Source organism: Streptomyces sp. NPDC001544 (assembly GCF_042894285.1).
Taxonomy (GTDB): domain Bacteria; phylum Actinomycetota; class Actinomycetes; order Streptomycetales; family Streptomycetaceae; genus Streptomyces.
Window position 1 is genome coordinate 397,544 of record NZ_JBIAVN010000004.1, and the last position, 57,671, is coordinate 455,214.

The 57,671-nt window shown below is 72.0% G+C and carries 46 protein-coding genes and 1 tRNA gene (2 of these 47 running past the window's edge); 34 read left to right on the plus strand and 13 right to left on the minus strand.

Translation table 11 applies throughout. The features are described 5' to 3' along the window. The 5 genes from ACFY0F_RS14685 to ACFY0F_RS14705 form a co-directional block, all read right to left on the minus strand. Positions 1-10 carry the start of an alpha/beta fold hydrolase gene (locus tag ACFY0F_RS14685; protein ID WP_388793083.1) on the minus strand. 938 nt of this gene lie to the left of the window's left edge, so only the first 10 of its 948 coding nucleotides appear in the window; it begins with the start codon at positions 8-10; the stop codon falls past the left edge of the window. After that, complete coding sequence (locus ACFY0F_RS14690; RefSeq protein ID WP_388793085.1) at positions 7-498, minus strand: phage holin family protein; 492 nt, start codon at positions 496-498, stop codon at positions 7-9. Before ACFY0F_RS14690 ends, ACFY0F_RS14685 begins: the two co-directional genes overlap by 4 nt. 54 nt (positions 499-552) lie before the next feature. Next, the gene (nhaA, locus tag ACFY0F_RS14695; RefSeq protein WP_388793086.1) at positions 553-1,998 is read right to left on the minus strand and encodes a Na+/H+ antiporter NhaA; all 1,446 of its coding nucleotides are present in this window, start codon (positions 1,996-1,998) and stop codon (positions 553-555) included. Between the two features lie 204 nt (positions 1,999-2,202). Beyond that, positions 2,203-4,158, minus strand: coding sequence for an acetate--CoA ligase (gene acs, locus ACFY0F_RS14700; RefSeq protein ID WP_388793088.1), 1,956 nt, complete (start codon positions 4,156-4,158; stop codon positions 2,203-2,205). A 98-nt stretch (positions 4,159-4,256) separates the two neighbouring features. Then, positions 4,257-5,795 carry a SulP family inorganic anion transporter gene (locus tag ACFY0F_RS14705; protein WP_388793090.1) on the minus strand — a complete coding sequence of 513 codons (1,539 nt, stop codon included), beginning with the start codon at positions 5,793-5,795 and terminating at the stop codon, positions 4,257-4,259. A 257-nt stretch (positions 5,796-6,052) separates the two neighbouring features. On the opposite strand from ACFY0F_RS14705, the gene ACFY0F_RS14710 reads away from it, so the two are divergent. Then, entirely contained in the window at positions 6,053-7,318 is a 1,266-nt protein-coding gene (locus ACFY0F_RS14710; protein WP_388793092.1) for a hypothetical protein, read from the plus strand. A gap of 17 nt (positions 7,319-7,335) precedes the next feature. On the opposite strand, the gene ACFY0F_RS14715 is transcribed toward ACFY0F_RS14710, so the two are convergent. Further along, the gene (locus ACFY0F_RS14715) at positions 7,336-8,316 is read right to left on the minus strand and encodes an ATP-binding protein (protein ID WP_388793094.1); all 981 of its coding nucleotides are present in this window, start codon (positions 8,314-8,316) and stop codon (positions 7,336-7,338) included. Between the two features lie 100 nt (positions 8,317-8,416). Between ACFY0F_RS14715 and ACFY0F_RS14720 the strand changes: the two genes are divergently transcribed. Next, positions 8,417-9,241: an oxidoreductase gene (locus tag ACFY0F_RS14720; RefSeq protein WP_388793096.1), complete on the plus strand. Its 825-nt coding sequence runs from the start codon at positions 8,417-8,419 to the stop codon at positions 9,239-9,241. Between the two features lie 366 nt (positions 9,242-9,607). Here the strand turns inward: ACFY0F_RS14720 and ACFY0F_RS14725 are convergent, their stop codons facing one another. Continuing rightward, positions 9,608-10,441 carry an HAD family hydrolase gene (locus tag ACFY0F_RS14725; protein WP_388793098.1) on the minus strand — a complete coding sequence of 278 codons (834 nt, stop codon included), beginning with the start codon at positions 10,439-10,441 and terminating at the stop codon, positions 9,608-9,610. Positions 10,442-11,025: 584 nt separating this feature from the next. On the opposite strand from ACFY0F_RS14725, the gene ssd reads away from it, so the two are divergent. From ssd to ACFY0F_RS14760, 7 genes are all read left to right on the plus strand, one after another. Continuing rightward, positions 11,026-12,120: a septum site-determining protein Ssd gene (ssd, locus tag ACFY0F_RS14730; RefSeq protein ID WP_388793100.1), complete on the plus strand. Its 1,095-nt coding sequence runs from the start codon at positions 11,026-11,028 to the stop codon at positions 12,118-12,120. Beyond that, the gene (locus ACFY0F_RS14735; protein ID WP_388793102.1) at positions 12,117-13,331 is read left to right on the plus strand and encodes a TadA family conjugal transfer-associated ATPase; all 1,215 of its coding nucleotides are present in this window, start codon (positions 12,117-12,119) and stop codon (positions 13,329-13,331) included. The genes ssd and ACFY0F_RS14735 overlap by 4 nt, the downstream gene beginning before the upstream one ends. Then, positions 13,324-14,199, plus strand: coding sequence for a type II secretion system F family protein (locus ACFY0F_RS14740; protein ID WP_388793104.1), 876 nt, complete (start codon positions 13,324-13,326; stop codon positions 14,197-14,199). The genes ACFY0F_RS14735 and ACFY0F_RS14740 overlap by 8 nt, the downstream gene beginning before the upstream one ends. Continuing rightward, complete coding sequence (locus ACFY0F_RS14745; RefSeq protein WP_388793106.1) at positions 14,196-14,987, plus strand: type II secretion system F family protein; 792 nt, start codon at positions 14,196-14,198, stop codon at positions 14,985-14,987. Before ACFY0F_RS14740 ends, ACFY0F_RS14745 begins: the two co-directional genes overlap by 4 nt. A 130-nt stretch (positions 14,988-15,117) precedes the next feature. Continuing rightward, positions 15,118-15,285 (plus strand): DUF4244 domain-containing protein, encoded by a 168-nt coding sequence (locus tag ACFY0F_RS14750; protein WP_388793223.1) that lies wholly within the window; start codon positions 15,118-15,120, stop codon positions 15,283-15,285. A gap of 70 nt (positions 15,286-15,355) precedes the next feature. After that, positions 15,356-15,718 (plus strand): TadE family type IV pilus minor pilin, encoded by a 363-nt coding sequence (locus ACFY0F_RS14755; RefSeq protein WP_388793108.1) that lies wholly within the window; start codon positions 15,356-15,358, stop codon positions 15,716-15,718. After that, positions 15,715-16,164: an Rv3654c family TadE-like protein gene (locus tag ACFY0F_RS14760; RefSeq protein ID WP_388793110.1), complete on the plus strand. Its 450-nt coding sequence runs from the start codon at positions 15,715-15,717 to the stop codon at positions 16,162-16,164. The genes ACFY0F_RS14755 and ACFY0F_RS14760 overlap by 4 nt, the downstream gene beginning before the upstream one ends. On the opposite strand, the gene ACFY0F_RS14765 is transcribed toward ACFY0F_RS14760, so the two are convergent. After that, on the minus strand, positions 16,073-18,583 hold the full coding sequence (locus ACFY0F_RS14765) for a DEAD/DEAH box helicase (protein WP_388793111.1): 2,511 nt from the start codon (positions 18,581-18,583) through the stop codon (positions 16,073-16,075). The two genes, ACFY0F_RS14760 and ACFY0F_RS14765, sit on opposite strands and share 92 nt — an antisense overlap. Positions 18,584-18,666: 83 nt before the next feature. Between ACFY0F_RS14765 and bldG the strand changes: the two genes are divergently transcribed. The 15 genes from bldG (at position 18,667) to ACFY0F_RS14840 (ending at position 40,425) form a co-directional block, all read left to right on the plus strand. Then, complete coding sequence (gene bldG, locus ACFY0F_RS14770; protein WP_010986038.1) at positions 18,667-19,008, plus strand: anti-sigma factor antagonist BldG; 342 nt, start codon at positions 18,667-18,669, stop codon at positions 19,006-19,008. Positions 19,009-19,271: 263 nt separating this feature from the next. After that, complete coding sequence (locus ACFY0F_RS14775) at positions 19,272-19,706, plus strand: ATP-binding protein (RefSeq protein ID WP_388793113.1); 435 nt, start codon at positions 19,272-19,274, stop codon at positions 19,704-19,706. Positions 19,707-20,064: 358 nt separating this feature from the next. Then, on the plus strand, positions 20,065-22,473 hold the full coding sequence (locus ACFY0F_RS14780) for a sodium-translocating pyrophosphatase (protein WP_388793115.1): 2,409 nt from the start codon (positions 20,065-20,067) through the stop codon (positions 22,471-22,473). A 194-nt stretch (positions 22,474-22,667) separates the two neighbouring features. Further along, positions 22,668-23,285, plus strand: coding sequence for a small secreted protein (locus ACFY0F_RS14785; protein WP_388793117.1), 618 nt, complete (start codon positions 22,668-22,670; stop codon positions 23,283-23,285). Positions 23,286-23,312: 27 nt separating this feature from the next. Next, positions 23,313-24,854, plus strand: a complete 1,542-nt coding sequence (locus ACFY0F_RS14790) for a methyltransferase (protein ID WP_388793119.1) — start codon at positions 23,313-23,315, stop codon at positions 24,852-24,854. 368 nt (positions 24,855-25,222) lie between these two features. Beyond that, positions 25,223-25,420 carry a hypothetical protein gene (locus ACFY0F_RS14795; protein ID WP_388793121.1) on the plus strand — a complete coding sequence of 66 codons (198 nt, stop codon included), beginning with the start codon at positions 25,223-25,225 and terminating at the stop codon, positions 25,418-25,420. 259 nt (positions 25,421-25,679) lie between these two features. Continuing rightward, positions 25,680-28,526: a type I DNA topoisomerase gene (gene topA, locus ACFY0F_RS14800; RefSeq protein WP_388793123.1), complete on the plus strand. Its 2,847-nt coding sequence runs from the start codon at positions 25,680-25,682 to the stop codon at positions 28,524-28,526. Positions 28,527-28,664: 138 nt separating this feature from the next. Then, positions 28,665-31,853 carry a dTMP kinase gene (gene tmk, locus ACFY0F_RS14805; RefSeq protein ID WP_388793125.1) on the plus strand — a complete coding sequence of 1,063 codons (3,189 nt, stop codon included), beginning with the start codon at positions 28,665-28,667 and terminating at the stop codon, positions 31,851-31,853. Between the two features lie 89 nt (positions 31,854-31,942). Next, positions 31,943-33,148, plus strand: coding sequence for a DNA polymerase III subunit delta' (locus ACFY0F_RS14810; protein ID WP_388793127.1), 1,206 nt, complete (start codon positions 31,943-31,945; stop codon positions 33,146-33,148). A gap of 89 nt (positions 33,149-33,237) precedes the next feature. After that, positions 33,238-34,851, plus strand: coding sequence for an alpha/beta hydrolase (locus tag ACFY0F_RS14815; protein ID WP_388793129.1), 1,614 nt, complete (start codon positions 33,238-33,240; stop codon positions 34,849-34,851). A gap of 416 nt (positions 34,852-35,267) precedes the next feature. Beyond that, positions 35,268-35,344: transfer RNA gene (locus ACFY0F_RS14820), tRNA-Thr, on the plus strand. Between the two features lie 665 nt (positions 35,345-36,009). Next, positions 36,010-36,426 (plus strand): ester cyclase, encoded by a 417-nt coding sequence (locus tag ACFY0F_RS14825; RefSeq protein WP_388793131.1) that lies wholly within the window; start codon positions 36,010-36,012, stop codon positions 36,424-36,426. Positions 36,427-36,447: 21 nt separating this feature from the next. Further along, the gene (locus ACFY0F_RS14830; RefSeq protein ID WP_388793133.1) at positions 36,448-37,257 is read left to right on the plus strand and encodes a thioesterase II family protein; all 810 of its coding nucleotides are present in this window, start codon (positions 36,448-36,450) and stop codon (positions 37,255-37,257) included. Between the two features lie 64 nt (positions 37,258-37,321). Further along, on the plus strand, positions 37,322-39,685 hold the full coding sequence (locus ACFY0F_RS14835; protein ID WP_388793135.1) for a LuxR C-terminal-related transcriptional regulator: 2,364 nt from the start codon (positions 37,322-37,324) through the stop codon (positions 39,683-39,685). Continuing rightward, the gene (locus tag ACFY0F_RS14840) at positions 39,682-40,425 is read left to right on the plus strand and encodes a 4'-phosphopantetheinyl transferase family protein (RefSeq protein WP_388793136.1); all 744 of its coding nucleotides are present in this window, start codon (positions 39,682-39,684) and stop codon (positions 40,423-40,425) included. The genes ACFY0F_RS14835 and ACFY0F_RS14840 overlap by 4 nt, the downstream gene beginning before the upstream one ends. A 14-nt stretch (positions 40,426-40,439) precedes the next feature. On the opposite strand, the gene ACFY0F_RS14845 is transcribed toward ACFY0F_RS14840, so the two are convergent. From ACFY0F_RS14845 to ACFY0F_RS14865, 5 genes are all read right to left on the minus strand, one after another. Then, positions 40,440-40,934 carry a hypothetical protein gene (locus ACFY0F_RS14845; RefSeq protein WP_388793138.1) on the minus strand — a complete coding sequence of 165 codons (495 nt, stop codon included), beginning with the start codon at positions 40,932-40,934 and terminating at the stop codon, positions 40,440-40,442. Between the two features lie 64 nt (positions 40,935-40,998). Continuing rightward, entirely contained in the window at positions 40,999-42,201 is a 1,203-nt protein-coding gene (locus ACFY0F_RS14850; RefSeq protein WP_388793140.1) for an FAD-dependent oxidoreductase, read from the minus strand. A 114-nt stretch (positions 42,202-42,315) separates the two neighbouring features. Next, positions 42,316-43,341 carry a 3-oxoacyl-ACP synthase III family protein gene (locus tag ACFY0F_RS14855; RefSeq protein ID WP_388793142.1) on the minus strand — a complete coding sequence of 342 codons (1,026 nt, stop codon included), beginning with the start codon at positions 43,339-43,341 and terminating at the stop codon, positions 42,316-42,318. Further along, positions 43,338-44,015: an SRPBCC family protein gene (locus ACFY0F_RS14860; RefSeq protein WP_388793144.1), complete on the minus strand. Its 678-nt coding sequence runs from the start codon at positions 44,013-44,015 to the stop codon at positions 43,338-43,340. The genes ACFY0F_RS14855 and ACFY0F_RS14860 overlap by 4 nt, the downstream gene beginning before the upstream one ends. Beyond that, a complete protein-coding gene (locus ACFY0F_RS14865; protein WP_388793146.1) occupies positions 44,012-45,733 on the minus strand; it encodes a thiamine pyrophosphate-binding protein in 1,722 nt (573 codons plus the stop codon). The genes ACFY0F_RS14860 and ACFY0F_RS14865 overlap by 4 nt, the downstream gene beginning before the upstream one ends. Positions 45,734-45,919: 186 nt before the next feature. Between ACFY0F_RS14865 and ACFY0F_RS14870 the strand changes: the two genes are divergently transcribed. The 10 genes from ACFY0F_RS14870 to ACFY0F_RS14915 all read left to right on the plus strand — a co-directional run. Further along, positions 45,920-46,171: an acyl carrier protein gene (locus tag ACFY0F_RS14870; RefSeq protein WP_388793148.1), complete on the plus strand. Its 252-nt coding sequence runs from the start codon at positions 45,920-45,922 to the stop codon at positions 46,169-46,171. Continuing rightward, positions 46,168-47,061, plus strand: a complete 894-nt coding sequence (locus ACFY0F_RS14875) for a class I SAM-dependent methyltransferase (protein WP_388793150.1) — start codon at positions 46,168-46,170, stop codon at positions 47,059-47,061. Before ACFY0F_RS14870 ends, ACFY0F_RS14875 begins: the two co-directional genes overlap by 4 nt. Continuing rightward, positions 47,061-48,386: an NAD(P)/FAD-dependent oxidoreductase gene (locus tag ACFY0F_RS14880; RefSeq protein ID WP_388793151.1), complete on the plus strand. Its 1,326-nt coding sequence runs from the start codon at positions 47,061-47,063 to the stop codon at positions 48,384-48,386. The genes ACFY0F_RS14875 and ACFY0F_RS14880 overlap by 1 nt, the downstream gene beginning before the upstream one ends. Next, positions 48,383-49,402, plus strand: coding sequence for an SDR family oxidoreductase (locus ACFY0F_RS14885; RefSeq protein ID WP_388793153.1), 1,020 nt, complete (start codon positions 48,383-48,385; stop codon positions 49,400-49,402). The genes ACFY0F_RS14880 and ACFY0F_RS14885 overlap by 4 nt, the downstream gene beginning before the upstream one ends. A 29-nt stretch (positions 49,403-49,431) precedes the next feature. Next, complete coding sequence (locus ACFY0F_RS14890; protein WP_388793155.1) at positions 49,432-50,346, plus strand: SDR family NAD(P)-dependent oxidoreductase; 915 nt, start codon at positions 49,432-49,434, stop codon at positions 50,344-50,346. Between the two features lie 82 nt (positions 50,347-50,428). Then, a complete protein-coding gene (locus ACFY0F_RS14895) occupies positions 50,429-51,907 on the plus strand; it encodes an MFS transporter (RefSeq protein ID WP_388793157.1) in 1,479 nt (492 codons plus the stop codon). Positions 51,908-51,970: 63 nt separating this feature from the next. Continuing rightward, entirely contained in the window at positions 51,971-52,981 is a 1,011-nt protein-coding gene (locus tag ACFY0F_RS14900) for an acyl-CoA desaturase (protein ID WP_388793159.1), read from the plus strand. Positions 52,982-52,992: 11 nt separating this feature from the next. Next, positions 52,993-54,630 carry an AMP-binding protein gene (locus ACFY0F_RS14905; RefSeq protein WP_388793161.1) on the plus strand — a complete coding sequence of 546 codons (1,638 nt, stop codon included), beginning with the start codon at positions 52,993-52,995 and terminating at the stop codon, positions 54,628-54,630. Between the two features lie 61 nt (positions 54,631-54,691). Next, on the plus strand, positions 54,692-55,792 hold the full coding sequence (locus tag ACFY0F_RS14910; RefSeq protein ID WP_388793163.1) for a pyridoxal phosphate-dependent aminotransferase: 1,101 nt from the start codon (positions 54,692-54,694) through the stop codon (positions 55,790-55,792). 43 nt (positions 55,793-55,835) lie between these two features. Then, positions 55,836-57,671 carry the 5' portion of an acyl-CoA dehydrogenase gene (locus ACFY0F_RS14915; RefSeq protein ID WP_388793165.1) on the plus strand. It continues 24 nt past the right edge of the window, so only the first 1,836 of its 1,860 coding nucleotides appear in the window; it begins with the start codon at positions 55,836-55,838; its stop codon lies beyond the right edge, outside the window.

The following is a 57,671-nucleotide window of genomic DNA, read 5'->3' on the forward strand; positions in this document are numbered from 1 at the left end:
GGTCCGTCATGACGACGAGCGTGCCACAGCCTCGATGGCTGCGGGGGACCGGTCCTCCAGGGCCGGTTCCTGACGGGGGTGCGGCTTGGCCTTCTGCAGGACGCCCGCCGTCTCCTTCATGGACGCGGCGACCTTCTGCGGGCCCTTGCCCTTCTGTGCCTTCTTCGCAAACACGACCCCGATCAGCGCGAGACCGCCGGCGACGAGGACGTTGGCGGCGAAGGACAGCAGGAAGCAGACCGCCAGATTCCAGCCGCTCCACGTCCGGATGCCGTACGCGAGGGCGAAGTTGAGCATCGGCAGGGAGAACAGCAGCACGGCGCCGGCCACCGTGAAGGCGCCGCCGCTGGTCGCGCCACGCTTGACGTCCTGCTTCAGCTGGGCCTTGGCCAGCGCGATCTCGTCATGCACCAGCGCCGACAATTCGGTCGTCGCCGAGGCGAACAACTGGCCGATGCTGCGTTCGGCGCCGACCGGGCTGCCGTCGGGTGCGCTCATCGCGGTCTCCCTCTTCGTCTGTTCTGCCGTCTCGTTTTGTACCGTCTCGTCAGATCATGCCGGACGGTCGCCTTCCTCGCCTGCCCTGCCCGGCACTTCAGCACGCGCGTGCCGCCCGGAGACCGTGCCCGCGAGATCCTCGGCGAGCCGCCGGTGCTCGGCGGCCCTGCGTTCGAGGAGTTCGGCCATGCGCAGGTGGTAGGCCGGGTCGTCCTGTTCGTAGACGTCCGGGATGCCGTCGAGGTCCTCGTCCCGTTCCTCCTCCTCGCACAGCCTGCGGTACTTGGCGTTGCGGACCTTCAGCAGGACCGTCGCGCACACCGCCGCGATCAGCGATCCGGTCAGCACGGCGGCCTTGACCTCGCCGGCCAGGGCCGCCTCGCCCGCGAAGGCGAGCTCACCGATGAGCAGGGAGACGGTGAACCCGATGCCGGCGAGGGTCGCCACGGCGAAGACGTCCGCCCACTCGAGGTCGTCGCTGAGCGAGGCCCGGGTGAAGCGGGCGGTCAGCCAGGTGCCGCCGAAGATGCCGATCGTCTTGCCGACGACCAGTCCGAGCACCACACCCAGTGTCTGCGGCTTGGTGAACACGTCCGCGAGCGCGCCGCCGGACATCGACACGCCCGCGCTGAACAGCGCGAACAGCGGCACGGCGAGCCCCGCCGACAGGGGGCGCACGAGATGCTCGATGCGCTCGGCGGGCGAGTGCTCCTCACCCTCGCGGGTGGTGCAGCGCAGCATCAGGCCCATGGCGACACCCGCGATGGTGGCGTGGACGCCGCTGTTGTACATCAGCGCCCAGACGACCAGCGCGAGCGGCACGTACACGTACCAGCCGCGTACGCCCGCACGCAGCAGCAGCCAGAAGACGACGAGGCCCGCGACCGCGCCGCCGAGTGCGGCGAGGTGGATGCGCTCGGTGAAGAAGACGGCGATGATCAGGATCGCGAACAGGTCGTCGACGACGGCGAGCGTGAGCAGGAAGGCGCGCAGGGCGCTGGGCAGCGCGGTGCCGATGACCGCGAGCACGGCGAGCGCGAAGGCGATGTCGGTCGCGGTGGGCACCGCCCAGCCGGCGAGCGAGCCGCCCCCGGCGGCGTTGGTGAGGGTGTAGACGAGCGCCGGTACGGCCATGCCGCACAGCGCGGCGATCACGGGCAGGGCGGCGGCCTTCGGGTCCCTGAGGTCACCGGCGACGAGTTCGCGCTTGAGCTCGATCCCGGCGACGAAGAAGAAGACCGCGAGCAGTCCGTCGGCGGCCCAGTGCGTGACGGAGAGGTTCAGGCCGAGGGCGCCGGGGCCCAGGTGGTACTGGCTGACGGTCTCGTAGCTGTGGCGCAGCGCGGGGATGTTCGCCCAGACCAGGGCCGCGACGGCGGCGGCCAGCAGCAGCACGCCGCCGACCGTCTCGGCGCGCAGGGCGTCGGCGACGTAGGTCCGCTCGGGCAGCGACAGCCGGCCGAAGACCTTGCGGGCGGTGGTGGTGCGGGGCGCGGGCACGGGAGAGACCTCCGGTCGGTGGGCAGGACGGAGCACATGCCGACCAGACTTCCCGGCGCACCTGACGTTGACGTTGTCGTCGCTTTGTTTAGTTTACCTAACGTGCGGACCGGGTGCGCCGTGGAGGGATCCAGCGCTCTCCACGGTAGGTGCGAAAAGGGCACCCGGCGCGCTGGCCGCCGGGTGCCCCCCCACAGGCCGTGCTCAGTCCTCGCTGGGCGCGGTGGGCAGCTTCGACTGGATGAGGTTCATGACCGTGGCGTCGGTCAGCGTGGTGACGTCACCGAGCTCGCGGTTCTCCGCGACGTCCCGCAGCAGGCGTCGCATGATCTTGCCGGAGCGGGTCTTCGGCAGTTCCGCCACCGGCAGGATGCGCTTGGGCTTGGCGATCGGGCCGAGCGTGGCGCCCACGTGGTCGCGCAGCGCGCCGACGAGCTCGTCGTCCTCGGACGCCGTACCCCGCAGGATCACGAAGGCGACGATCGCCTGCCCGGTCGTCTCGTCCGCCGCGCCGACCACGGCCGCCTCGGCCACGGACGGGTGCGAGACCAGCGCCGACTCCACCTCCGTGGTGGAGATGTTGTGCCCGGACACCAGCATCACGTCGTCGACGCGCCCGAGGAGCCAGATGTCCCCGTCGTCGTCCTTCTTCGCCCCGTCACCGGCGAAGTATTTGCCCTCGAACCGGGACCAGTAGGTGTCGATGAACCGCTGGTCGTCGCCCCAGATGGTGCGCAGCATCGACGGCCACGGCTCGGTCAGCACCAGGTAGCCACCGCCGCCGTTCGGCACCTCGTTCGCCTCGTCGTCGACGACGGTCGCGGAGATGCCGGGCAGCGGGGTCTGGGCGGAGCCGGGCTTGGCGGCGGTGACGCCCGGCAGCGGCGAGATCATCATCGCGCCGGTCTCGGTCTGCCACCAGGTGTCGACGACCGGCGTCCGGTCCCCGCCGATGTTCCTGCGGTACCAGATCCACGCCTCGGGGTTGATCGGCTCGCCGACGGAACCGAGGACGCGGAGGGAGGAGAGGTCGAACTTCGCGGGGATGTCGTCGCCCCACTTCATGAACGTACGGATCGCGGTCGGCGCCGTGTACAGGATCGTCACCCCGTACTTCTGCACGATCTCCCAGAACCGGCCCTGGTGCGGGGTGTCCGGCGTGCCCTCGTACATCACCTGGGTCGCGCCGTTGGCCAGCGGTCCGTAGACGATGTACGAGTGCCCGGTGACCCAGCCGACGTCGGCCGTGCACCAGTACACGTCGGTCTCCGGCTTGAGGTCGAACACCGCCCAGTGCGTGTACGCCGTCTGCGTCAGATAGCCGCCGGAGGTGTGCAGGATGCCCTTCGGCTTACCCGTCGTGCCCGAGGTGTAGAGGATGAACAGCGGGTGCTCGGCCTCGAACGCCTCCGGTGTGTGCTCGGCGGACTGCCGCTCGACCAGGTCGTGCCACCACACGTCCCGCTCGTCGTTCCAGGCGACCTCCTGGCCGGTGCGGCGCACGACGAGCACGTGGTCCACGTTGTCGACCTTGGCGACGGCCTCGTCGACGGCCGGTTTGAGCGCGGACGGCTTGCCGCGCCGCCAGCCGCCGTCGGAGGTGATCACGACCTTGGCGTCGGCGTCCTGGATGCGGGTCGCGAGCGCGTCGGCCGAGAAGCCGCCGAAGACGACCGAGTGCGCGGCACCGATACGGGCCGAGGCCAGCATCGCGATCGCGGTCTCGGGGATCATCGGCATGTAGATGGCGACCCGGTCGCCCTTGCGGACCCCCAGCTCCAGCAGGGCGTTCGCGGCCCTGGACACCTCGTCCTTCAGCTCGGCGTAGGTGATGGCGCGGCTGTCGCCGGGCTCGCCCTCGAAGTGGATGGCGACCCGGTCGCCGTGCCCCGCCTCGACGTGCCGGTCCACACAGTTGTAGGCGACGTTCAGCCTGCCGTCCTGGAACCACTTGGCGAACGGCGGGTTCGACCAGTCCAGTGTCTCGGTCGGCTCGGTGGCCCACGTCAGCCGGCGTGCCTGCTCGGCCCAGAAGCCGAGCCTGTCAGCCTTGGCCTGTTCATACGCCTCCGCCGTGACGTTGGCGTTGTCCGCCAGCTCGGCGGGCGGCACGAACCTGCGCTCTTCCTTGAGCAGGTTGGCCAGGCTTTCGTTGCTCACGACATCTCCCTCTCGCAGGGTGTCCGTTGTGTCCCAGGCCACAGCTCATCAGACCCGGGGGTCTGATGACAAGGGCCGCCCGCAAATTGGTTTAGACCTTATGGGGTGGTGGTCTCGTCTCCCCGGCGGCCGGTCAGTTCGGCGGATCCGCCCTGCGCGGTGTGCGCGAGCTGCCAGTCCTGCAGTGACTCGTATGCCGCGTGGTCCATGAACGAGCCGTGCAGCTCCACGACCGCATGGGACCCCTGGGGCACGTGATGCAGGACGCGGCTGAGCCGCGGCACCGCGAGGAACGTCAACTGGCCTCTCACACGGACGTAGTGGACTCCTCCCTTCTCTTCGTGTGTGACGCGGGTGCGGGCGAGGCGGTTCAGGGTGACGGCGACGGCCACGGCGACCCCGGACAGCACGCCCTCCAGTACACCGAGGAACACCACACCCAGGGTGGTGGCGACGTATACCAGCACCTCGCGGTGGCGGGTCACCGTGCGGATGTGGTGCAGGGACACCATCTGGATGCCGACGGCCATCACCAGAGCGGCCAGCGATGCGAGCGGGATGAGCTCCAGGGCCGGGACCATCAGCAGCGCGGCGATCACCACGAGAACGCCGTGCAGCATCGTGGAGTTCCGGCTCACGGCACCGCCCCGCACATTCGCCGAACTCCGCACGGCCACCCCCGCGACCGGCAGTCCGCCCAGCGCCCCGGAGACGATGTTGGCGGCGCCCTGGCCGAGCAGCTCCCGGTCCAGGTCCGAGCGGCCGACGCGGGCCTGCGGAGCGGGGCGCCCGGCGACCAGCTTGTCCACGGCGACCGCCCCGAGCAGCGACTGCACGCTGCACACCAGCGTGGTGGTCAGCACGGCGGTGACGAGACCGGGCACGGGACCCTCGGGCAGCCCGGCCAGGGCATGGCTGCGCCAGGACGGGAGGTCGACCCTGGGCAGCGTCAGCCCGGTGAGCCAGGCGGTCGCGGTGGCCCCGGCGACCGCGACGAGCGCGGCCGGGACCCTGCGCAGCAGCCGGCCGGGGTGACCGGGCAGCCGCGGCCAGGCCAGCAGCAGGGTGAGCGTCAGCGCGCTCGTCGCCACGGCCGCGGGATGCAGGTGGGCCAACTGGTACGGCAGGCCACGGAGGTTGTCGAGGACGGAGCTGTGCGGGCTGCCGCCGAGCACGATGTGCAGCTGGGCGACGGCGATGGTCACACCGATGCCGGCGAGCATGCCGTGCACCACGGCCGGGCTCACGGCGAGCGCGGAGCGTGCCACGCGCAGGCAGCCGAGACCGAGTTGGGCCAGGCCGGCGAGGACGGTGATGACGCAGGTCGTCCGCCATCCGTAGCGGTCGATCAAGTCGGCGGTGACGACGGTGAGTCCGGCTGCCGGACCGCTGACCTGCAGCGGACAACCGCCCAGCCGGCCGACGACGATCCCGCCGACGGCGGCTGCCACCAACCCGGCCCGGAGCGGGGCCCCCGTGGCGAGAGCGATGCCGAGGGACAGGGGCAGCGCGATCAGGAAGACGCCGATCGACGCGGACAGATCGGCGCCGGCGACGCGGAAGCGGCGGGGCGGGCTGTGCGGTTGGTGGGGGCGCTCGGTCGGCGCCGGAGGCTGGGTGGGTGCGCAGGCTGACATGTCTTCCGTCTCCTCCACGCAAAGATCAACGCTCGGTAAATGAATCGTAATGCAGAGTAAAGGTCGAGCATGGATTTTTGCCGCAAATGGTGCATTGGTTCACTCGCCCGAGTGGTGCGAGCTGTTTATCGGCTTGTCGTATTAATTCCTTCTCGGCCCCCGTGCGACCTTGGCGACGCTGCCGGCAGAAACCGGCAGACCACCACAAAACGCCCTCGTCAGCGTTTGTCTGAGAGAAGGAAGAAGGTGGGCGGAACATGGCCGCCACCCAGAGGATCGCCGCGGGAGCCATGGTCGCCGCGGCCTGCGCCGCGTCGCTGGCCGGTTGCGCCGGCGGCTCCAGCGGCTCCAAGGAAGGGGCGCCCGGCCCGCAGAAGGGGGCGCCGCCGCCCGGCAGCGTGCTCCGGCTGATCGGCGACGGCTCCACCGCGTACACCGGCTCGCAGCCGCATCTGCCCAGACCCGAGAGGCTCGAACCCGGTCAGAAGCCTCCCCAGTTCGTGGTCTTCTCCTGGGACGGGGCGGGCGAGGACAGCCAGAAGCTGTTCTCCCACTTCCGCAAGGTCGCCAAGGCCAACAACGCGACCATGACCTACTTCCTCAGCGGCGTGTACCTGCTGCCCAAGGAGAAGCGCGACCTGTACAAGCCGCCGCAGCACGCGCCGGGCAGCTCCGAGATCGGCTTCAACGACGAGCAGGGCATCACCGACACCGTCAGGCAACTGCGCCTCGCCTGGCTCGAGGGCAACGAGATCGGCACCCACTTCAACGGCCACTTCTGCGGCAACGACGGCGGGGTGGGCACGTGGTCGGTCGAGGAGTGGAAGAGCGAGATCGCCCAGGCCAAGGAGTTCGTGAAGACCTGGAAGACCAACACCGGCATGAAGGACGCGCCACCGCTGCCGTTCGACTACGACAAGGAGCTCGTCGGCGCCCGCACCCCCTGCCTGGAAGGCCAGAAGAACTTCATGCGAGCGGCCCGCGACCTGGGTTTCCGCTACGACACCAGCGGGGTCGACGACCAGGTGTGGCCGAAGAAGAAGGACGGCCTGTGGGACCTGTCGATGCAGCTCGTGCCCTTCCCCGGGCACTCCTACGAGCAGTTGACCATGGACTACAACTTCATGGTCAACCAGTCGGGAACCTCGACCCAGGGAGACCCCGACAAGTACGACTACTGGGGTGACCAGATGCGGGACGGCCTGCTGAAGGGCTTCTACCGCGCCTACGACGGCAACCGTGCGCCCCTGGTCATCGGCAACCACTTCGAGTCCTGGAACGGCGGCACCTATATGCGCGCGATCGACGACGTCGTCGAGCAGGTGTGCAACAAGCCGGAGGTGCGCTGCGTCTCCTTCCGGCAGCTCGCCGACTGGCTGGACGCCCAGGACCCGCAGGTGCTGGCCAGGCTGCGCACCCTGAACGTGGGGGAGGCCCCCCGGCAGGGCTGGGCGTCCTTCCTGTCGGGCCGCACCGCTCCGGCCCCGAAGGGGGTGCCCGGGGCGCCCGCGGTCCGGCAGTAGGCGGGGGACGGTGGCCGTCAGGCGGGGGCGGCGACCGCCTCGCTGAGCACGAAGGAGGGGTCGACCTGCGCCGCCAGGTCGGCCCCGGTGCGCTCGTTGCCCCACGACTGCGCGTTCCTCAGGTGGAAGTGCACCATCTGGCGGGTGTAGCGCTCCCAGTCCCGCAGTTCGTACGTCGCGTCGGCGGCGCCCCGCAGGGTGCGCAGGGCGTGGCCGTTGGTGTCCTCCAGGAGATCGAACCGGGGCGGCCTGCCCTTCTCCATCGCGCGCACCCACTCCGAGTGCCCGACGGTCACCAGCAGGTCGTCCCCGACCTCCGAGCGCAGGAAGTCGACGTCGTCCTGGCCCTGCACCTTGTTGCCGACGACCTTCAGGTTGACGCCGAAGTCGCGGGCGTAGTCCTTGTACTGGCGGTAGACGGAGACCCCCTTCCGGGTCGGCTCGGCGACGAGGAACGTGAGGTCGAAGCGGGTGAACATGCCGGAGGCGAAGGAGTCCGAGCCCGCCGTCATGTCGACCACGACGTACTCGTCCCGGCCGTCGACCAGGTGGTTCAGGAACAGCTCCACCGCTCCCGTCTTGGAGTGGTAACAGGAGACCCCCAGGTCGGCGTCCGTGAAGGAGCCCGTGACCATCAGACGGACGGCGCCGCCGTCCAGTTCCACCGGCCGTGCGCAGGCGTCGTACACCGGGTTGGGCTCCCGTACCCGCAGCAGCCGCGAGCCCTCGCCGGGCGGGGTCGTCTTGATCATCGTCGCGGCCGAGGTGATGCGCGGGTTGCTGCCGCGCAGATACTCCTTGATCAGTGACAGCCGCTCGCCCATCGCGGGCAGCGCCGCGGTCTCCGTGTCGTCGAGGCCGAGCGCGGCGCCGAGGTGCTGGTTGATGTCGGCGTCGATGGCGACCACCGGCGCTCCGGCCGCCACCAGGTGGCGGATGAAGAGGGAGGACAGCGTGGTCTTGCCGCTGCCGCCCTTCCCGACGAAAGCAATTTTCATGTTCACCAAGAGTAGTCAGTCGATGGCCGACTGTGGTGGTGGGAGTGAAGAAGACCACTCCTTCGTGGGGCGCGGCGCCGGGGTGCGTAGGGTCGTACTCATGAGTACGACAGGCGCGTCCGCCGATCCGCTCGCGGCCCTGGGCTCGCTGCCCGGTGTGGCCGAGTCCGTGGAATCCGTGCGCAAGGCCGTGGACCGGGTCTACGGGCACCGCATCATGCGGCGCCGCAGCAATGCGGTCACCTCGGAAGCGGCGCTGCGCGGCGCCCGGGGCTCCGCGGCGCTGTCCGGCGCCGACTGGGCCCTGGAGGAGGTGCGCCGGCGCACCGACTTCAGCGGTGACGACGAGGCGCGCGTGGTGGGCGCGGCCTTGCGGCTGACCGCGGAGGCCGGCCAGTTGCTGTCCATCTGGCGGCAGTCACCCCTGCGGGTCCTGGCCCGGCTGCACCTGGTCGCCGCGGCGGGCAGGGGTGACGAGGTCGGGCGGCCGCGCCAGGCCGGGGAACCGGTCGACGAGCCGCTGATCGAGCTGACGCCGCCGGACGCGGCGGAGGTGTCCGGCCGGCTGGAGGGTCTCGCGCAACTGGTCATCGCGGGCAGTTCGGCGCCCGCCCTGGTGACGGCCGCGGTGGTGCACGGCGAGTTGCTCGCCCTGCGCCCCTTCGTGTCCCACAACGGGCTGGTCGCGCGCGCGGCCGAGCGGATCGTCCTGATCGGCAGCGGCCTGGACCCGAAGGCGGTCTGTCCGGCCGAGGTGGGCCACGCGGAGCTCGGTCGTGCCGCGTACCTGGCGGCCCTGGACGGCTACGTCTCGGGGACGCCGGAGGGCATGGCGGCCTGGATCGCCCACTGCGGCAGGGCGGTCGAGCTGGGCGTGCGCGAGTCGACGGCGGTGTGCGAGGCGCTGCAGCGCGGGGCGGCCTGACGGGCGAGGGCGGACGCCTGGTGGATCGGGCCCTGGTGGAGTGGGCCTGAACAGGGTTGCGGCGGTACGAGAGGTCGTACCGCCGCTGGCATGATCACCGAGTTACCAAGCGTCCTCGATATGTCGCCCATCAGGTCGGGATCTTTGCCCGTCACCTGGTGCGGCTGGCCCGTAATCGACGGGTCGACGTCGCGTGGGTGCCCGGTTCTCATGCTCGGTCCGTGGGGCCAAATGCGTTTTAAAGGTGATCCTCTCGGATGTCCTTCGGTCTCGCGGGCCGTTAAGTCCTTTGTACTGCAGGCCCGGAGCAAGCGGAACCCCTGCCCACGGTTCTTTACTTTTAGCCCCAAAACGGTCACGAACAGTTCAGGTCACCGAGCTGCGCCGCCGACTGGCGTACCAGACGAGTCCCGCGGTGGCGGCCGCCGCTCCTATCGCCGCCGCCGCGACCAGGGTCGGCCGCGGCGGTACGGAGAGGGTGGGCAGCCGCTTCTTCAGACGCACCGGGCGGTGGAAGTCCAGGATCGGCCAGCCGCGGGCAAGCGCCTCGCGGCGCAGGGACCGGTCCGGGTTCACGGCGTGCGGATGTCCGACGGTCTCCAGCATCGGCAGGTCGGTCGCCGAGTCGCTGTAGGCGTAGCAGCGGGCGAGGTCGTACCCCTCCGACGCGGCCAGCTCCCGGATCGCCTCGGCCTTCGTGGGGCCGTAGGCGTAGTACCCCACCTCGCCGGTGAAACAGCCGTCGTCGCCCACGATCATGCGGGTGGCCACCACGCGGTCCGCTCCGAGGAGCTCACCGATCGGCTCGACCACCTCGGCGCCCGACGTGGAGACGATCACCACGTCACGGCCGGCCGTGTGGTGCTGTTCGATGAGGGAGGCGGCCTCGTCGTAGATGATCGGGTCGATCAGGTCGTGCAGGGTCTCGGCGACGATCTCCTTCACCTGCTGCACGTTCCACCCGCGGCACAGCGCCGACAGGTACGCGCGCATGCGCTCCATCTGATCGTGGTCGAGACCTCCGACCAGGAAGACGAACTGGGCATATGCGGTACGCAAGGCGGCCCGGCGGTTGATCAGCCCGCCTTGGTAGAACGACTTGCTGAACGTGAGCGTGCTCGACTTCGCAATGACCGTCTTGTCCAGGTCAAAGAAGGCCGCTGTGCGAGGCAAGGAGTGGTTTTCCACGCCCCTGAGCATAGGCGCCCACCATTCGGCGTAAGGTGGGGCGCGTGGGTTTGCCTGAGAGGGCTCTCGGGTACACCATGGAAGTCACGGATCGTTCGCGACCGTGCTAACCCGGTCCGACTCCTCCCCCCCCCGAGTCGGCCGTGGGGACGACCCCCGCTCTCCCCCCCGGCGGGGGTCGTCGCATGTCCGGGTGGGTTTTTCCTTCGTTCAGGCGGTTGCCGGGCCCTTGGTGGGCGATGGTGGCCGCCGTTTCGCCGTGCCCGTGATCCGTCACTCTGTGTAGTCATTGGGCGGCGCTCCGGAAGCCGGACGGGGAGCGGGGCGGGGGCCACCGGTATGGGTGATGACGATATTCACAACCACTGAGTCATCCACAGTTTTCCACCAAGATCTACACGATTTCCGGGATCGCTGCACTGTGTTTCCAGCGCGCTCCCACCGGGCGAGTTCATGGCCGGTTCTGTTTGCCGGAGCGTCAATGGCCGGTTCCTATCGGCCGCCCATATGGAGGCCGCTTGCCGGTTCTTCACACGTTCGGGAATCGCGTGGCCGCAGGGGACTGCGCGCACGACGCGGCGAAGGGGGAACACGACATGGCCAAAACCGTCACCCACGATCCACCGCCCGCGGTCCCGGGACGGCCGCTGATCGTCACGGAGGACGCCCAACTCCTCGACGACCTGCTGCGCCTGTGCGCGGCGGCAGGCGCCAAGCCCGAGGTCCATCCCCGCGTACCGGAACGCGGCGGCGGCTGGGAGTCGGCCCCGCTCGTCCTGGTCGGGGACGACGCCGCGCGCCGCGTCCGCGGGGGCTCGCGCAGACAGGGAGTGGTCCTCGTCGGCCGCGACCAGGACGACGCCGGCGTCTGGAAACGGGCCGTCCAGATCGGCGCCGACAACGTCCTGATCCTCCCCGAAGGGGAGCAGTGGCTGGTCGACCGCATCGCCGACGTCGCCGAGGGCGTGGGCCGTCCGGCGCTCACCGTCGGCGTCATCGGCGGCCGAGGCGGGGCCGGCGCGTCCACACTGGCCTGCGCGCTCGCCGTCACCTCCGCGCGTGAGGGACTGCGCACCCTGCTCGTCGACGCCGATCCGCTCGGCGGCGGACTCGACGTACTCCTCGGCGGCGAGAGCGCCGACGGACTGCGCTGGCCCGCATTCGCCGCCTCACGCGGCCGGGTCGGCGGTGGCGCCCTGGAGGAGTCGCTGCCCCGGCTGCACTCCCTGCGCGTGCTGAGCTGGGACCGCGGCGACTGCGTCGCCGTCCCGCCCCAGGCCGTACGGGCGGTGCTCGCCGCCGCCCGGCGCCGCGGGGGCACCGTCGTCGTCGACCTGCCGCGCCGCATCGACGACGGGGTGGCCGAGACACTCGCCCAGCTCGACCTCGCGCTCCTCGTCGTCCCCGCCGAGCTGCGCGCCGTCGCGGCGGCCGGCCGGGTGGCGTCCGCCGTCGGCATGGTCCTGCGCGACCTCAGAGTGGCGGTACGCGGGCCGTACGCACCCGGCCTGGACGATCGCGAGGTGGCCCGGCTGCTCGGCCTGCCCCTGGCCGGCGAGGTGCCCGTCGAACCGGGACTGCTGCGCCCCCACGGCGGCGGCAGACCACCCGGCGCGGCCGGCCGTGGCCCGCTGGCGCGCTTCTGCGGACAGTTCTGGGAGCGGGTCCTGGTGGAGGCGGGTGGCGTATGAACGCGTTTCCCCGACTCGGGCGCGCGGACTCCCCGGCGCTGCTCGACGGCGTACGGCGATGGCTGGCCGAGAGCGGAGCCGAACCGACACCCGCGCGCGTGGCACAGGCGCTGCGCGAACAGGGGCGGGTGCTCGGCGACGCCGAGGTCCTGGGAGCCGCCGAGCGGCTGCGGTCCGAGCTGGTGGGCAGCGGCCCGCTGGAGCCGCTCCTCGCCGACCCTCGCGTCACCGACGTCCTGGTGTCGGCCCCGGACCGGGTGTGGGTGGACCGGGGCGGCGGACTGGAGCTGACCGGGGTGACCTTCCCCGACGCGGCTGCCGTACGACGACTCGCGCAGCGGCTGGCCGCGGTGGCCGGACGACGCCTCGACGACGCCCGGCCCTGGGCCGACGCCCGGCTGCCCGACGGGACCCGCCTGCACGCGGTGCTGCCCCCGGTGGCCGTCGGCTGTACCTGCCTGTCCCTGCGGGTGGTACGCCCCCGGGCGTTCACGCTCGACGAACTGGTCGCCGCGGGCACGCTGCCGCCGGACGGTGACCGGATCCTGCGGGCGCTGGTGCGGGCGCGGCTGTCCTTCCTCGTCAGCGGTGGCACGGGCAGCGGCAAGACGACGCTGCTGAGCGCGCTGCTCGGACTGGTCGGAGCGGACGAGCGGATCGTGCTCGCCGAGGACTCCGCGGAACTGCGGCCCGACCACCCGCACGTCGTACGGCTGGAGACCAGACCCGCCAACCAGGAGGGTGCGGGCCTGGTCACCCTCGAGGACCTGGTGCGGCAGGCGCTGCGGATGCGCCCCGACCGGCTGGTCGTCGGCGAGGTACGCGGCCCCGAGGTGGTGCATCTGCTGGCCGCGCTCAACACGGGCCACGAAGGCGGCTGTTGCACGGTGCACGCCAACGCCGCGGCGGACGTACCGGCCCGCCTGGAGGCGCTCGGCACGGCCGCCGGGCTCGACCGGGCGGCGCTGCACAGCCAGTTGGCGGCCGCGCTGTCGGTGGTCCTGCACCTGGTGCGGGACCGGACAGGGCGGCGCCGCATCTCCGAGGTGCACGTGCTGGAGCGGGACCCTTCGGGTCTGGTGCGAACGGTCCCGGCGCTGCGCTGGGGCCCGGAAGCCTTCGTGCCGGATCGCGGCTGGGAGCGGCTGCGCGGGCTGTTGCGCGACGCGTCCGACGGACCGGGCGACAAGGGAGGCGAGTCGGATGGGTGAGATCCCGACGGGTGAGCCGGCCATGGGCGCCGCTCTGGTCTGTGTCGCCGCGGCGGCCTGGCTGACGGGCGGACCGCACCGCGGGGCCCGGCGGGCGCGGTTGCTGCTCGCGGGCGGCGGGACGGCGGGCACGGGATTGCCCACGGGGCCGCGGATCGCCGGTCGACTGCGGCGACTGGGCGGCCGGTTGCGGGGCGAGTGGTGGTCATTGGCCGCCGGGCTGGTGCTGGCGCTGCTGGGGGCTTCGGTCGTTCCGGTCGTCGCGGGGGCGGCCGGGGTGCCGGTGCTGCGGCGGCTGCGGCTGGCGCGGGAGGCGCGACGGGCGCGGGAACGGCGCGGGGACGCGGTGATCGCCTTGTGCGGGGCCCTGGCGGGGGAGGTGCGTGCCGGACGGCAGCCGGGTGAGGCGCTGTTGTGGGCCGCGCGGGACTCCGGCGGGCTCGGCGAGGCACAGGCCACCGTGCTCGCCGCGGCGAGATTCGGCGGAGACGTGCCGGGCGCGCTCGCGGGGGCGGCACGGCAGCCGGGGGCCGAGGGGCTGCTGGGGCTGGCGGCCTGCTGGCGGGTGGCCGTGGACCAGGGCGCCGGGCTGGCGACGGGCCTCGACCGGCTGGGCGCCGCCCTGCGAGCCGAACGGGACCAGCACGCGGACCTGCGTGCGCAGTTGGCAGGCGCACGGGCCACGACGGTGATGCTTGCCGCCCTGCCCGCCCTGGGGCTGCTGCTGGGCACGGCCATGGGCGCCGACCCGTTGCACGTGCTGCTGCACAGCGGGGCGGGACTGGGCTGCCTGCTGGTCGGCGGACTGCTGGAGGCCGCCGGGCTGTGGTGGTCGGCGCGGATCGTGCGCGCGGCGGAGGCGGCATGAGCGCCGGATTTGTCCACAGGCTGGGGACGGCCGTCGCGTTGACCCTGGCCCTTGGATGGCTCGTACGGCGGATCGGCCTGGCCCGCCGCAGACGCTGGGCGCGGCACCGGCTGGCCGGACTGCTGCCCTCCGGCGCCGCCACGGCTCCCCGACCGTCCGTCGAGGTGATGGGTGCCGTGCGGCGGTGGTCGCCCGTCGTCGCGGTGGCGGCCGCCGGGTGGGGACTGGTGGGCGGAGTCGCCGGCGCCGTGGTGGGCCTGGGGACGGCCGTGGCGCTGTGGCGGTGGCTGCGCCGGCAGGGGGACGGCTTGGGGCGGGCGGCGGATTCCGCTGCCGTGGTGGCCGTCCGGCAACTCCCGTTGGCCGCCGAGCTGCTGGCCGCCTGCATCGCGGCCGGCGCGGACCCGGTGGTCGCCGCCCGCGCCGTCGGCGATGCCCTCGGGGGACCTGTCGGTGAGGCGCTGGCACAGGGCGCCGCGGAGGTGCGGCTGGGCGGCGAACCGGCGGACGGCTGGCGCCGGTTGGCGGCGATGCCGGGCGCCGGCGCCCTGGCCCGGCTGCTGGAGCGTGCCGGCGAGTCGGGGCTCCCGGCGGCCACCCCGGTCGCGCGGCTCGCGGCGGACGCGCGTGCCGACCGGTGCCGGGCCGCGACGGCACGGGCCAGGCGGGCGGCCGTTCTGGTCAGCGCACCGGTGGGGCTGTGCTTCCTGCCCGCCTTCATCGCGATCGGCGTGCTGCCCGTGGTCATCGGGCTGGCGAGTGGAGTGGTGCGAGGAGGTGGCGGTTGACGGAGACGGTCGAGCGGATCAAACCGGCCAAGTGGCAACAAAAGGGATCGGAAAGGGTTCAGAAGTGGTGGATGTGAAGAAGCTCCAGGGGTTCGGAAAGAGCAGGAAGACGAAGGACGCAGGACGGTGGCTGCGGGCGAGGTGGCGGCGGGACGCCGGCATGGTCACCTCGGAGTACGCCATGGGCATCGTCGCGGCCGTGGGATTCGCGCTGCTGCTCTACGAGGTCGTGACGAGCGGACAGGTCCGGGCGGAACTGCAGGCCATCGTGAAGCGGGCCCTCAGTGCGCGGATGTGAGCGCCGACGCGGCCGTGGCGGCGAACGCCCACGGGGACGGGGACCGGGGTGGCTGACGGACCGCGGTTTCGTGACCGCGGAGGCGGCCGTGGTGCTACCGGTGCTGGTGGTGTTCACCATGGCCCTGATCTGGGGCCTGTTCATGGTCGCCGCGCAGTTGCAGTGCGTGGACGCCGCGCGGACCGGCGCCCGGGCGGCGGCCCGCCAGGACGCCCCCGACGCGGTGCTGGCGGTGACCCGTGAGGCGGCGCCGCACGGCGCGAAGGTGACTGTCGCCCGCGAGGGGGACCAGGTGCGCGTGACGGTCGTGGCGAAGCCGCCGGTGCTGACGGGTCTGCCCTTCGAGGTACGGGAGGAGGCCGTGGCCGCGGCGGAGGAGACGGTCGGCGCCGGAGCGACGGCTCAGCCCGCGGCGGCGGGGGCACGGCCGTGAGAAGCCGCTTCCCGGGTCGTTTCTCGGTTCGCTTCCCGGGGCGTTTCCCGGGCCGCGGCTCCGACCGCGGATCCGCCACCGTCTGGAGCGTCACCGCCGTCGCCGTGCTGTGCGTGGTCTTCGGTGCTGCCCTCGCCCTCGGGCAGGCCGTCGTCGCCCGGCACCGCGCGGCCGGCGGCGCCGACCTCGCGGCGCTCGCGGCGGCGGACCACTGGGCCGACGGCACGGCGACCGCGTGCGCCCGGGCCGACCGGGTGGCGCGGGCCCAGGGGGTCCGGCTGGTGCGGTGCGCGATGGTGGGCGAGACCTCGGACGTGACGGCAGCGTCCGGCCGGGGTCCGTTCACGGCGCGGGTCAGATCACGGGCGGGCCCTGCGGAGCCGGCCGCTCCCCGGCCCGCTCCGTCACCGGTTCCCCCTCCGGTGCACCCCGCAGCAGCACCGTGAGCAGCCGCACCGCACCCCGCTTGTGCAGCGGATCGTTGCCGTTGCCGCACTTGGGGGACTGGATGCAGGACGGGCAGCCGGCGTCGCACTCGCAGGAGGCGATGGCCTGGCGGGTGGCGGTCAGCCACTCGCGGGCGGTGTGGAAGGCGCGCTCGGCGAAGCCCGCGCCGCCGGGGTGACCGTCGTACACGAAGACCGTGGGCAGGAGCGTGTCGGGGTGCAGCGGGATCGACACGCCGCCGATGTCCCAGCGGTCGCAGGTCGCGAAGAGCGGCAGCATGCCGATCGACGCGTGTTCGGCGGCGTGCAGGGCGCCGCCGAGGATCTCCGGGTTGATCCGGGCCTCGTCCAGCTGGTCCTCGGTGACCGTCCACCACACCGCGCGCGTGCGCAGCGTACGAGGAGGGAGGTCGAGCTTCGTCTCGCCCAGCACTTCACCGGTGATGACACGCCGGCGCAGATAGGAGACCACTTGGTTGGTGACCTCCACCGAGCCGAAGCACAGCCGTCCCGCGCCCCAGGGGACCTCGATGTCCGTCTCCAGGACGGAGATCGCCGTCGTGTCGCGGGCGACCGTCGAGTACGGCGGGTCCGCCTGTTCGACCAGGGCGACCGAGTCCTCCAGGTCCAGGGAGCGCACCAGATACGTACGGCCCTGGTGCAGATGGACCGCGCCCTCGTGCACCGTCGAGTGCGCCGCCGAGGCGTCCACCGTGCCGAGGAGGCGTCCGGTGGCCTCCTCGACGACCTGTACCGGCCGGCCGCCCTCGCCGCGGATGTCGGTCAGGTCGGCGGCCCGTTCCCGGCGGGTCCAGTGCCAGGCCCTCGTACGGCGGCGCAGCAGCTTCGCGGCCTCCAGCTGCGGCAGCAGCTGAGCCGAGGCGGGCCCGAAGAGCTCCAGGTCCTCCTCGGTCAGCGGGACCTCCGCGGCGGCCGCGCACAGGTGCGGGGCGAGCACGTAGGGGTTGTCGGGATCGAGGACGGTGGACTCCACCGGCTGGTCGAACAGAGCTTCGGGATGGTGGACCAGGAAGGTGTCCAGCGGGTCGTCCCGGGCGACCAGCACCGCCAGCGCGCCCTGGCCGGAGCGGCCCGCCCGGCCCGCCTGCTGCCACAGGGAGGCGCGCGTGCCCGGATACCCGGCGATCACCACGGCGTCCAGGCCGGAGACGTCCACGCCCAGCTCCAGGGCCGTGGTAGCGGCCAGGCCGAGGAGCTCACCGGAGTGCAGGGCGCGCTCCAGTGCGCGGCGCTCCTCCGGGAGGTAGCCGCCCCGGTAGGCGGCGACACGCCGGGCGAGCGAGCGGTCGACCTCGGCCAGGCGTTCCTGCGCGATCACCGAGATCAGCTCGGCGCCGCGCCGGGAGCGTACGAAGGCCACCGAGCGGACGCCCTGCACGGTGAGGTCGGTGAGCAGGTCGGCGGTCTCGGCGGTGGCGGTACGGCGGACGGGGGCACCCTTCTCGCCGTGCAGCTCGGTCAGCGGCGGCTCCCAGAGGGCGAAGACGAGTTCCCCGCGCGGGGAGGCGTCGTCGGCGACCTCGACCACCGGCAGGCCGGTCAGCCGGCCGGCGGCGACGGAGGGCTCGGCGGCGGTCGCGGAGGCCAGCAGGAACACGGGCGAGGAGCCGTAGCGCGCGCACAGCCGCCGCAGCCGGCGCAGCACCTGGGCGACATGGGAGCCGAACACGCCCCGGTAGGTGTGGCACTCGTCGATGACCACGTATCTGAGCGCCTTCAGGAAGGACGCCCAGCGGGGGTGGGAGGGCAGGATGCCGCGGTGCAGCATGTCCGGGTTGGTCAGGACGTAGTTGGCGTACTGGCGGATCCACTCGCGTTCCTCGAACGGGGTGTCGCCGTCGTACACAGCCGGCCGGACCGCTGTTCCCAGTGGTTGTGCGAGTTCCTTCACCGCACGGCACTGGTCGGCCGCGAGGGCCTTGGTCGGGGCCAGGTACAGGGCGGTGGCGCCGCGCCCGTTGGCCGCCAGGGACCCCTCCAGCAGCGTGGACAGGACCGGGACGAGGTAGGCCAGGGACTTGCCCGAGGCCGTGCCCGTGGCGACGACCACGGAGTCGCCGTCCAGGGCGTGCTCGGCCGCGAGCGCCTGGTGCGCCCAGGGGTGCTCGATCCCGCACGCCTGCACGGCTGCGATCACTTCCGGGCGAATTCGATCAGGCCAAACGGCATGGCGACCCGCACGTGGGGGCAAGTGCTCCGTATGAGTGATGCGCGAGGCCCGGCTCGGCCCCGAGGCGAGCCGGTCCAGGACCGTGCCCGGGGAGAACCGGGGTGCGGGCTCCGTCGGAGGTCGATCGGTTCGGTGATTCTTGGCCATCGGCACCGAGTGTGTCACCGGCGTGACGGACAATGGAGCCAAGGCGTCGTGCACGCCTGCCGGTAAGTGATTGAATGCCATCGCGGCTGGCGATACGTCCCGGGGGCCGCAAGCCGAAGGTGTCCCGAGGGACGAACGCTCGATAGCAAGGTGCTGGAGGATCCGTGGACCTGTCCCTGTCGACCCGTACCGTCGGCGATCGTACGGTCGTCGAGGTCGGTGGCGAAATCGACGTATATACCGCGCCCAAGCTGCGCGAGCAGCTGGTCGAGCTGGTGAACGACGGGAATTTCCACCTCGTCGTCGACATGGAGGGCGTGGACTTCCTCGACTCCACCGGTCTCGGCGTGCTGGTCGGCGGCCTGAAGCGGGTGCGTGCCCATGAGGGCTCGCTGCGCCTGGTCTGCAACCAGGAGCGCATTCTGAAGATCTTCCGCATCACCGGCCTGACCAAGGTGTTCCCGATTCACACCTCGGTCGAGGAAGCGGTGGCGGCCACCGACTGACTCGGGGCGTCCGACCGATTTCGGTCACCGGCCGGTCCCGGGCCGTCGACGCACTGCGGACCCGCTGAGGCGGTCCGGAGGACGGGCGAAGGCGGCCATCGGCCGGGCCGATCAGTCCAGACGCCAGGTCGTCGGCCGGCGATCCGGTCGTCCGGTCGGCCCGTCTCCCGGGTGGAAACGCCCGGGCGGAAGAAGTTCATCAGGGGGCCAGGGCTCTCGGCGGTCCGGCCCCCGACCGCAGCCCGTAGTTCCGAGGGGGATGCATGGCCACCGTTGAACTCCGTTTCAGCGCGCTGCCCGAGCACGTCAGAACCGCCCGACTGGTGGCGGCAGCGGTGGCGCGCAGGGCCGGAGTGGACGAGGCCGTACTCGACGAGGTCCGGCTCGCCGTGGGCGAGGCCTGCTCCCGTGCCGTCGGACTGCACCAGAGCGTCGGCATCACGGCGCCGGTGAAGGTGGCGCTGATCGAAGAGGAGAAACAGTTCTCCATCGAGGTCGGCGACGAGGTCCCGCACGCGCACGCGGGCGGTCCGGCCGACGGCGCCGCCCCTGACGCCGACGTGGAGGCCGAGGAGGACGAGATGGGCCTCGCGGTCATCAGCGGCCTCGTCGACGACGTGGAGGTCACCACCGGCGAACACGGCGGGTTGATCCGTATGACCTGGCCGACCACGCCGCCGGCCGCGGCGATCGCCTGAACCACCCGCTTCACCCGAAACGCTTCACCCGAACGCTTCGCCCGAACACCGCACGCGAAGGCTTCACCCGAACGCTTCACCTGAAGGGCCCCACCAGTGGGGCCCTTCTGCATGTCGGGAGCCCTGTGACCGGGCATAGACTGGTTTTCGTGAATTCGTTCACGATCAATTACGTGATAATGGATCAAGCGTCAATGCGTTCAGGGCATTACCGCTTTCGGGTTCAGTCTCAGCCCGGCGATCATTTGCTGTAGAGCACAGGTGGGCCAATTCCGTTTACCGCGCTCTGTTTAGATCAGGTTCCGGTACCTAGAATCCGTCCACATCTTGAGCTCAGCCCAAGCGTCAAGGAGGACGAATGGCGGGGCTTTCTACCCCTCATCAGCTGGACCACCCCACAACCTTCGCAGCCGCAGTCCTGACCGACGACAACCGGATCATCGTGGCGGTCATCGCGGCCGTGGCGGTGGCCGCCCTCGTGGTCGCAGGCGTCCTGGTACGCCAGGTTCTGGCGGCGGGCGAGGGCACCGACAGCATGAAACGGATCGCGGAGGCGGTCCAGGAAGGCGCCAAGGCCTATCTGGGCCGGCAGTTGCGCACGCTCGGCGTATTCGCCGTCCTCGTGTTCTTCCTTCTCATGCTGCTGCCCGCGGACGACTGGAATCAGCGTGCCGGACGGTCGGTGTTCTTCCTGATCGGTGCCGCGTTCTCGGCGGCCACCGGCTATATCGGCATGTGGCTCGCCGTGCGCAGCAATGTCCGCGTGGCCGCGGCGGCCCGGGAAGCGACTCCGGCGGAAGGTGAGCCGGAAAAGGATCTCACCACCGTCTCGCACAAAGCCATGAAGATCGCTTTTCGCACGGGCGGCGTCGTCGGCATGTTCACGGTGGGGCTCGGCCTGCTGGGCGCCTCCTGCGTAGTGCTGGTGTACGCGGCCGACGCGCCGAAGGTGCTCGAGGGCTTCGGCCTCGGGGCCGCCCTCATCGCCATGTTCATGCGTGTCGGCGGCGGCATCTTCACCAAGGCCGCCGACGTCGGCGCCGACCTGGTCGGCAAGGTCGAACAGGGCATTCCGGAGGACGATCCGCGCAATGCCGCGACCATCGCCGACAACGTGGGCGACAACGTCGGCGACTGCGCGGGCATGGCGGCCGACCTCTTCGAGTCGTACGCCGTGACCCTGGTCGCCGCGCTGATCCTCGGCAAGGCGGCCTTCGGCGACTCGGGTCTCGCCTTCCCGCTGCTGGTGCCCGCGATCGGCGTGGTCACCGCGATGATCGGCATCTTCGCGGTCGCCCCGCGCCGCGCCGACCGCAGCGGCATGTCCGCGATCAACCGCGGCTTCTTCATCTCCGCGGTGATCTCCCTCGCCCTGGTGGCGGCGGCGGTCTTCGTCTACCTGCCCGCGAAGTACGCGGACCTCGACGGCGTCACCGACGCGGCGATCAGGGGCAAGAGCGGGGATCCCCGTATCCTCGCCCTGGTCGCGGTGGCCATCGGCATCCTGCTCGCCGCCGTGATCCAGCAGCTCACCGGCTACTTCACCGAGACCAACCGCCGTCCGGTGCGGGACATCGGCAAGACCTCCCTCACGGGCCCGGCCACCGTCGTCCTCTCCGGTATCTCGGTCGGCCTCGAGTCGGCCGTCTACACCGCCCTGCTGATCGGCCTCGGCGTGTACGGGGCGTTCCTGCTCGGCGGTACGTCGATCATGCTGGCGCTGTTCGCGGTGGCCCTGGCCGGCACCGGACTGCTCACCACCGTCGGCGTGATCGTCGCGATGGACACCTTCGGGCCGGTCTCCGACAACGCGCAGGGCATCGCCGAGATGTCCGGCGACGTCGAGGGCGCCGGCGCGCAGGTGCTCACCAACCTGGACGCGGTCGGCAACACCACCAAGGCCATCACCAAGGGCATCGCCATCGCCACCGCGGTCCTGGCCGCGTCGGCGCTGTTCGGTTCGTACCGCGACGCCATCACCACCGGCGCGCGTGACGTCGGCGAGAAGCTGTCCGGACCGGGCGCACCGATGAGCCTGATCATGGACATCTCGCAGCCCAACAACCTCGTCGGTCTGATCGCCGGCGCGGCGGTCGTCTTCCTCTTCTCGGGGCTGGCGATCAACGCCGTGTCGCGGTCGGCGGGCTCGGTGGTCTTCGAGGTGCGGCGCCAGTTCCGCGAGCACCCCGGGATCATGGACTTCAGCGAGAAGCCGGAGTACGGCAAGGTTGTCGACATCTGTACCAAGGACGCCCTGCGCGAGCTCGCCACGCCAGGTCTGCTCGCGGTCATGGCGCCGATCTTCATCGGGTTCACGCTCGGCGTCGGCGCGCTCGGCTCGTACCTCGCGGGCGCGATCGGCGCGGGCACGCTGATGGCGGTGTTCCTTGCCAACTCCGGCGGTGCCTGGGACAACGCCAAGAAGCTCGTGGAGGACGGTCACCACGGCGGCAAGGGCAGCGAGGCCCACGCGGCCACGGTGATCGGCGACACGGTCGGCGACCCCTTCAAGGACACCGCCGGTCCCGCGATCAACCCCCTGCTGAAGGTCATGAACCTGGTGTCGCTGCTCATCGCACCCGCGGTCATCCGGTTCTCCTACGGCGACGACAAGAACATCGCGGTGCGGATCGTGGTCGCGGTGCTCTCCCTCCTCGTGATCGTCGGCGCGGTGTACGTCTCCAAGCGGCGCGGCATCGCCGTGGGGGACGAGGAGCAGGACGCGGACCGGGTGGCCAAGCCGGCCGACCCCGCGGTGGTTTCGTAGAGCGTCCCGACGAAGCCCTGTTCAAGGGGCGGGCGGGTGGCACGCGTTGACGTGCCGCCCGCCCGCTCTCGTCTGTGTGCGCCACCTCACCGTGACCCTTCTCTCGCATGGGCAAAAAGTGTCAATACGGTCTTAGCGGATGTTATGTCTGGGGCGTCCGCCGTCCGGCGTGTAGATTCCGGGGGCCGAGAGCCATGGAAGGGACCAATCCGGTGAACAAGAAGCTCACGGCCGCGCTGTCCGGCGGTGCGGTACTGGCAGTGGCGCTGGTCGGCTGCAGCAGCAGCAGCGACAAGGGCAACCCCAAGCTGGACGCCTGGGCCAAGCAGGTCTGCGACGCGGTGCCGGCGCAGGACGCCAAGATCAAGTCCGCCAACGCCGCCATCACGAAGACCGCCTCGGACACCTCCAACCCGCCGGCGGCCATCCAGAAGACCGACTCCCAGGCCTTCCAGGACATGTCCGACGGCTACAAGTCGCTCGCCGCGGCCATCAGCAACGCCGGAGCGCCCCCCGGTGTAGACAGCGGCGCCAAGCGGCAGCAGGACGCGGTGAAGAACCTCGACGACCTCTCCGCGGCCTACGCCGGCCTGAAGAAGAAGGTCGACGCGCTCGACACGAAGAACCAGGCGAAGTTCGCCACCGGTCTCCACGACATCGCCACCCAGATGACGGACCTGCAGAAGCAGAGCCAGAGCGGCACCACCGCCCTGAAGAACCTGGAGCAGGGCGACGTCAAGGACGCCATCGCCAAGCAGGCGAGCTGCAAGAAGGTGTCCGCCGCAGCGTCGTCGTCGACGACCACCGGCTGATCCCGGCCCGCGGGTCACAATGGGGGCGTGAGTAACGCCACCCTGCCCTCCCTGCCGTCCGCCGACCGCCCCGACGTCGCCGCCCGGCTGCGCGACGCCCTGCTCGGCGCCTCCTTCACCGCCGACGGGCTGCTCGAACTGCTCGGCGCGCCCGCTTACGCGGCGCTGGCCCGCAGCGAGACCGTGCCCGCACTCCGCGCGACCCGTGGCGACACGCCGCTGGAAGCGCTCGTTCGGCTGTTCCTGCTCCAGCAGCCCGTGCCGCACGCGCGCGTGGCGGACGTCCTGCCCGTCGAGGAGTGCCTGGCGAGCGGCTGGCTGGTGCGTCCGGGCGGCGCCGCCGGAAGCGACCTCGCCGCGACCGTGGACGTGCGGCCGTACGGCGGGCCGGGCGGCGAGGACTGGTTCATCGTCTCCGACCTCGGATGCGCGGTCGGCGGCGCGGGCGGCATCGGCGACCAGGGCCGCCCGGCGGACACAGCGGTCGTCCTGGGCGTGGGCGGCGCGTCCACGACCCTCGCGGGCATCACCGTGCGCACACCGGTCGCCGCCGCGCTCGACCTCGGCACCGGCTCCGGGATCCAGGCGCTGCACGCCACCCGGCACGCCACGCGCGTGACGGCGACCGACCTCAACCCCCGCGCCCTGCAGTTCACCGCGCTGACCCTCGCCCTGTCCGGCGTCCCGTCCGCCGACCTGCGCCAGGGCTCGCTGTTCGAGCCCGTCAAGGAGGAGGAGAGGTACGACCTGATCGTCTCCAACCCGCCCTTCGTGATCTCGCCGGGTGCCCGGCTGACGTACCGGGACGGCGGGATGAGCGGGGACGATCTGTGCCGCTCGCTCGTTCAGGGAGCGGGGGAGCGGCTCAGCGAGGGCGGGTTCGCGCAGTTCCTCGCCAACTGGCAGCACGTCGAGGGGGAGGACTGGCAGGACAGGCTCAGGTCGTGGGTGCCGCGCGGGTGCGATGCCTGGATCGTGCAGCGTGAGGTGCAGGACGTCACGCAGTACGCCGAGCTGTGGCTGAGGGACGCCGGTGACCACCGTGCCGACCCGGCCGAGTACCAGGCGCGGTACGACGCGTGGCTGGAGGAGTTCGAGGCGCGGAAGGTCAAGGGGGTGGGCTTCGGCTGGATCACGCTGCGCAGGACCGGGGCCGCCGAGCCCTCGGTCACCGTGGAGGAGTGGCCGCACTCGGTCGAACAGCCGCTCGGCGACACGATCCGCGCCCACTTCGCACGCGTGGACTACCTGCGGGAGCACGATGACGCGGCCCTGCTCGCCGCGCACTTCAAGCTCGCCGCGGAAGTGGTCCAGGAGCAGGTCGGGCTGCCCGGCGCCGAGGACCCGGAGCACGTGGTGCTGCGCCAGCACCGAGGGATGCGCCGGGCCACCAAGGTGGACACGGTCGGCGCCGGCTTCGCGGGCGTCTGCGACGGCACCCTCAGCGCGGGCCGCATCCTCGACGCGATCGCCCAGCTGATGGGCGAGGACCCCGTGGTCCTGCGCGACCGCACACCGGCACAGATCCGGCTGCTCGTGGAACAGGGCTTCCTGGAGCCGGCGGGCTGAGGGCCCGGGCCGGGGAGCGGTGCCGAGGCCGGTGCGGCCGGGCCGGGACCGGCGGTGCGGTCCGACGCAGACCGGCCCGCCCCGTCCGCCCCGGCACCGCAGGCATCGGTAAGCAGGCATCGGTAAGCAGGCATCGGAAACCGGACAAGAAGCGCGCGGACCCGGTCCACGCGCCCCCGCGACGCAGCCACGACAGGAAAAAGACCGGAAAAATACGGACCGCCGATCGATCACCCCGAGCCGCTCGATGAAGCGCGCGGGGGAGGGGCGACCCGGTGTTCACCCACGGTTCGCCCGCCCGACGCACCGACCTGCCAATCTCCCCGCGCTGGGCACTCGCCGACGGCGGAAAAGGGGCGCACGGGGTCATGGAGAGCGGGCCGGCGATCTTCGCGGGAGCGGTGTTCGCCCTGTTCGGAGCCGCACTGCTGGTGTGGACCGCCACCCGGGTCCGGCGCGGCGAGCCGGTCGCCCTCGGTGTGAGTCAGGTCGCATCGGCGGCCCTCGCGGGCCTCGCCTCGGTGATCGCGCTGGCCCTCGCCGCGTACTGCCTGACCCGCCCCTGAAGGCGGCGCGCGCCATGTCGTCCGGGTAAGGGGAGCGTCACGCTCCGGACAGGAACGGACCGGCGACTGGTGACTCCGGGCGGCAGGAAGGGCGGTAGTCGGGTTACCGTTCGAGTGGCCGTTGTGGGCTTTTCCCGTTTGACACGGGGGCGGGATGTACCGTCACACTCCGCAGCGTCACCACCAGCGAGCCACACAGCACGCGCCCCGGGACCAAGGCCTGGGGAGGCCCCAGCGTCGACCGGAGAGAAGAGCGAAGTTGTCCCCGACCAGCGAGACCGCACAGGGCGGCCGCCGACTCGTCATCGTCGAGTCGCCTGCCAAGGCGAAGACGATCAAGGGCTACCTGGGCCCCGGCTACGTAGTCGAAGCGAGCGTCGGGCACATCCGCGACCTCCCCAACGGCGCCGCGGAGGTGCCGGAGAAGTACACCGGCGAGGTCCGTCGCCTCGGCGTGGACGTCGACCATGACTTCGAGCCCATCTATGTCGTCAACGCCGACAAGAAGGCCCAGGTCAAGAAGCTCAAGGACCTGCTGAAGGACTCCGACGAACTCTTCCTCGCCACCGATGAGGACCGCGAGGGCGAGGCCATCGCGTGGCACCTGTTGGAGGTCCTGAAGCCCAAGGTCCCGGTCAAGCGGATGGTCTTCCACGAGATCACCAAGGACGCGATCCGCCAGGCCGTCGCCAACCCGCGCGACCTGAACCAGCGCATGGTCGACGCCCAGGAGACCCGCCGCATCCTCGACCGCCTCTACGGCTACGAGGTCTCGCCGGTCCTGTGGAAGAAGGTCATGCCGCGCCTGTCGGCGGGCCGTGTCCAGTCGGTCGCCACCCGGCTCGTGGTGGAGCGGGAGCGCGAGCGCATCGCGTTCCGTTCCGCCGAGTACTGGGACCTCACGGGCACCTTCGCCACCGGCCGCGCGGGGGACCCGTCGGACCCGTCGACGCTGGTCGCCCGTCTGCAGACCGTCGACGGCAGGCGGATCGCGCAGGGCCGTGACTTCGACTCCCTGGGACAGCTCAAGAGCGCGAACACCCTCCACCTGGACGAGGCGAACGCCCGCGCCCTGGCCGCCGCTCTGGAGAACACCCGCTTCTCCGTGCGGTCCGTCGAGTCCAAGCCGTACCGCCGCTCGCCGTACGCCCCGTTCCGTACGACGACGCTGCAGCAGGAGGCCAGCCGCAAGCTCGGCTTCGGCGCGAAGGCGACCATGCAGGTCGCCCAGAAGCTGTACGAGAACGGCTACATCACGTACATGCGTACGGACTCCACGACCCTCAGCGACACGGCGATCGCCGCCGCCCGCGCCCAGGTCACCCAGCTGTACGGTGCCGAGTACCTGCCGAGCGCGCCCCGCACGTACGCCGGCAAGGTCAAGAACGCGCAGGAGGCGCACGAGGCGATCCGGCCCTCGGGTGATCGTTTCCGCACCCCGGCCGAGACGGGACTGACCGGCGACCAGTTCAAGCTCTACGAGCTGATCTGGAAGCGGACCGTCGCCTCGCAGATGAAGGACGCGACCGGCAACAGCGTGACCGTGAAGATCGGTGGCGCCGCCGCCGACGGCCGGGACGTCGAGTTCAGCGCGTCCGGCAAGACGATCACCTTCCACGGCTTCCTGAAGGCCTACGTCGAGGGTGCCGACGACCCCAACGCCGAACTCGACGACCGCGAGCGGCGTCTGCCGCAGGTCGCCGAGGGCGACGCGCTGAGCGCCGAGGAGATCACGGTCGACGGGCACGCCACCAAGCCCCCGGCCCGCTACACCGAGGCCTCGCTGGTCAAGGAGCTGGAGGAGCGCGAGATCGGCCGTCCGTCGACCTACGCGTCGATCATCGGCACGATCCTCGACCGCGGCTACGTGTTCAAGAAGGGCACGGCCCTGGTGCCCTCCTTCCTGTCCTTCGCCGTGGTCAACCTCCTGGAGAAGCACTTCGGCCGGCTCGTCGACTACGACTTCACCGCCAAGATGGAGGACGACCTCGACCGCATCGCCCGCGGCGAGGCGCAGGCCGTGCCGTGGCTGAAGCGGTTCTACTTCGGCGAAGGGTCCGTCACGGGCGCCGCGGCCGACGCCGGCAACGGCGACGGCGACCACCTCGGCGGCCTCAAGGAGCTGGTGACCGACCTGGGCGCGATCGACGCGCGCGAGGTGTCGTCCTTCCCCGTGGGCAACGACATCGTGCTGCGGGTCGGCCGGTACGGGCCGTACATCGAGCGCGGTGAGAAGGACGCCGAGAACCACCAGCGCGCGGACATCCCGGAGGACCTCGCCCCAGACGAGCTGTCCGTCGAGCTGGCGGAGGAGCTGCTGGCCAAGCCGAGCGGTGACTTCGAGCTGGGCGCCGACCCGGAGACCGGCCACCAGATCATCGCCAAGGACGGCCGCTACGGCCCGTACGTCACCGAGGTGCTCCCCGAGGGCACCCCGAAGACCGGCAAGAACGCCGTCAAGCCGCGTACGGCCTCGCTGTTCAAGTCGATGTCCCTGGACACGGTCACGCTCCAGGACGCGCTGAGGCTGATGTCGCTGCCGCGCACCGTCGGCACCGACGCGGACGGCGTGGAGATCACCGCGCAGAACGGCCGCTACGGCCCGTACCTGAAGAAGGGCACGGACTCGCGCTCCCTGCAGGCCGAGGACCAGATCTTCACGATCACGCTGGAGGAGGCGCAGGCGATCTACGCCCAGCCGAAGCAGCGCGGTCGGGCCGCCGCCAAGCCGCCGCTGAAGGAGCTGGGCGAGGACCCGGTGAGCGGCAAGCCGGTCGTGGTGAAGGACGGCCGCTTCGGGCCGTACGTCACCGACGGGGAGACCAACGCGACCCTGCGCTCCGGCGACAGCGTCGAGACGATCACCCCCGAGCGCGGTTTCGAGCTGCTCGCCGAGAAGCGGGCCAAGGGGCCCGCCAAGAAGACGGCGAAGAAGGCGCCCGCGAAGAAGGCCGCCCCGGCGAAGAAGACCGCGGCGAAGAAGACGGCCGCCAAGAAGACGACCACGGCCGCGAAGAAGACCACCACGAAGAAGACCACCGCGAAGAAGACCACCGCCAAGACCGCCGCGAAGAAGGCGACGGCATCCAGGGCGACGGAGGACTGAGGACCCGGCACCGCCCGCCTTCACACACCTCCACGGCGACTTCGCGAAACGAACGCCCCGGCATCACTTTGGTGTCGGGGTGTGCGTACGTTCGGACGGTCGCGGTGTGCCGTCAGCCGCTCCGGATAGGCTGAACGCATGACGCGAGCCGAGCAGCCCACGGCCCACAACCCGGCCCCCGACGACGACCTGGTGGCGGACTCCCGTGAGCGCGCCGTCCGTGCGCTGCTGCGCCGACCGCAGCTCAAGCAACTGTGGAGCGCACAACTGGTGAGCGGTGTCGGCGACACCCTGGCGCTCCTCGTTCTCCTCCTCCTCGCCCTCCAGGCGGCGATCGCCGAAGGCTCGTTCGGCGGTGGCTACCGGGGCGTGGCGTTCGCAGTGGCGACCGTCTTCGCGGTGCGCATCCTGGCGACCCTCCTCTTCGGCGCCGTCCTCCTCGGACCGCTCACCTCGCTCACCTCCCCGGAGGGGCCGCTCGACCGCCGCTGGACCATGGTCGGCGCCGACGGGCTGCGTGTCGCTCTGCTGATCATCGCCCCGCTGTGGATCGACTGGGTCCCGGACAACGCGCTGGCGGCCCTGCTGGTCACCGTGTTCGTCACCGGTGTCGCCGAGCGGCTGTGGACCGTGTGCCGGGAGAGCGCGGCCCCCGCGCTGCTGCCCGCCCCGCCCCCGGAGGGCGCCACGGTACGGCCGCTGCCCGACCACATGGACGCCCTGCGCCGGCTGTCGCTGCGCACCACCTTCCTCGCGATCCCGCTCGCGGCCGCCGCCCTCGTCGTCGCGGCGCTGCTCAACAACGTCCTGGGCACCGGGATCGCCTGGTTCGACCAGCACCAGGCGGCCCTCGGGGCGTACGTGGCGGCCGGGATGTTCGCCGGTTCCCTGTCCCTGCTGACCGCCCTGGAACTGCCCGCCGCGCGCACCCCCCGCGCGCGGTCCCCGCTCGAGGGACTGCGCCGCCCCAGGACCGCGACCGGCGTCGACAAGGGCCGTACGGGCGCGCTGCCGCTGCTCGTCCTGGCCTGTGCCGCCGTCGCCGCGGCGATCGCCGCCGCCGTGGCCGTGACCGTGCTGCACGCCAAGGACCTGGGCGGCGGCCCGGTGCTGTACGGGCTGCTGGTGCTCGCGCTGACCGGCGGGGTCGTCGTCGGCATCCGCACGGCGCAGTCCGTCCTGCCCTCGCTCTCCCGCCGCCGGCTGCTGGCGCTGGCGATCGCCGTCACCGGCATCGCGCTGCTCGCCGCCGGTCTCGTCCCCGACGTCACCAGCGTGCTGCTGATCTCCGCGCTGGCCGGCGTCGGCGCGGGCGTCGCCGCCAACACCGGGCACACGCTCCTCGACCAGGAGACCGAGGAGTCCCGCCGACCGCGTACGACCGAGCACCTGCACGCGATCGTACGGGTGTTCGTGGCGCTCGCCGTGCTGATCGCCCCCGTGGTGGCGGCGCTCATCGGCCCGCACCGCCTGGAGAACGGCAGGTTCGTGTTCGCGCACGGCGGCGCCGCCTTCACGCTGATGCTGGTCGGCGCGCTGCTGCTGCCGGTGGCCGCACTGGTCCTCGCCAAGGCCGACGACCGCTCCGGGGTGCCGCTGCGGCACGACCTGCGGGACGCGCTGCTCGGCGGCGACGACCCGGCGACCGCACCCGCGGCCAACGGCTTCTTCATCGCCCTGGAGGGCGGCGACGGTGCCGGCAAGTCCACCCAGGCCGAGGCGCTCGCCGAGTGGATCCGGGCCAAGGGCCACGAGGTCGTGCTCACCCACGAACCCGGGGCCACACCGGTCGGCAAGCGGCTGCGCTCCATCCTGCTGGACGTGTCCTCCGCGGGCCTGTCGCACCGCGCCGAGGCGCTGCTGTACGCCGCGGACCGGGCGGAGCACGTCGACACCGTCGTACGGCCCGCCCTGGAGCGTGGCGCCGTCGTCATCTCCGACCGGTACATCGACTCCTCGGTCGCCTACCAGGGGGCGGGCCGCGACCTGTCCCCGACCGAGATCGCCCGTATCAACCGCTGGGCGACCAACGGCCTGGTCCCGCACCTGACCGTGCTGCTGGACGTCTCACCGGAGACCGCGCGCGAGCGGTTCACGGAGGCACCGGACCGGCTGGAGTCGGAGCCCGCCGAGTTCCACGCGCGCGTGCGGGGCGGTTTCCTCACCCTCGCCGCCTCCGACCCCGGCCGCTACCTGGTCGTGGACGCCGGTCAGGAGCCCGAGGCCGTCACCAGCGTGATCCGCCACCGGCTCGACACCGTGCTGCCGCTGTCCGAGGCGGAGATCAAGGCCCGGGAGGAAGCCCGGAAGAAGGCCGAGGAGGAAGCCCGCCGCAAGGCCGAGGAGGAGGCCGCCCGCAAGGCCGAGGAGGAGCGGCTGGAGCGCGAGCGCCAGGAGCAGCTCGCCCGGCTGCGCGCCGAGGAGGAGGAGCGCAAGCGGCGCGAGCTGGAGGAGGCGCAGCGGCGGGAGGCCGAGCGGCAGGCGGAGGAGGCCCGGCAGCGGGCCGAGGAGGCCCGCAGGCGCGCCGAGGAGGAACGGGCCCGGCTGCTCGCCGAGGAGAAGGCCCGCGCCGAGGAGGAGGCCCGCCGCAAGGCCGAGGAGGAACGGCGCCGCAAGCAGGCCGAGGAGGAGGCCCGGCTGCGTGCCGAGGCCGAGGCCCAGCGCATGGAGAAGCAGCGCAAGGCCGAGCAGGCGTTGCTGCGCGCCGAGGAGGCCCGCAGGGCGGCCGAGCGGGCCGCCGCCGAGGCGCAGGCGGGCCCGCGTCCGGTGGTGCCCCGCGTCGACGACGTTCCGCCGGAGGCGATGACCGTGCCCACGCCCGTGGTGGCGCCGAAGAACGCGTCCGGCGGACCGGCGGAGGAGACGGCCGTGCTGCGGCGGGTCCGGGACCGGGAATCCGACTCCGAGGTGACGACGGAACTGCCGCAGCCGCCGGCGCCCTCCGGGGCGGCGGACGATACCGCGGTGCTGCCGCCCGTGGCGTCCGGACCGGCCGACGACACCGCCGTACTGCCACCGGTGGCGCCGGGGCCGGCGGACGAGACGGCCGTACTGCCGCCGGTGCCGGGCGGCGATCCCGGGGACCGGGTGCCGCCGGGGTACTTCCGCGAGGAGCGGGCGGCGGGCCCCGACGGTTCCGACGACCGTACGCGCGAGCTGCCGCAGGTCGGCGAGGACGGCTCGCCGCGGCGGCGGGAGCGGCCCGACTGGGCCGAGGAGACACCGCTGGACGACCTGCCGAGCCTCGCGGACGAACTGCTCGGACCGCACGGGGACGACGAGGAGCCCGGCGAGGGGCGCGGACGGCGGCGGGGCCGGGGGCGCTGAGCCGCTCCCACCGCCCGCCGGGCCGTTGTCAGTGCCGCACCGCACAATGGACTGCGCAAGACGAACGTGACGGAAGGGCGGCGTGACCCATGACCGTGTGGGACGACCTCGTCGGTCAGGAGAAGGTGAGCGCGGTGCTCGAGGCCGCCGCTCGGGACGCCGACGCCCTCGTCACCGCCGCCGCAGCAGGCGCGCCCCCGCCGGAGGCGTCGAGGATGACGCACGCCTGGCTGTTCACGGGCCCGCCGGGCGCGGGCCGCAACCAGGCGGCGCGGGCCTTCGCCGCCGCGCTGCAGTGCGTCAGCCCCGACCGCGCCCTCGGCGGAGCCCCCGGCTGCGGCTTCTGCGACGGCTGCCACACGGCACTGATCGGCACCCACGCCGATGTCAGCACGGTCGCCGCGGTCGGCGCCGAGATCCTGGTGAAGGACATGCGGGACACCGTCCGCAAGTCGTTCACCGCCCCGGCGACCGGCCGCTGGCAGATCATCCTGGTCGAGGACGCCGAGCGGCTGAACGAGAAGTCCGCCAACGCCGTCCTCAAGGCCGTGGAGGAGCCCGCCCCCCGCACGGTGTGGCTGTTGTGCGCGCCCTCGATCGAGGACGTCCTGCCCACCATCCGCTCCCGCTGCCGCCACCTCACCCTGAGCACCCCCTCGGTCGCCGCCGTCGCCGACATGCTCGTACGACGCGAGGGCGTCGAGCCGGACGTGGCCGCCGCGGCGGCCCGCGCCACACAGGGCCATGTCGACCGGGCCCGCCGCCTGGCCACCGACCCGGCCGCCCGCGAGCGCCGCGCCGCCGTGCTGAAGCTGCCGCTGCGCCTCGACGAGGTCGGCGCCTGCCTCAAGGCCGCCCAGGAACTGGTCGACGCGGCGGCGGAGGACGCCAAACAGCTCGCCGAGGAGATGGACGGCAAGGAGACCGAGGAACTGAAGGCGGCCCTCGGCGCCGCCCAGGGCGGCCGGCTGCCGCGCGGTACGGCGGGCGTGATGAAGGACCTGGAGGACATGCAGAAGCGGCGCAGGACCCGTACCCAGCGCGACAGCCTGGACGTCGCGCTGGGCGACCTCACCGCGTTCTACCGCGACGTCCTCGCCCTCCAGTTCGGCTCCCGTGTGGCGATCGCCAACACGGACGCCGAGGACGCCCTGGAGCGGCTCGCCCGGGGCAGCACCCCGGAAGCCACGCTCCGCCGCATCGAGGCGATCGCCGGCTGCCGTGAGGCCCTCGACCGCAACGTGGCGCCGCTGCTGGCGGTGGAGGCGATGACCATGGCCCTGAGAGCGGGGTGACCGGCACGCGCAGGTTGACGGCATCACCCGTAAGAGGCACGGCGCACACGTAGGGCACCCGAACCATGGCACAGCGTTACGCTCGCCTGATGCACCTCAGGCGAATCCTCCGCCCGACAGCCCAGACCTTCCGTTTGACCAAGCCCCCGAGAACCCCGGCGGCATCCCTCCTGGTGGCCGCCGCGCTGCTCGTGTCCGCCTGCAGCTCCGGCACGGCGACGAGCGCGACGAGTGCCGCGTCGGCCGAAGCGGCGCTGGCCGCGCTGCCCCGCGCCACCCCGGCAGCCCTCACCCCGTACTACACACAGAAGCTGACCTGGCGCGACTGCGGTACCCCGGGCTTCCAGTGCGCCACCATGAAAGCCCCGCTGGACTACTCCGACCCCGGCGCGGGCGACATCCGGCTCGCCGTCGCCCGCAAGAAGGCCACCGGCAAGGGCAAACCCCTGGGCTCGCTCATGGTCAACCCGGGCGGGCCGGGCGGCTCGGCGGTCGCCTACCTGCAGAGTTACGCGGGCGTCGGCTACCCCGCAGCAGTCCGCGCCCGCTACGACATGGTCGCGATGGACCCGCGCGGCGTCGCCCGCAGTGAGCCCGTCGAATGCCTCAGCGCGCGGCAGATGGACGCGTACACCCAGACGGACGTCACACCCGACGACCAGAAGGAGACGAACGCGCTGGTCAAGGCGTACAAGAAGTTCGCCGAGGGCTGCGGCGCGCACGAGGCCCGGCTGCTGCGCCACGTCTCCACGGTCGAGGCGGCACGTGACATGGACATCCTGCGGGCCGTGCTGGGCGACCGGAAGCTGAACTACGTCGGGGCGTCGTACGGCACCTTCCTCGGGGCGACGTACGCCGGTCTGTTCCCGGGGCGGGTGGGCCGACTCGTCCTGGACGGCGCGATGGACCCCTCCCTCTCCGCACGCCGGCTGAACCTGGACCAGACCGCGGGCTTCGAGACGGCCTTCCAGGCCTTCGCGAAGGACTGCGTACGGCACAGCGACTGCTCGCTCGGCCGGAAGGGCACGACGCCCGCCCAGGTGGGCGACCACCTCAAGGCCTTCTTCAGGAAGCTCGACGCCCACCCCGTCCCCACCGGCGACCCGGGCGGACGCAAGCTCGGCGAGGCCCTCGCCACGACCGGGGTGATCGCCGCGATGTACGACCAGGAGGCCTGGCCACAGCTGCGCGCGGCGCTGACCTCGGCGATGCGGAAGAACGACGGCGCCGGCCTGCTGGCCCTCTCCGACAGCTACTACGAGCGCGACCCCGACGGCCACTACACCAACCTGATGTACGCCAACGCCGCCGTGAACTGCCTGGACCTGCCGTCCGCGTTCACCGGGCCCGGCCAGGTCGAGCAGGCCCTGCCCGCCTTCGAGAAGGCGTCCCCCGTCTTCGGCGAAGGCCTCGCCTGGTCCTCCCTGAACTGCGCGTACTGGCCGGTGCGGCCCACCGGCGAACCCCACCGCATCACGGCCGAGGGCGCCGCCCCGATCGTCGTGGTCGGCACCACCCGTGACCCGGCCACCCCCTACCCCTGGGCCCGGTCCCTCGCCCACCAGCTTTCCTCCGGCCGGCTCCTCACCTACGTCGGCGACGGCCACACCGCCTACGGCCGCGGCAGCGCATGCATCGACTCCGCGATCAACACCTACCTCCTCCAGGGCACCCCACCCGCCCAGGGCAAGCGCTGCACCTAGGGCCTGTCCGGCGCATCATGCCGCAGACGCGGGGCTTGGCACGCCCTCCCCCACTCTCGGCTTCGCTCGAGCGGGCGGTGCCCCCACCGGCGTTGTCGTCGGTTGCCGACTCCCCCACGCTCGAAGCGAGCTCGCGCGGGGGGACCCCCATCGCGTCGACGCCCTCCTCCGCCTTGCAGCCGGACGCTCCCCCACGCTCGAACGAGCTCGCGCGGGGGCACGCCCATTCGCCCCGCTCACCAGCGCCGATGAGGCACCGCCCGTGCCCTGCGACCTGATCCGCCGGACAGGCCCTAGCCCTGCCCCCGGCCCCGCCGCACGCCCCGGAGCCCCCCGCTCCGGGGCGTGTGCGGAGCACCCCCGGAAACTGTGTAGACTTACCGACGTTGCTGATCGCACCATGGTGCGGACAGCGCGCCGCCTTAGCTCAGATGGCCAGAGCAACGCACTCGTAATGCGTAGGTCTCGGGTTCGAATCCCGAAGGCGGCTCCAGCGAAGCCCAGGTCGGACGCGTCCGACCTGGGCTACATCTATGGTAGTGCTGTGACGGGTGGTCACTCCGGGGCTCCTCGGTCGGGGGCGTCTCCGTCAGGGGCGTCGACACCGTCGCGATCACGCCAGTCGGACACGCCTCAGGCGCGCGTCGCCGACGCCGGACGAAGAGTGCGGTTTCCGGTGCTCCGCGCCGCTCGCAGCTGAACAGATCCGGCCAACAAGGCGGCATGGCGGGATGGGGTCGTCCGGGGGACCTCCTGACGAGGTGATGCAGGCGGAACGCCTGCGGGGGCGAGCCGTGTCCGTCGGCAAAGGGCGATGCGTACACACGGTGAGCGAATCCGGAATCTTGTGTCCGGTGTCCATGCGGCGACATTCCGGGCCTTATGGGCATGGGGTAATTCGAGCCAAGGTCAAAAATGCCGTTGCCTCTCCGGAGCACCCCGCGTTCAATCGTGCGCGAAGCGGCGAAAACGTGTGCCCCCTCCTGGCGCCGCGGGGGGCGTTGCATGGCACGGGAAAAAACGACCTCTTCAATACCAGCCAGTAACACCGGTCAGTAATACCAGGAGGAACGCCCCTGCCTCAGGGCGGGTGGATTGTTGGATCTTTGCACGTGCACGGCTGGGTTCCGTCCCAGCCTCGACGGGGGAGAGGCAGAGATGCAGATAGATCAGCGGGGGTCCTGCGCCGGCCTGCGGAAGCGGCGCGAGGACGTGGTCATCAAGTACGCCGTCGGTATGGTGTCGGGGGGCGAGCTCGGCACGCGTGTGAGCCGTATCGTCCCCTTCGAGGGACAGCCCCTGGTCGGCGACGACGTGATCCGCCGTCACTTCGACGGCATGCTCGCCGCGTTCCCGGACCTGGCGCACGAGCTGACGTCGATCCACCACGCCGCCGACGCGGTCATAGTGGAGGGCCACTTCAGCGGTACCCAGGCCGCCGACTGGCAGGGCATCCCCAACCAGGGCAGGCGGATGGAACTGCCCGTGGCGGTGCTCTCGCAGTTCGACGGCGAACAGCTGGTCGGCGCGACGCTGTACTACGACCGCGCGGCCGCAGTCCGGCAGTTGGTCTGAGGCGCGCGGGGCACGTCCGCCATGACGCTGTATCTGTCGAGCGCGCCGCACCGGACGCGGCCGCCGGGATCGCTGCCCACGTCATCGGAACCCCGCCCGGAAGCGGGGCTGGCCCTCTTCTGCCTGCCCTGTGCCGGCGGCGGGGCTTCCCTCTACGCCGACTGGCAGGAGCGACTCGACGCCCTCGGCGCCGGGGTGCGGGTCCTGCCGATCCGGTTGCCCGGCCGTGAGGAGCGGGCCCACGAACCACGGTTCACCGACCTGGACGCCCTCGTCGCCGACCTGGACGAGCAACTGGACGACGCGTTCTCCCAGCCGCACGTCCTCTACGGGCACAGCATGGGCGCGTTCATCGCGCACGCCCTCACCCTGGCCCGGCAGCGGCGGGGCGCTCCGCTCCCGCGCGCGCTCGTCCTGAGTTCTCACCGTGCGCCGCACATCCCGCCGAACCGGATTCTGGACCCGGACGCCGACGACGAGACCCTTGCCACCCGTCTGGCCGAACTGGGCGGCATCTCCTGGGAACTGGCCCGGCGGCCCCGGTTCCGTGCGGCCTACATGCCGCTCGTCCGTGACGATCTCCGGCTCTGCTCGGGCTGGACCGATCCGGCGGACATCGAGCCGCTGAGAGTTCCGCTCCACCTGTTCACCGGTCTCGACGACGATCTCGTACCCCTCCCCAAGATGGCAGCATGGCGAGCCGTCGGCGGCAGGGGCAGCACGCTGCTGACGATGCCGGGCGGGCACTTCTTCATCCGCTCCCACACGGACGAGCTGCTGCGCCGGCTGGCCGAGGTCGTGTCCCGGTACGGCACCGCTGTCGCGTCCTAGTGCTGGTACAGCCCCATGCAAACGCCAGGGAAGAAGCCGGATCATGATCGGGGAGTCTGCCGACATGCCTGTCACAGAACGGCAGAGGGGCGCCGCACTGCCCCGTACGCACGAGCCCGTCGACCTCGGCTTCGGTGAGCTGCGCGGCCGCGAGCGCGAACTGGCCGTGATCGAAGGGTGGCTGGACCACGGACAGGCCCGCGAACTCACCCTCACCGGACCGGCGGGTGTGGGCAAGAGCCACCTCGCGCACGCCGCCGTGAGTGCGCGGGCCCGCACCCACGACCTGGCCCTGGTATGGGCGGACCTCGCCGGCGCGGAGGACGGCGGGGCGGTCTGGGCCCGACTCGGCGTCCGCACCGCGAGCGAGGCCGCCGAACGCGTCGGGACGACGCGGCTGTTGCTGGTCCTGGACAACGCCGACCGGGTGGTCACGGACATCGCCCTGGACGTCTCCGAGCTGCTCCGGGCCTGCCCGCTGCTGCGGATCCTGCTGACCAGCCGTGTCCCGCTGGACATCCGGGCCGAGCGGATCATGCCCGTCGGCCCCCTGCCGACCGGGGAGAACTCGCCCGCCGAAGCGGTCTGGGCCGACAGCGTGCGCCCCTACTTCAGCGCCGTGGCCGGGAACCGGCCGGCGGGGACCGTCGTGGCGGACATCTGCCGGAGGCTGGACGGAATCCCCCTCGCCATCGAGATGGCCGCGGAGGCCGTCGGTACGGAAGGCCCCCGCGCCCTGCTGGAGCGCCTGACCCGCGGTGAGTTCCCGGGGCGGAGCCGCCCTCGCGACACACCGGAGCGGCACCGCAGCCTCTCCAGCGCGCTGACCTGGGGGGCAGGTGTGTTGAGCGACGGCGACCGGATGCTCCTGCGCGACCTGTCCGTGTTCGAGACGTACGTCGATCTGGCCGCGGTGCGGGGCATGACCGGCCTCGACGACCTCGGGGCGGTCGCCGGGATCGAATCCCTGGTGTCCAAGAGCCTGCTGCTGAGCACGCCCGGCAGAGCCGGCAGCCCCGAGTTCCGGCTCACGCACATGGCCCGCTGCCACTATCGCGCGGAACTGGCCCGGGACGCCCGGGAGCTGGGCCGCGTCCTGGACCGGCACGCCGCCCACTGGGCCGCGTTCGCCGACACCATGGCGACCGCGCTGTACGCGGGCCGCCCCGTCGACCAGGTGCTGCACCTCGTCGAGCCCCGCCTGCCCGACATCCTCAAGGCGGTCCGTCACCTGTCCGCGCGCGAGGACCACATCGGCGTACTGCGGTTGCTGACGGCGCTGGAGGGCCCCCTCCTGCGGCACCGCCTCGCCCCGGAGACCGCGGAGACGATCGAGCGGGCCGCTCTCGCCTGGACGGCCGCCACCTCAGGGAAGCACCCGACGGACGAGGGCGCCGACGGCGTCGAGGCACAGCGTCTGGTGGTCGTCGAGGCACTGGTCGCGGTGGTGCGGTGGATGCTCGGGCACGGGGACCACCAGCGGGCGGAGCGGGTGCTCGACCGTGCGGTCGCCGCCGCGGGAGAGTCCGCCGCGGCGCAGGTCCGGGTGGCCGCGTTCACCGGGGAACTGCTGCGCCGCCGCGGCGAGTCGGCTGCCGCCGCCGTCCTGCTCGACTCGGCGATCCAGCGCTCCGGCACCCCCGTGGACCGCCACTCCGCCGCGGTCGCCCTGCGCGCCCGGGCCCTCCTCGCGGCCGGCCGCGGCGACCTGGAGGCCGAACAGCCGCTGCTGAAGGCCCTGGACCTGGTCGACGACGCACGGCCGGCAGGTGCGCACGCCCCCTGCGGAGAGCCCCCCGCCGCCCTGCGTGCCTCCCTCCTCACCGCGCTCGCCCGGGTGCGGCGGGTACTCGGACGGCACCAGGAGGCCTACGAGGCGGCCCGGGAGGGGGTACGGCTGCTCATGGGGACGGGCGACCCCGACCAGGTGGCCGAAGCCCTGGAGACCATGGCCGTCACCTCCCCCGGCGGGGGCGGCGACGAGGAGCGGTGCCACGCGGTGGCCCGGTTGCTGGCCTACGCCGAGGCGATCCGGCTGCGGTACGGCACCGTCACGGACGACCGGGCCGCCGTGGGCGTCCTCACCGAGCGGCTCACACGGAACGTGGGCGCCGCTCCGCTGCGCCGGCTGCGCCGTGACGCCGAGCAGATCTCGCTGTACGACGCGCTGGTGGCCGCGCTGCTCGTGCCGCCGCCCGCCCCGGAGCCGTCGGCTCGCGCGGGTGCGCAGGTCTGTCCGTACGAGTTGACACGGCGGCAGTACGAGATCGCGTTGCTGGTGGCCGAAGGGCTCACCAACCGGCAGATCGCCCGGCGGCTCGGCATCTCGGAGTGGACGGTGACCAACCATCTGCGCGTCGTGATGCAGAAGCTCGACTGCACCTCGCGGGTGCACGTCGCCCGCGCGGTGCAGAGGGACACCCGGTGAGCGGGGGCCGTGCGGGCATCCACGTGTGGATCGGCGAGGTGCCGGACGTGCTCGCGGCCCGGGACCGCGCGGTGCTGGACGAGCCGGAGCTGCGGCGTCTGGCGGCGTTCCGGGACCCGGTGGCGGGCGCGCGGTACGCGGGTGCGCGGGCCGCGATCCGGCGGACGGTCGCCGCGTGGCTCGGGGTGGCGCCGGGTGACGTCGTCTGGGGCAACGAGGAGTGCCCGGGCTGCGGCGACGCACGGCACGGGCCGCCACGCGTGCTGCGGCCCGCCACCGGATGGCGGGTCGCGGTGTCCCGGTCGGGCCGGTGGTGGATGCTGGCGCTGTCGCCCGGTGTGCCGGTGGGCGTGGACATCGAGGTACGCGGCCCGCACGAGGTGCCGGCGGTGGTGCGCCGCTGTCTGAGCGCGGCCGAGCGCGCCGAGGTGACCGCCGCCCCGGAGGGCGTGGCGCGGGACGACGTGTTGACGCGTTGCTGGGTGCGCAAGGAGGCCGTGGTCAAGGGCTGGGGCGTGGGGCTCGGCACCGACCTGGCGGAGGTCGGCGTACGGCCCGGACGGCAGCGCGCGCTCGTGGTGCGCCGTACCCCGCAGGGGCCCGAGCCCTGGGAGGTGTCGGACGTCGCCGCGGGGACGGACTGTCTGGCGGCGCTGGCCCGGCCGGCCGCGTGCGACCTGCCGGTCACGGTCCACCGCGCCACGGGCCCGGCCGTGCGGGACGGCCGGGCCCGTGGGTGACACGCGCTCCGGGGTCAGAAGACGATCGGGCCCGGGGTCTGCTTGGTCACGGCGTTGCAGGTGTTGGACGTGCCGAGCACGTTCAGACTGAGCGAGACCTCGCCCGATCCGGCGGCCGGGATGTACGAGTCGAGGCTGTCGCCCGCCGACACGGCGCCGGTCAGCGGGCCGATGACGACCGGTTCGCCCGCCGCGGCGGCCTCGTTGGCGGTGCCGCTGAAGGCGACGGTGCCGCCGGTCGCGCGCTCCAGCCTGAGCGTGGCCGTGATGGAGTCGGCGGGGATGTCCACCGGGGCGAGTCCGCCGCTGGTGGAGATCCGGACCGAACCGACACCGTTGTCGGCCTCCGCCTGGATCGTCAGATCGGTGACGCCGAACGCTCCGCAGTCGTAGGTGGCCGTGACCGTCTGCGCGGCGGCCGCTCCGACGGCGGTGGCCGGTGCCGCGGCGGCCACGCCGCCCAGCAGGAGACCGGCGGTGACGGCAAGGGTCGTGAGGTTGCGACGCATGCAGGAAGATCCTTCCCTCGAAGGTCGGTGGGGGGTGGCCGGGCGGCGGGTGCGCCGCCCGGTATCACCCGGCGGCGTGGGTGTCACGCGGCCGGGGAGCCTTCGGGACGGCCGGGGGATGCCAGTCCGCGACGCCGTCGAAGCCGCGCAGCAACAGCGCGGAGACGAGCTTCGACAGAGCCTGGATCGCGCCGTCACGCACGGCCAGCGCGACCGGTGAACGCAGGGCCATCAGCCGGGAGGCGCTCTCGGCACGGCGGATGAGGGCCGTCGTACGGGGGCGGCGCTGCTCGTCGTAGTGGGCGAGCGCGGCCGTCGGGTCGTGGTCCGGCGCCGCGTGGTGGGCGAGGACGACGCCGTCCTCGATCGCCATGTTGGCGCCCTGGCCGAGGGTCGGCACCATGGCGTGCGCGGCGTCGCCGAGCAGGACGGCCCGGCCGCGCTGGAAGCGTTCCAGTGGCTGGGCCATGTGGAACACGTCGTGCCGCAGGATGTCCTTTTCCTCGATCGAGTCGAGTACGGCGGGCACGGGGTGGTGCCAGTGGCCGAACCGGCGCCGCAGTTCGTTCTTCTCCCCGTCCGGGGAGCGTCCGCCGCGCTCGGTGTGGGCGCAGGCGTAGATGAAGACGCTCTCCGGGTCGCGGATCAGGGTGCCCCACACCTGGCCGGGGCCCCAGGTCTCGTGCGGGACGAAACGCGGTGGGGTGGGGGCGAGGAACCGCCACACCGTCCAGCCGCCGTAGGCCGGGCCCGGATGCTGGGGGAAGAGGAACTGGCGGCTCGCCGAGTTGATGCCGTCGGCGCAGACGACGAGGTCCGCCTCGCACTCGTTGTGCGCCGTGACCACGGTCGCCGGGCGGCCGCTGTCTCCGGCGTCGGTGAGGGCCGCGGTCTCGCCGGTGCGGACGCTGCCCGGGGGCAGGCGGTCGACGATGAGGTCGACCAGGTCGCTGCGGCGCAGGACGACCAGCGGTCCGCCGAACCGGGCGACGACGGACTTGCTGCTCGTCCTGGCCAGTGGCCGGCCCCTGGGATCGCACAGCAGACCGTCGCCGTCCCAGGCGGCGAGCCGGCTGATCTCCTCGCCGAGCGAGAGCGCCGCCAGCGCGCGCTGGGCGTTGGGTGCCAGGGTGAGCGCAGCGCCGACGGGGGCCAGGGTGCGGGCACGCTCCAGGACCGTGACGCGCCAGCCGCGTCTGTGCAGTCCCAGCGCGGCCGTCAGACCACCGATTCCCGCGCCGATCACGACAGCTTGGGGGTGGGGCATGAACTCTCCCATCTCGTCAGGTGAGTCACGTGCGTGGGCAGCGGCACCGGCGGGCCCGGTCCCGCTGCCCACGTGGCCCGACGCGGCCCGTGGCAGGGTGCCGGGGCCGGGCCGTCATGCCCGGGCGTCCTTGGACCGCCAGCGCACCGCCGCCGCCCCCGCGAAGTCGCCCGCGTGGGCGAAGCCCGCCAGCATCAGCAGACTGCCGTCCTTGATCCGGCCCTCGCGGATGCCGTGGTCGAGGGTGATGGGGACGGCCGCGCCGAACAGGTTCCCGAAGCGGTCGAAGGTGTCCAGGTGCCGGTCGGGACCGATGGACAGGCGTTCCCGCCACTGTTCCAGGAACATCCTGTTGGGCTGGTTGGTGATCAGCACGTCGAGGTCGTCGGTCTTGAGGCCGAGCTGTTCGCACAGGCCCAGGACCACCTCGGGCACCAGCCGGTTGCCGCGCTCGACGATGTCCTTGACCTTGCCGGGCGTGAATCCGACGTGCATCTGACTGGTGCCCGCCTCCCAGTACTTGCGGCCGTCGCTCAGGGTGAGACCGCAGTCCCGGGTGTACTCGCCGCGGTTGGCGACCTGCACGCCCAGCACCGGTGACTCGTCCGACGCCGCCACGAACGCGGCCGCGCAGCCGTCCCCGGGGATCACCGCCTCGGGGAGCCGGCGCACGTCGGGCTGGGTCATCACCGGGCCCGCGCAGTTCTGCACGTTGAACAGCAGCGCGGACGTTGCCTGGCCGGTACCGATGAGGACCCGCGCCAGCCGCAGCAGATGGACGAAGGAGGCGCAGCCCCCGTTGTGCGCGTCGAGCACCCAGTCGGCCCGGATGCCCAGCCGGTGGGCGACCTCGGCGCCGGAGCCGGTGAACGGCACCTCCGGCAGCAGCGAGTTGGTGATCACCACGTCGACGCCGCGCAGCGCGTCCTGTCCGATGCGCTCGGCCAGGGTGTGCGCCGCCTTCTCCATCATGTCGGTGGGCGTCTCGTCCCGGGAGACCTGGTGGCGGAAGCTCGGCGCCTTGAACATGGTGTGGTCGGCCAGCGCGGCGTCCTGCTCCTGGAACTGCAGGAAGTACTCGGTGCCCACGGGCTCGCCCGGCAGGTAGGAGGCGAGTTCGAGCAGGCTGACCGGCCTCATGCGGAGGCGCCGGCGTGCCCGTGCCGGTGCTCGAGGATCTTCTTCAGGTTGTCGATCTCCACCTGGTGGCCCGCGTAGAAGAGCGGCCACATGTCGCCCACCCAGGGGCGCTCGGGGGAGGACGCCAGCTCCGGGTGCGGGTTCTTGTCGTAGTAGGGGTGGCGGCAGTTCGTCCAGATGACCACCGAGCCGGGCTTGTTGAGGACGATCTCCGCCGGGACGATCCGGTGGAGGTAGTTCATCCACAGCTCCTCGCCCTGGTCCCAGGCGCACCGCATGTCCACGGTCAGGGCGTTCGGGTCGCCGTCGATCCGCATGAATATCTTGGTCTGGTCGTCCAGGAGGACGTCCCGCCCCTGGTAGAGGCCGGGCACGTCGGTCGGCGCGAAGTCCCGGGTGCTGTACGTGTACTCGTTCAGGTTGCGGACGTCGGTGAGGTACTCGTAGACCGCCTGCGGCGGCGCGTCGATGTACTGGTGGACGGTGACGAACTGCCCGTACACCTCGTCGTAGGTGAAGCTCTCCTTCGTCATCTGTCCGGCGAGGGCCATGGCCTCCTCGCGCGGTGTGGTCTCCCAGCGCAACAGGCCGGGGACGTCCTTGATGCCGGCCGGGACCGGGTCGGGGGCGACGTAGCCGGGCAGGAGGGTGGGCCGGCTGGTGGAGGTGGTCATCCTGGTACTGCTCCTTCTGGAACGGGCCGTCCGCGTCCGGTGGCCAGCGCCTGCTGGTGGAAGGGCCGGAACGGCGGCATTTCGGTGGGGTCGACGTCCACGCAGATCAGCGCGGGCGACGTGGTGGAGTGGGCGCGGTCCAGGGCCGCCCTCAGCTCTCCGACGGTGCGGACCGTCGTGGCGGCCAGGCCGGGGAACATGGCGGCGACGCCGTCGCCGATCCGGGCCGGGCGGAAGACGTTGAACGAGTAGTCACCGGAGAAGAACAGCTGCTCGCGGGTGGTGCACATGGCGTGCGCGTTGTTGTTGAGCACGACGAAGGTGACGGGCAGCTCGTGCTCGACGGCGGTGTGCACCTCCATGCCGTGCATGAAGAACGCTCCGTCGCCGGCGATGACGCAGGTGCGCCGGCCGGTCGCGAACGCGGCGCCGATCCCCGCCCCGAAGCTGTGCCCCATGCCGCCCATGCCGAGCGCGGCGATGAACCGGCCGCCGACGGGCACGTCGACGTGGTGGATGGCGCTGGCACCGGTGTTGCCCGCGTCGGCCGCGACGTTCGCACCCTGAGGGAGGGCGGCCGCGACGGTGAGGACGGACGCCCGCATGTCCAGTGGCGTGGACGGCGGCAGGGCCTCGACGGGCGCCGCCCGCCCTCGGCCGGGGCGGGGCCCGGGTTCCGCACCGGGCAGGGCGCCGCGCAGCAGGTCCAGTTCGGCGGCCACCGGGCCGGTGAGCCTGACCAGCTCCTCCTGGGTGTCGAGGAACGGCTCCCGGGGGTCGACGCAGACCACCGGGACGCCCTTGAGGTGCTCGTGCAGGCCGGCCCCGGCGAGCTGGGGCAGCCGCGTCCCCGCGAGCAGCACGGCGGACGCCCGCTGCAGCACCTCCTCCACCTCGTCCATGCCCATCACGCCGGTCACGCCCAGGTGACGGGTGGCGCGCGGGTCGAAGACGTCCTTGGCGTCCGGGACGACGGCGACCCACGCGTCCAGCGCCTCGGCCAGCCGGGCCAGTTGGGGCCTGGCGTCGGCCCGGGCGACCGCCTCGCCCGCGATCACCACGACCCCGCCCTTCCCGCGCGCCGCCTGCAGCAGCCCCGCCGCCCGGGCCCGGTCGGCGGCCCCGGAGAGCGGCGGCCCGGCCGGCTCGTGGGGTACGGCCGACGGCGCACCGGACGGGAGCACGGCCTGCTGCACGTCCTTGGGAAGCAGCAGCACCGCCGGTCCGGGCGCCGCCGGGTCCGTCGCCGCCGCGAGCGCCCTCGGCAGCTCGTGGACGATCGCCTCCGGCTCCTGGACGCGTACACAGTGCACGGCCAGCTCGGAGAACATCCGCGTGGCGTCGATCGATCCGGCCAGCCCGCTCGTCTCCTGGAACGAACCGTGGCCGTCCAGCCTGGCGGGCGGCTGCCCGATCAGGACGAGGGCCGGTACGTAGGACGCCCGGAGTTCGGCGATGCCGGGTACCAGGTTCATCGCGCCGGCGCCCGAGGTGGAGGCGATCACCGGTACGCGCTGCGAGGCCCGGTGATATCCGTCTGCCATGGTGGCGGCGGAGTACTCGTGTTTGGCCACCACGCCCAGCGGGCCGGCCGGCGAATGGTGCAGCGCGTCGTAAAGATCCTCGATATTCGCGCCGCCGACTCCGAACACATGGCTGACTCCCCGCCGGTGCAGGAAATCGACCACGAAATCTACTAAGCGCGGTGGGTTTCTCATGAGGCCGCCCTTCTTCAGACGGTGGTGCCGTCATTCAAGAAGGCGCGTCCGCCCCGGACAAGTGACGTGGATCTGCCAGGGGATCGACGGCGGGCATAGCAGGGATCTGCCATGCCCGGCTGCCATGTTTTCGGCCGTGCCGCGACCCTACGTTCCCGGCATATCGACGACCGAAAGGACAACGCCGTGATCACCGTTGCCACTGTCTGCTCCCTCGTGGAGAAGAAGCTCGGCAGCAAGGCTGCGGGCCTGACCCTCGACGAGAACACGGCCTTTGACTCCGTCGGCCTGTCGAGCCTTCAGATCGCCGACATCGTCTACACCATCGAGGACGACGCGGAGATCGAGCTCGACCCGAGCCAGGCGGCCAACGTCAAGACCATCGGGGACCTCGTCAAGCTGGTGGAGGCCACCAAGTCCGCCGGTACCCCGGCATGACCGCCGCCTCGTACCGGGGCGCGACCGCCGAGGCGATCAGACACCACTACGACGTCTCCAACGACTTCTACTCCCTGTGGCTGGACGCCTCCCTCACCTACACCTGCGCCCTGTGGGACGACTCCGCGGCCGCCCTGCCCGGCGAACCGGAGACGCTGGAGAGCGCCCAGGCCCGCAAGCTGGACTACCTCATCGAGGGGGCCAGGGCGGCCGGTGTCCGAAGGGTGCTGGACGTCGGCTGCGGCTGGGGCAGCCTGCTGAAGCGGCTGACCGGGATCTACGGGGTCGAACGCGCCGTCGGCCTCACCCTCAGCGACAGCCAGGCCGACCTGGTGCGCGAGGCGGCGCTGCCGGGCACCGAGATCCGGGTGGAGAACTGGCGGGACCACGAGCCCGACGAGGGGTACGACGCCATCATCTCCATCGGCGCCTTCGAGCACTTCGCCACCACCGGCCTGTCCCGCTCCGAACGGATCGCCGCCTACCGGGAGTTCTTCGAGCGCTGCTACGAATGGCTCCCGCCGCGCGGCCGGATCGCCCTGCAGACCAACGTCAAGGGCAACAACACCGTGATGGACAAGGCCACCGTGCGTGAGCTGATGTTCATCATCGAGACGATCTTCCCCGAATCGGAGATCCCCGCGCTCTCCGAGGTCGTCGAGTCGTCCGAGAAGCTCTTCGACGTCGTGTCGCTGCGCAACGACCCGGACCACTACGCGCGCACCTGCGCCGAGTGGCTGCGCCGGCTGCGCGAGAACCGCGGGTCCGCCGTGCGGATCGCGGGCGAGCAACACGTCCTCAACTACGAGAAGTACCTGGGTGCGAGCGTGCGGCACTTCGAGAACCGGCACCTGGGGTTGTCGAGGATCATCCTCGAAAAGGGGCGCTAGTGGGTACACGCAAACACGTCGTCTACTGGCACGACACCGAGGGCGTCACCCCCGAGCCGGAGCTGCGCGACACCGTGGACTGCGATGTCGCCGTGGTCGGCGGCGGATACACCGGGTTGTGGGCCGCCCACTTCCTCAAGGAGGCCGCGCCCGCGCTGGACATCCGCGTCATCGAGTCGCGGTACTCCGGGTACGGTGCGTCCGGCCGCGCCGACGGGTTCGTCACACCGACCATCGGCAAGGACATCCAGGCCCTGGTCCAGGAGTTCGGCACCCGCCGCGCCCTGGAAGCCTCGCAGGCCGTCGGCCGGTCGATCCTCGAGATCGGCAGGTTTCTGCGGCGCAACAAGATCGACGCCGAGTACGAGGCCAACGACTACCTGATGGTCGCCACCGACGCGGCCCAGCTGCGCCGGCTGCGCGAGGACCGGGACCTGGCCTCCCGGATCGCCGGCCGCGAACAGCCCGAGATCCTCTCCGCGGCGCAGGCCCAGTCCGTGATCGGCTCGCCCGCCGTACTGGGCGCCATGCGCACCGGTGGCGCGCTGGTCAACCCCTTCAAGCTGGTCCGGGGGCTGGCGCGGGTCGTCAAGGAACGCGGCGTCACCGTCTACGAGAACACGCCCGCCCTGCGGGTGCTGCCCGGGGCACGCCCCACCGTCGTCACGCCCGGCGGCCGCGTCACCGCCGACAAGGTGATCATCGCGGCCAACGCGCACCAGTTCACCTTCGCGCCGTTCCGCAACAAGACCGTGCCGATCTGGAGCTACGCGATGGTGAGCGAACCCCTCACCGACGCGCAGCGGGGACGGGTCGAGTGGGCGGGCCGCGAGGGAATGGTCGAGGCCAAGACGTTCCTGACCTGCGCCCGCTTCACCGCCGACAACCGGCTGATGTTCGCGGGCGGGCCCGCCCTGTACTTCATGGGCCGCGACATGCGCCGGCGGCGGATGAACGACCAGCGTGCCTACCGGGCGCTGCGCGAGGAGTTCCAGCGGTTCTTCCCGATGTGGGGGGACGTGGAGTTCACCTACACCTACGGCGGCACGGTCGACGTCACCCGGGACTACGCCCCGCACTTCGGACAGCTGCCCGGCACCAACGTCTTCTACGGCTACGGCTTCAACGGCAACGGCATCGCCGCCACCCACACTGGCGGAAAAGTGCTCCGCGACCTTGTCCTCGGCAAGGACTCGGAGTACTCACGGCTGCTGTACGTCGACGACCGGTACCGCAAACAGCGCAGCTTCCCGCCGGAGCCCCTCCTCTACGTAGGCGCCCGCGCCGCGACCCGCCTGATGGAGTGGAAGGAGTCCCGACCATGACCGGACAGCGCCGCACCGTACTGCTGACCGGCGCCTCGGGCGTCGTCGGCCAGGCCGTTCTGCGCGAGCTGCCCGGCCGCCCGCTGCGGGTGATCTCCATGGCCCGGCCCGGCGGCGCCGCCCTGCCGCCCGGCACCGACGAGGTCCTCGGCGCCGACCTGGCGCAGGAACGCTTCGGGCTCGACGAGGACAGCTACCGTGCTCTGGCCCGCGACGTCGACACCGTCATCCACTCGGCCGGACTGACCGAGTGGGGCCTGCCCGACGAGCGGTACAAGCCGGTCAACATCGACGGCACCCGGCGGGTGATCGAGTTCGCCGAACGCGCGGGCGCCTGCGTCCACTTCATGAGCACGGCCTTCGTGGCCGCCCTCTTCAAGGACGCCCCGCACCGGCTCAGCGACACCAACGTCACCACCAACTACGTCCGCTCCAAGCTGCGTTCCGAACAGCTGCTGCGCGACAGCGGCATCCGGCACACCGTGTTCCGTCCCACCAACCTGATCGGCGACTCGGCCACCGGCTGGACGTCGCGCGGGCAGATCGTGCAGCTGATGTCCGACTGGATCTGCCGGGGCCGGGCTCCGTTCATCCCGGTCCACCAGGGCAACCGGATCGACATCGTGCCGCAGGACCTGCTCGCCAAGGCCGTGCTGCGCGCGGTCGAACTCGGCGACGACGAGGGCGTCTTCTGGGTCACCTACGGCGACGAGGCCATGACCATGGAACGCGCCATCGAGGTGTGCGCCAAGCACGCCGCCGGCCTCGGCCGCACCCTCGGCCCGATTCCGGTCACCGACCCCGACCGGCTCGGCCCCGAGGAACTGCGCCGGCTGCCACCGCCCGCCCGCTCCTACCTGTCGGTGCTGCGGGACGTCAGCGAGGTGACCCGGTGCAGCGGAGGCGTCCTGCCGACGTCCCTGCCCGAACTGCGCGAGCGGTACGGCATTGCGCACGTCCAGGACACCGACGCCTATCTGCGGACGCTCGAGTACGCGTCCGCCCACCTCAGCTAGCCGGCCGCTCAGCCAGAGAGGACGCACACGTGAACGAGGATTGGAAGCCGCCGCGGCTGACCGGCGCCGTCGCGGTCGTCACGGGCGCCAGCCGCGGCGTGGGGCGCGGCATCGCCCTGGCCCTCGGCGACGCGGGAGCCACGGTGTACGTCACCGGGCGCAGCACCCGCGGCGAGGGCCGCACCGAGGGGCTGCCGGGCACGGTGGACGACACCGCCGAGGAGATCACCGCCCGTGGCGGCACCGGCGTCGCGGTGCGCTGCGACCACCGCTCGACCGACGACAACCAGGCCCTCGCCGACCGTGTCCGGGCCGAGCACGGCGGCCTCGACCTGCTGGTGAACAACGCCTGGGCGGGCTACGAGCGCTCCGCCGACGTCCGGTTCGACGCCCCGTACTGGGACCAGCCCATGTGGCGGTACGAACTGTGCGAGGGATCCCTGCGCGCCCAGTACGACGTCACCCGGCTGCTCACCCCGCTGATGTTCGAACGCCCGAACGGTCTGATCGTCGGCATCGGCTTCACCGACGGGGACACCTACCTGGGGCAGGCGGCCTACGACGTGTTCAAGGCCGCCAACGACCGGCTCGCCCGGGCCTTCGCCGCCGACCTGCGCAAGAAGCGCGTCACCGCGCTCTCCCTGCACCCCGGGTTCGTGCGCACCGAGCGGGTGGAGGCGGCCTGGGAGGCGCTGGGCGACGGCCCGGCCGCGGTCGTGCACTCCCCGGAGTACGTGGGCCGCGCCATCGCCCACCTGGCGGCCGACCCCGCCGTGGGGGAGCGGTCGGGCCAGGTCCTCGCCGTCGGCGACCTCGCCGGCGAGTACGGCTTCACCGACGTCGACGGCCGGCGGTTGCCCGCCTTCCGACTGGAGGGCCGGATGAGCCTCGCCACCCGCATGGACCGGCTGAACCGGGTCGTGGCACAGACCACCCCCTCCTGACTCACGCGGTTCGGTGGGCCGCGTGGCATCCCCCCACGAGCACAACCACCGCCCATTGGAACATCGGCGAGAAGGAGAAGGCATGGGCAGGGGAACGGCCCCGTCCTCCGCTACGGCCACACAGGCGACGACCGGAGCGACGGGCAAGGCGGCAGGCCTCGTCCTCGCGGTCACGTGCGGCGCGCAGTTCATGATCATTATCGACGACACCGTCGTCTCGATGGCGCTGCCGACGATCCGCAGGGCGCTCGACTTCGAACAGGCCTCTCTGGCCTGGGTGGTCGACGCGTACATGCTGCTGTTCGGCGGCTTCCTCGTACTCGGCGGCCGCTGCGCGGACCTCTTCGGCCGGCGCAAGGTGTTCCTCACCGGCCTCGGTGTCTTCACCACGGCCTCGCTCGCCTGCGGCCTGGCCACCGAGCCCGAGATGCTGATCGTGTCGCGCGGTGCCCAGGGCTTCGGCGCGGCACTCCTCAGCCCGGCCGCCCTGTCCATCCTGATCACCTTCTTCACCGAGGCGAAGGAACGCCGCAAGGCCCTCGGCGTGTGGGGCGGGCTCACCGGCATCTCCGGGGTCTCCGGCGTGCTCCTCGGCGGTGTCATCACCGACTTCATCGACTGGCGCTGGGTGTTCCTCGTCAACATCCCGGTCGGCGTCCTGCTGTTCGCGCTCACCCTGCGGCCCGCTCTCGCCGACCGTGAGGCGCCGGCCAAGGGCACCTCGACGGACACCACCGGTGCCACGCTCATCACCTCCGCGCTGCTGTTGCTCGTCTACACCGTGATCAGCACCAGCCACCGGCCCTGGGGATCCACCGCCACCGTGGCCGGGCTCGTCGGCGCCGGCCTGCTCCTGACCGGCTTCGTCATCAGGGAACTGCGCGCCTCCCAGCCGCTGATCCGGCTCGGCATCTTCGCCAGCCGGCAGATCGCCACGGCGAACGTGATGATGCTGCTGGCGGCCTCGGGCCTGTACGGGATCTTCTTCTTCCTGACCCAGTACATGCAGCTGCTCCAGGAGTGGTCCCCGCTGCGCGCCGGCCTGTCCTGGGCGCCGTTCGGCGTGACCATGGCGGTGTTCTCCGGTATCGCGATCCAGCTGCTGCCGAAGCTCGGCAGCCGCATCCTGTGCCTGCTCGGGCTGGGCACGGCCACCGTCGGCCTCGGCCTGCTGGTGGGCACGCCCGTCAGGGCCTCGTACGTGCCGGACATCCTGCCCACGCTGCTGCTGTGCGCCGCCGGATACGGGCTGGCGATGGTGCCCCTGGTGGTGGCAGCGGTGAGCGGAGTGGCGAAGGCGGACTCCGGAGCGGCCTCCGGCGTCCTCAACACCGGCCAGCAGATCGGCGGCGCCATCGGCCTCGCGGTGCTGGCCGCGCTCGCCAGCAGCAGGCTCGACGACGAGGTGGCCTCGGGCACGTCGAAGCCCGAAGCCCTGCTGGCGAGTTTCCACTCGGCGTTCCTCCTCGGCACGGTGCTCAGCGCCTGTGCCGCCGCGCTGGCGCTGGTGCTTCCCGCGCTGCGCACGGAGTTCGACCCGGAGACGACCACGGGCGCCTGACCCGCCCCGGCACGGCGCCGAGTGCACCACAGAAGACCAAGAGAATGAGGAGATAGAGGGGATATGGACGGCAGGGAGCATCGCTGGTACATGCTCGTGGTCTCCGTGGTACCGCTGCTCGCACTCGGCGTCGCCATGGTGCTCGCGTGGAACCACATCTTCGGCTGGACCGACATCCTGGTCACGGCGATCATGTACGTGATCTCGGGCATCGGCATCTCGACCGGCTACCACCGGCTGCTGACGCACCGCGCGTTCGAGACCTACAAGCCCATCCGCGTGGCGCTCGCCGCGGCCGGTGTGACGGCGGGCCAGGGCCCGCCCATCATCTGGGCGGCCCACCACCGCAAGCACCACCGGGTCGCCGACAAGGAGGGCGACCCGCACAGCCCGCACCTGGGCTTCGAGCCCGGCTTCAAGGGCGCCCTCGCCGGCATGTGGCACGCCCACCTCGGCTGGCTGTTCAACGTGAAGCTCAGCTCCGACCCGATCCGCTACTGCCCGGACCTGGTCCGGGAGAAGTCCCTGCGCTGGCTGAGCGAGAAGTTCCTGCTCGTCGCCGCCGCCGGTGTCCTGCTGCCCGGCCTGATCGCCTTCGCGGTGACCGGCGGCTCCGTGCGGGCCCTGCTGACCGGCATCCTGTGGGGCGGGCTGGTCCGGATCTTCCTGATCAACCACATGACGTACGCGGTCAACTCCATCGGCCACTACTTCGGCCGGCGCCGCTTCACCACCACCGACGAGTCCCGCAACGTCGCCTGGCTGGCCATCCCGTCCTTCGGCGAGGCCTGGCACAACAACCACCACGCGTTCCCCCGCTCCGCCCGGCACGGCATGAAGTGGTACGAGGTGGACCTCTCCGCGATCTTCATCTGGGCGCTGGAGAAGACCCGGCTGGCCTGGAAGGTCATCCGCATCGACCCCGAGCGCATGACCATGCGGGAGGCCGGCGTCAGCCGGGTGAGCGGCAGCGCGCTCAGCAAGCAGGAGCTCCTCGCCGGGCAGCAGAAGATCGCCCCGATGGCGGAGCGCTCCCGCGACGGCTCCGACATCTCGCTCGTGGACGTGGAGTGACCGGGCCGGCCATGGACGACGGACTCTGGGACCTGCTGCTCAGGAGCGGGACGCACGGCGTCCTCCACCACTGGGAGGAGGACGGCTTCGGGCACCTGCCGTGGAGCGAGGTGGTCGCGGACGCGCACGGCATGGCGCTCACCCTGCGCGCCGCCGGGGTCCGGCCCGGCACCCGGGTCGCGACCGTGCTCACCAACTCCGCGCACACCGTCCGCGGGCTGCTCGCCGTCTGGCTGGCCGGCGGCGCCGTCGCCTCGTTCCCGCTGCCGGCCCGCGGACAGGACCGGGAGGAGTACGGGCGTCAGCTGGGCCTGCTCAGCGAGCGGCTCGGCCCCGCCGCCCTGCTCGTCGACGAGCGGCTGCGCCCCCTGGTCCCGGCCGGGCTCGCCGCACAGCTGCCGGTGCTCACCTGGACGTCCCTGTACCGCGACGGGCGCATCGACCCGGAGCCGCCCGACGCCGAGGACACCGCGTTCATCCAGTACTCGTCCGGCAGCACCAGCCTGCCCAAGGGCTGCGAGCTCAGCGTCCGCGCCGTCAGCACCCATCTGCACATGCTGCGGGAGATGTCGGACGGCCGCCCCGGGCAGGAGACGATCGCCTCCTGGCTGCCGCTCTCGCACGACATGGGCGTGTTCGGCACGATGCTGCACGCCTGGGCGTTCGACCACGACTTCGTGCTGTCGACGCCCGAACGGTTCGGCATGGCGCCGCGCACCTGGTTCCGTGACATGTCCGAGTTCGGCGCGACCATGACGGCCGGCACGAACACCGCGCTCCACCTGGCCACCCGGGCCCAGGGACGCGGCGTCCTGCCCAAGCCGCTGCGGCTGAAGGTGTTCGTGGTGGGCGCCGAACGGGTCGACTGGGGCACCCTGAACGCCGCCGCCGAGACGTTCCGGGCCTCCGGACTCACCCCGGAGGCGTTCATGCCCGCCTACGGCATGGCCGAGGCCACGCTCGCCATCGCCAGCACACCGCTGGGGGTGCGGCCCTCGGCGCGCAGCTTCGACGGCGCGGCCCTGCTCGACGGCGCCGTGGTGGAGGTCCCCGAGGGCACTCCGGGCGCCACCCGGCTGGTGTCGAACGGACCGCCCCTGCCCGGCGTCCGGGTCCGCACCGCCCGGCCCGGCCGGGTCTGCGAACTGCTCGTCGCCACACCCAGCCTGGCCACCGGCTACCACGGGGATCCGCAGCGCACCGCCGAACGCTTCCGCGACGGCGAACTGCGCACCGGCGACGTGGGGTTCGTCCACGACGGCGAGGTGTTCTTCGTGGGCCGCGCCGACGACCTCATCTCGGTCGGCGGACGCAACGTGTACACCAGTGACATCGAATCGGCGATCGAGGACACCGGTCCGGTCCGCAAGGGCTGCTCGGCGCTGGTCGAGGTGCCCGGCTCACCCGTCTCCCGGCTCGTCCTGCTCCTCGAACCGGCCCGCCGCAGCGACGACTTCCGCTCGATCGCCGACCACGCCGCCAGGGTCGCCCTGGAGAAGGCCGGCATCGCGCTCTCCGAGTGCGTCTTCGTGGAGCGCGGACACCTGCCCCGGACACCCAGCGGCAAGATCCAGCGGTTCCGCTGCCGGAGTCTGCTCGGCCGGGACGAGAACGGTCTGAGGACCATCGCCCGCATCCGGCTCGGCTGAGCCGGACGGGCCGGGCCGCACCAGGACCCGCCGTCCGGCCCCGCGAGAGGAAGGATTCACCATGTCCCACGGACAGGTCCTGCCACCCGGCTTCTTCGCCGACACCGAGATCGTCGACGGCGGGGACCACCTTCGGCTCCATCTCAACGAGAACCCCTACGGCCCGCCGCCCGGCACCGTCGACGCCGTGCACGACGAGGCCGCACGCCACCTCAACCGCTACCCGGACGCCGACTGCCGACAACTGCGCGAGGCACTGGCCGCTCACTTCGGGGTCACCCCCGACATGGTCGCCGTCGGCAACGGCACCGACGAACTGGTGCTGGTCACCTCGCTGACCTTCCTCCGCGAACCCGGCACGTCCGTCGTGACCACCGCGACCACCTTCCCCGGATACGTGGTGTCCGCCGCGTCCGTGGGCCGCACCCCCGTCGTCGTCCCGCTGGACGGCCCCGGCCTCCCCGTCGGGGAACTCGCCGACCGGATCGGCGCGGGCGCCGACCTCACCTTCGTCTGCAACCCCCTCAATCCGACCGGCGCGCTCCTCGACCGCGCCTGCGTCCTGCGGCTCGTCGACGCCGCCGACCACGCCGGCGGCGTCGTCGTCTTCGACGAGGCGTACATCGACTTCGCCGGACCCGCCCACGAGTTCGCCCTCCAGGCGGTCCGCGAGGGCCGGCGGGCGCTGGTGATGCGGACCTTCTCCAAGGCGTGGGGCCTCGCCTCCGTACGCATGGGCGTCGTCATCGGCCCCGCCGATCTGGTCGCCCGGGTGTCCGCCACGGCCGGCGCGCTGCCCTTCAACGTCAACCGGCAGGCGCAGCGGGCCGTCCTGCGGGCCCTGGAGCAGCCGGAGCACCTCGAGCGGGTACGCGCCGAGAACGCCAGGGTGCGCGAGCTGCTCTGCAAGTCGCTGGACGCGCTGGGGCTCACGTACGCGCCGTCCGCGACCAACTTCGTGATGGTGGACGTGCCGCCGCCGGGCGACAGCACCGCCTTCGCCGCGACGCTCGCCACCGAGCACCGCATCTTCGTCCGCGCGCTGGACGCGCTCGGCATGCCCGGCCGGCTCCGCATCACCGTGGGCACGGAGGTCGAGGTGGAACGCCTCGCCACCGCGCTGCGGACGATGCTCGACGGCCCGGCGGTCACCGCCGGCTGAACCTCGGCGCCGCCCACACCGACAGAGAGCGAGATCACCGACCATGGGTCATTACCGGCCGAATCTGGTGGACCTGGAGTTCACCCTCTTCGAGGTGCTGGGCTGCGCCGAGACCTACGGCCAGGGCGTCTTCGCCGGCACCGACGTGAACACCGCGCGGACGGTACTGGCCGAGGTGGCCCGGCTCGCCACCGGTGAACTGGCCGACGCCTTCACCGACGCGGACCGCAATCCGCCCGTCTACGACCCGGCGGCCAGGACCGTCACCCTCCCCGCCGCACTGAAGCGGGCGTATCGCGCCTGGATGGACGGCGGCTGGCACCTGCTCGACCTGTCCGCCTCGCTGGGCGGCGCCGCGGTGCCGCCGTCCCTGCGCTGGGCCGTCGCCGAACTCGCGCTCGGCGCCAACCCGGCCGTCTACCTCTACCAGGGGCTCGCCGGCTTCGCGCAGATCCTCGACCGGCTCGGCACCCCCCGGCAGCGGCGGCTCGCCCGGCTGATGGTGGAGCGGGAGTGGGGCGGCACGATGGTCCTCACCGAACCGGAAGCCGGCAGCGACGTCGGATCCTGCCGCACCCGGGCCGTCCCGCAGCCCGACGGCACCTGGCACATCGAGGGCGTCAAACGGTTCATCACCTCCGGTGAGCACGACCTGTCCGAGAACATCGTCCACTTCGTGCTCGCCCGCCCCGAGGGCCACGGCCCCGGCACGAAGGGACTCTCCCTGTTCCTGGTGCCCAAGTTCCACGTGGCGGACTACGAGACCGGCCGGCTCGGCGCCCGCAACGGCGTCCACGCCACCGCCCTCGAGGACAAGATGGGGCTGAAGGCGTCCGCGACCTGCGAGCTGACCTTCGGTGCCGAACAGCCGGCGGTCGGGCTGCTGCTGGGCGACGTCCACGACGGGATCCGGCAGATGTTCCAGGTCATCGAGCAGGCCCGGATGATCGTCGGCGTCAAGTCCGCGGCCACCCTGTCGACCGCGTACCTGGCCGCCGCCGGTTACGCCCGCGAGCGCGTCCAGGGCGCGGACCTGGCCCGCGCGGCGGACCGCGACGCCCCCCGCGTGCCGATCATCCGCCACCCCGACGTACGCCGTGCCCTCCTGCTGCAGAAGGCGTACGCGGAGGGCCTGCGCGCGCTGGTGCTCTACACGGCCACCGTCCAGGACCGCATCGCCGCCGCGGAGGACGCCGGTACCGCCGACGACGCGGCGAGGGCCCTCAACGACCTGCTCCTGCCCGTCGTCAAGGGATACGGCTCCGAGCGCGCCTGCGAGCAGCTCAACCAGGCCCTGCAGGTCTTCGGTGGCGCCGGATACATCCGGGACCTCCCACTGGAGCAGTACATCCGGGACACCAAGATCGACACCCTGTACGAGGGCACCACCGCGATCCAGGGCCTCGACTTCTTCTTCCGCAAGCTCGCCCGCGACGCGGGGAACACGTTCTCCACGCTGCTCGGCGAGGTGGAGAAGACCGTGCGGGGCGGCTCGGACAGCGACTCGGACGGCCCGCTCGCCGAGACACGCGCGCTGCTCGGCCGGGCCCTGGAGGACCTGCGGGGCATGGCGGAGTCGATGGGCGGGCACCTGCTGGAGTCCTTCACGGACCCGGCCGCCGTGTACCAGGTGGGCCGCAACACCACCCGGCTCCTGATGGCCACCGGTGACGTGCTGATCGGCTGGCTGCTGCTGCGGCAGGCGCTGGTCGCCGAGGCGGCCCTGGCCCAGCCGGCCCCCGGCGGCGGTGGCGTGATCCGAGCGCGACAGGCCTTCTGTCTGGGCAAGATTGCCACTGCAAGATTCTTCGCCCAGGAGGTGCTTCCGCTGGTGACTGCCCAACGCTCCATCGCGGACCGGCTGGACACCGTCCTCATG

What these genes read in the sequence shown, in the direction of transcription:
- ACFY0F_RS14895 (WP_388793157.1), top strand. Translation starts at nt 50,429, where the DNA reads ATGGGCAGGGGAACGGCCCCGTCCTCCGCTACGGCCACACAGGCGACG.
- ACFY0F_RS14775 (WP_388793113.1), top strand. Translation starts at nt 19,272, where the DNA reads ATGGCCACCGTTGAACTCCGTTTCAGCGCGCTGCCCGAGCACGTCAGA.
- ACFY0F_RS14860 (WP_388793144.1), bottom strand. Translation starts at nt 44,015, where the DNA reads ATGACCACCTCCACCAGCCGGCCCACCCTCCTGCCCGGCTACGTCGCC.
- ACFY0F_RS14710 (WP_388793092.1), top strand. Translation starts at nt 6,053, where the DNA reads ATGGCCGCCACCCAGAGGATCGCCGCGGGAGCCATGGTCGCCGCGGCC.
- ACFY0F_RS14690 (WP_388793085.1), bottom strand. Translation starts at nt 498, where the DNA reads ATGAGCGCACCCGACGGCAGCCCGGTCGGCGCCGAACGCAGCATCGGC.
- ACFY0F_RS14865 (WP_388793146.1), bottom strand. Translation starts at nt 45,733, where the DNA reads ATGAGAAACCCACCGCGCTTAGTAGATTTCGTGGTCGATTTCCTGCAC.
- ACFY0F_RS14855 (WP_388793142.1), bottom strand. Translation starts at nt 43,341, where the DNA reads ATGAGGCCGGTCAGCCTGCTCGAACTCGCCTCCTACCTGCCGGGCGAG.
- ACFY0F_RS14825 (WP_388793131.1), top strand. Translation starts at nt 36,010, where the DNA reads ATGCAGATAGATCAGCGGGGGTCCTGCGCCGGCCTGCGGAAGCGGCGC.
- tmk (WP_388793125.1), top strand. Translation starts at nt 28,665, where the DNA reads ATGACGCGAGCCGAGCAGCCCACGGCCCACAACCCGGCCCCCGACGAC.
- ACFY0F_RS14720 (WP_388793096.1), top strand. Translation starts at nt 8,417, where the DNA reads ATGAGTACGACAGGCGCGTCCGCCGATCCGCTCGCGGCCCTGGGCTCG.
- ACFY0F_RS14765 (WP_388793111.1), bottom strand. Translation starts at nt 18,583, where the DNA reads ATGGCATTCAATCACTTACCGGCAGGCGTGCACGACGCCTTGGCTCCA.
- ACFY0F_RS14885 (WP_388793153.1), top strand. Translation starts at nt 48,383, where the DNA reads ATGACCGGACAGCGCCGCACCGTACTGCTGACCGGCGCCTCGGGCGTC.
- ACFY0F_RS14725 (WP_388793098.1), bottom strand. Translation starts at nt 10,441, where the DNA reads ATGCTCAGGGGCGTGGAAAACCACTCCTTGCCTCGCACAGCGGCCTTC.
- ACFY0F_RS14900 (WP_388793159.1), top strand. Translation starts at nt 51,971, where the DNA reads ATGGACGGCAGGGAGCATCGCTGGTACATGCTCGTGGTCTCCGTGGTA.
- ACFY0F_RS14745 (WP_388793106.1), top strand. Translation starts at nt 14,196, where the DNA reads ATGAGCGCCGGATTTGTCCACAGGCTGGGGACGGCCGTCGCGTTGACC.
- ACFY0F_RS14910 (WP_388793163.1), top strand. Translation starts at nt 54,692, where the DNA reads ATGTCCCACGGACAGGTCCTGCCACCCGGCTTCTTCGCCGACACCGAG.
- ACFY0F_RS14850 (WP_388793140.1), bottom strand. Translation starts at nt 42,201, where the DNA reads ATGCCCCACCCCCAAGCTGTCGTGATCGGCGCGGGAATCGGTGGTCTG.
- ACFY0F_RS14735 (WP_388793102.1), top strand. Translation starts at nt 12,117, where the DNA reads ATGAACGCGTTTCCCCGACTCGGGCGCGCGGACTCCCCGGCGCTGCTC.
- ACFY0F_RS14905 (WP_388793161.1), top strand. Translation starts at nt 52,993, where the DNA reads ATGGACGACGGACTCTGGGACCTGCTGCTCAGGAGCGGGACGCACGGC.
- ACFY0F_RS14785 (WP_388793117.1), top strand. Translation starts at nt 22,668, where the DNA reads ATGGAAGGGACCAATCCGGTGAACAAGAAGCTCACGGCCGCGCTGTCC.
- ACFY0F_RS14740 (WP_388793104.1), top strand. Translation starts at nt 13,324, where the DNA reads ATGGGTGAGATCCCGACGGGTGAGCCGGCCATGGGCGCCGCTCTGGTC.
- ACFY0F_RS14835 (WP_388793135.1), top strand. Translation starts at nt 37,322, where the DNA reads ATGCCTGTCACAGAACGGCAGAGGGGCGCCGCACTGCCCCGTACGCAC.
- ssd (WP_388793100.1), top strand. Translation starts at nt 11,026, where the DNA reads ATGGCCAAAACCGTCACCCACGATCCACCGCCCGCGGTCCCGGGACGG.
- ACFY0F_RS14715 (WP_388793094.1), bottom strand. Translation starts at nt 8,316, where the DNA reads ATGAAAATTGCTTTCGTCGGGAAGGGCGGCAGCGGCAAGACCACGCTG.
- ACFY0F_RS14780 (WP_388793115.1), top strand. Translation starts at nt 20,065, where the DNA reads ATGGCGGGGCTTTCTACCCCTCATCAGCTGGACCACCCCACAACCTTC.
- ACFY0F_RS14705 (WP_388793090.1), bottom strand. Translation starts at nt 5,795, where the DNA reads ATGTCAGCCTGCGCACCCACCCAGCCTCCGGCGCCGACCGAGCGCCCC.
- ACFY0F_RS14795 (WP_388793121.1), top strand. Translation starts at nt 25,223, where the DNA reads ATGGAGAGCGGGCCGGCGATCTTCGCGGGAGCGGTGTTCGCCCTGTTC.
- ACFY0F_RS14830 (WP_388793133.1), top strand. Translation starts at nt 36,448, where the DNA reads ATGACGCTGTATCTGTCGAGCGCGCCGCACCGGACGCGGCCGCCGGGA.
- ACFY0F_RS14845 (WP_388793138.1), bottom strand. Translation starts at nt 40,934, where the DNA reads ATGCGTCGCAACCTCACGACCCTTGCCGTCACCGCCGGTCTCCTGCTG.
- ACFY0F_RS14810 (WP_388793127.1), top strand. Translation starts at nt 31,943, where the DNA reads ATGACCGTGTGGGACGACCTCGTCGGTCAGGAGAAGGTGAGCGCGGTG.
- ACFY0F_RS14815 (WP_388793129.1), top strand. Translation starts at nt 33,238, where the DNA reads ATGCACCTCAGGCGAATCCTCCGCCCGACAGCCCAGACCTTCCGTTTG.
- ACFY0F_RS14875 (WP_388793150.1), top strand. Translation starts at nt 46,168, where the DNA reads ATGACCGCCGCCTCGTACCGGGGCGCGACCGCCGAGGCGATCAGACAC.